Below are 54710 nucleotides of genomic sequence, written 5' to 3' on the forward strand. Positions count from 1 at the left end.
CGTGGTTGCCGGGTCAGACGACGGCTGCGCGGTGCTCGGTCGACGCGTCGGCGTCGGCGTGGTCGGTGACGGGGACGTCCTGCGGGCCGGTCCGGAGCACGACGAGCGCGACGTCGTCCTCGCCCGGCCCCGGCAGCATCCGCGTGAGCGCCGCCTCGACGACCTCCTCGAGGGGCCCGCGGTGCGTGCCCTCCAGCGCGCGGGCGAGGTCGGCCAGGTCGTCGCGCAGGTTGTGGCCGCGACGCTCCACCAGCCCGTCGGTGTACAGCACGAGCGTGTCGTCCGGGTAGAGCTCGACCGTGTGCTCGGTCCGCACGGTGCCCGACGAGAGGCCGAGCGGCAGGTCGTTGCGCCGCGTGAGCGTGTCGACGCGGCCGTCCGCGCGCACGAGCATCGGCGGCAGGTGCCCCGCGCTCGACCACCGCACCGTCCGCGCCTCACGGCGACGCTGCTCGGGGCTCTGCTCGATGCGCGCGAGGATCACCGTCGCGATCGCGCCGCTCCCGAGCGCGAGCCCCTGCACGGCCGCGTCGACGCGCTCGAGGACGCGTGCGGGCGACGCGCCGCTGTCGTAGCCGATCGCCCGCACCAGCCCGCGCAGCTGCCCCATCATCACCGCCGCCGCGAGGTCGTGGCCGACGACGTCGCCCACCACGAGGGTCGTCGCGCCGTCGGGCGTCACGAACCCGTCGTACCAGTCGCCGCCGATGTCGCGGTCGAGCGCGGCGGGCTGGTAGTGCACCGCGACCTGGAGGTGGTCGGGGTCGGGCGGCTCGGTGAGCACCGCCTGCTGGAGCGCGAGCGCGACCTCGCGCATCTGCGCCGTCTGCTCCTCCGAGCGCTCGACCCGCAGCCGCAGCGCGTCCATCGTGGTGCGCAGGCGGACGGCGTCGCGCAGCGCGGCCCCGACCGTCGCGGCCAGGCCGGCGAGGTACCGCGCGTAGTCGCGGTCCCAGGGGCGCAGGGGGCTCGCCCGGAGCACGAGGATCCCGGCCACGCCGCCGCGCACCGCGTCGCGCAGCGGCTTGACGACGAGACCCTGCGAGACGATGCGCTGGCGGGTCCGGAACACGCGCTCGACGAGGCGGGTCTCCGCCGGCTCCGCCTCCGGGCCGACCGACCCGACCACGCGGGGGCGCGCGCCGCGCACGTCGTAGAACGCGGCGCGCGCGACGTCGGGGCTCCCGGCGAGGACGTCGAGCACGGGGCGGCCGAACGTCGCCAGGTCGGTGAACGTCGTCGGGAGCGCGCCCTGGAGCTCCCCGAGCATCGCGAGGCGGCGTTGGTTGACGACCGCCAGGGTCGTCTCCGTCGAGATGTCGAGCACGCCCGCGATACGGCCGTCGTCGTCCCGCAGCGGGCTGTAGGAGAAGGTGAAGAACGTCTCCTCGTCGTAGCCGGAGCGGTTCATCACGAGGTGCAGGTCCCGGTCCGACGACGCACGCCCGGTGCGCAGGACCTCGTCGAACAGCGGCCCGACCTCGTCCCAGATCTCCGCCCACACCTCCGCCGCCGGGGCGCCGAGCGCGCCGGCGTGCTTGGCCGTGCCGAGCATCTCCTCGTAGCCGTCGTTGTAGATCAGCGTGAGGTCCGGCCCCCAGACGAGCATGACGGGGAAGCGCGTCGAGAAGCACAGGCGGACGGCGTGGCGCAGCGCCTCGGGCCACTCGTCGGGCGGGCCCAGCGGTGTCCGCTCCCACGCGACCTCGCGCGCCTGCCGACCCACGGCGCACTGCGCCGTGGCGTCGACGAACCACTCGGCATCCATCCGCGCATCGTAGGCGAACGGCCGTCGCCCGCTCCCTGGACGGCGTCCGCCCGTGCGGGCGGGCGGCCGGTCTCGCGCGGCGGGTCCGCCCGTCGGCCGACGCCGCAGGTCGGCTAGGGTGTGCGCGGCCCGACGGCGGCCACCGGACCGCGGGCGCTCGCCCGCGCCGGCCGACAGGACCGACATCGACAGGGGTGTGGACGTGCAGCGCAACCTCGTCCACGTGTTCGACGTGACGGGCGCGGACCCGGCGCTGCTCGACGACGAGCCGACCGTCCGCCGCTGCCTCGACGCGATCGTCCGCGAGGCCGGGATGACGCCGCTCGGCGAGGTGTCCCACCGCTTCGAGCCGCAGGGCACGAGCGTCGTGCTGCTGCTCGCGGAGTCGCACCTCGCCGTGCACACCTGGCCTGAGGACGGCACCGCCTACGTGACCCTCACGACGTGCCGCGCCCCGGCGTCGGCCGCGTTCACGGACGACGTGCGCGCGCTCCTCGCCGAGGAGCTCGGCGCCACCGAGGTCGCCGTGCGGAGCCTCGCGTGAGCCGGACGCCCCGCCCGCGGCTCGCGATGCGCGTCGGCGAGGACCTCGTGGGCGCCCCGCCGCAGCGCGCGACGCCGCGCGCCGTCGCCGTGCTCTCGACCGTGCACGGCGGCTCCACGTTCACGTGGGAGGAGTGGCAGCTCCTCGCCCACGACGGCTCCGACGTCTGGGTCGAGTACGACCACGACACGCGCGACGTGACGCTCCTGCGACCGACGGAGCCGTGGCCGCCCGTCGTCGACCTCTCGGGCCTGCGGACCGGCCGGACCCTCGGGCTGACTCTCGAGGGGCGGCAGCACACGCTCACGGTGCGCGAGCACGGGACGGGGCGCGTCGAGCACGTCGAGGGGCAGTTCGCCGAGCCGTTCGCCGTCGGGCAGGAGGTCGAGTACGTCGACCTCTCGGCCCACGGGGCGATCGTGTCGATCGAGCGCACGACCGGACCGCTCGGCCCCGTCACGTCCGTCTACCACGGGCGCCGTCTCGACAGCGCCGAGCAGCAGCTCCTGTTCGGCCGCCGCGTCGCGCCGCGCACGGTCCCCGGCGGGCGGTTCGTCGCCTTCGCGGTCGCGGCGGTCGTGCTGCTCGGTCTCGGGTCGTGCGCGGCTCGCGCCGCCTCGGGCAGCGCGTCGTGCACGCCCCGCTCCGTCGTCACGACGTCGCCCACCACCGGCCAGGTCGGCACGACCGACGACGGCACGTGCGTGCGGCGCACCGTCTACGGCGGGGGCGGCGGAGGGCTCGGCAAGTGACCCGCCCCGCGCCCGGTCGTCCCGCCCCCGAACCCCTGCACCCGTCCGCCCGTCCCACGACCCGAACCCGGGAGACCCCGTGATCTCTGCCGCCGCCCCGCTGGCGTTCCTCTGGTCCTTCTTCTCGACCGTCCTCTACTCGGTGCTCGGCATCGTCCTGCTGCTCGTCACGCTCGTGGTCGCGAACAAGGTGTTCCGGCTCAACCTGCACCGCGAGCTCGTCGACGAGCACAACGTCGCGTTCGGCGTGATGATCGCGGGCCTCGCGGTGGCGATCGGCCTCATCATCGCGGGGACGATCAGCTCCTGACCGTGCTCGACCAGCAGGAGGTCCCGCCCGGAGGCCCGCCCGGGGGCGACGTGGCGGCGGACCCCGGCCCGTCCGCCGGGCGGTCGGGAGCGCGCCACCTCGACCGGCCGACGGTGTTCGCCGCCGCGCTCCTCGTGGCCGTGGGCGGGCTCGTCTACGAGCTCATCCTCGGGACCGCGGCGTCGTACCTGTTCGGCGACTCGGTCGTCGCGTTCTCCGTCGCGACCGGGCTGACGCTGTTCGGCATGGGCCTCGGCTCGCTCCTCGCGCCGCGCCTGCAGCGCACCGCGGGGCTGAGCTTCGTGCGCAACGAGCTCGTGCTCTCGCTCCTCGGCGGGACGTCGGTGCTCGCGCTGTTCTGGGCGTACGCCGCCACCGAGCTCGCGTGGGTCGTGTTCGTCGTGCTGTCGCTCGCGATCGGGACGGCGATCGGCGTCGAGATCCCGCTCCTCGTCGCGGTGCTCAAGGAACGGGGGAGCGAGGGATCCGTCTCCCTGCTGTCGAAGGTGCTCGCGCTCGACTACTTCGGGGCGCTCGCCGCCTCCCTGCTGTTCCCGTTCCTGCTGCTCCCGTACCTCGGCCTCGTGCGCACGGCGTTCGCGGTCGCGGTGCTCAACGTCGCCGTCGCGGGGTTCATGCTCGCGCGCATGGGCCACCCGCCGCGGTGGTCGGTGCTCGCGGGCGTCACGCTCGTCGTGCTCCTCGCCGGGTTCGCGGCGTCGTCGTGGCTCGAGGCGCGCATCAGCGCGGGGATGTACCAGGACCCGGTCGTCGCGCAGGAGCGCAGCGCCTACCAGCAGGTCGTCGTCACGGAGTACCGGGGCGACACGCGCCTCTACCTCGACAACCAGCTGCAGTTCTCCTCCGTCGACGAGGCGCGGTACCACGAGACGCTCGCGCACGCGGCGATGACGTCCGTCGCGGCGCCCGCGTCCGTCGCGATCCTCGGCGGGGGCGACGGTCTCCTCGCGCGCGAGGTCCTGCGCTACGGCTCGGTCCAGGAGGTCACGCTCGTCGACCTCGACCCCGCCGTCACGGATCTCGCCCGCGAGAACCGGCTCCTCACCGCCGTGAACGACCACGCGCTCGACGACCCGCGTGTCACGGTCGTCAACGCCGACGCGTTCCGCTGGGTCGAGGACACGGCGCAGACGTTCGACGTCGTGCTCGTCGACCTCGTCGACCCCTCCTCCGAGCGCGTCGCCAAGCTCTACTCGCAGGAGTTCTACGGCATGGTCGCCGCGCACCTGCGGCCCGGCGGCGCGTTCGCGACGCAGGCGACGTCGTCGTACTTCACGCCCGACGCGTTCTGGCAGGTGGTCTCGACGGTCCGCGCCGCGGCGCCCGGGCGCACCGTCGTGCCGCTGACCGTCAACGTCCCCTCCTTCGGGGAGTGGGGCTTCGCGCTCTCGCTCCCGGGCGGACCGGCCGACGTCGTGCCCGGCCCCTTCGCGCGCACGCCCCTCCCGGACGGGCTGCGCTTCCACGACGCCGCGTCCCTCGCGGCGACCACGCGCCTCCCGGCCGACAACCCGCCGCGGGACCTGCCGCCGTCGACCCTGCTGTCCCCGACGGTCCAGCGCACGTACCAGGAGGACATGCGCGCCTGGCGCTACTGATGCGGCGGCGCCGGCGGGACGACGTCGGTCGTCAGAGCACGGAGGGGAGCTGGTCGCGCGACGTGATGCCCAGCCTCCGGAAGTTCCGGTCGACGTGGTTGTCGACGGTGCGCCTCGCCGGCGGCGAGGGCCGTGCGACCGTGGCCGCGCAGCAGGCGGACGGCGGTCGCGTGGGCCTGGACGCCGTGCAGGACGAGGCCGCGGGCGCGCGCGGCCCCGGGGCGCTCACGGGGCGGTCAGGCGCGTGTCCGCTGCCGCTGCGCGCGGGCCTGCGCGTCGCGGTAGACCCGCAGCCGCTCGACCTGGAGCTCGCCGAGCGTGGGGGCGTCCACCTCGTCGGCGAACGCCTCGGAGAGCTGGCGGAGGATGTCGGTCTCGAGGTCGTCGAGCTCCTCGAGCCGACGGCGGTCTCCCGGGCTCAGCAGGGGCCACGTCTCGGTGTAGGTGGGTGCGTGCTCGCTCACCTGCCCATGGTCGGCTCTCCGGCGCGGTCTCGCAGGTCGACGGTTCCCGTCAGGCGGCGGGGCGGGTCACCGCCGCGAGCGCGTCGAGCGCGCTGAACGGGTCGTCCGGCCGGGCGGGGTCGGCCGTCGTGGCGACGAGGACGACGCTCGACACCCCGCCCGCGCCGAGCTCGGCGAGCCGCGCGCGGAAGGTCTCGGGCGCCCCGACGACGGCGAGCGCGTCGACCCACGCGTCGGGCATCGCGGCGGCGAAGTCGTCGGGGGTGGCGCTCGCGTCGCGCAGGGCGCGGAAGTCGTCGGCGAAGGGCAGCGGGTCGATCTGGGCGGACCAGTCGGCCTCGCCGAGCACCGCGAGGTAGGGCCGGACGATCGCGCGGGCGGTCGCGACGTCGTCGTGCACGGCGCCGACGGAGAAGGCGACGACCCGGTGCGCGGGCGGGGCCGCGTCGCCGGCGCTCGCGCGCCCGGCGTCGATCGCGGCGCGCGCGACGGCGAGGTACTCGGTGGTCACGGGCATGTCGAGGATGGTCCCGTCCGCGACGCGGCCGGAGACCTCGAGCGACCGCGGGCCGCGCACGCCCGCGAGCACGGGCGGCGGCGAGGCGGGCGGGGCGTGGAGGGCGACGTCGTCGACGGACACGTAGCGGCCCGCGACGCTGACGCGCTCGCCGTGCAGCAGCGCGCGCACGGTCGCGGTGGTCTCCTCGAGCATCGCGAGCGGGCTCGCGGGCCACACGCCGATCTGCCGCATCCACCCCGGCATGCCGTGCCCGAGCCCGAGGTGCAGGCGGCCGGGGTGCAGGGCGGCCAGCGTGCCGGCCTCCATCGCGGTGGTCGACGGCGCACGCGTGGCGGCGGGCAGGATCCCGATGCCGACGGTGAGGCGCTGGGTCGCGGCGAGGACCGTCGCGGCCTGCGCGATCCCGCCGTGGAAGGTGAGGTCCTCGACGACCCACAGCTCGTCGAGGCCGACCTCCTCCGCGCGGCGCGCGAACGGCACGATGAGGTCGGCGGGGAGCTCGCGCGGGAGGATCACGCCGAGCGCTGGGGTCGTCGTCGAGGTCGCCATGCGGCGACCGTACCGTGATAGCGCTCCCACCCGTGACGACGTGCGGCTCTCCGGGACAAAAGTCCTGGCCGGGAGCGCCCCGGCCCGCCTACGGTCGGGCCATGACCGCGCTCGACGACGCCGCTCTCGCCGCCCTCGACACGCACCTGCGCTCCGCCGCGGACGCCGACGACTTCTCCGGCGTCGTGCGGGTCGAACGCCACGGCGAGGTGCTCCTCGAGCGCGCCTACGGCGTCGCGTCGCGCCGCTGGGGCGTCCCGGTCCGCGCGAGCACGCGGTTCGACGTCGCGTCCGTCACCAAGCTGTTCACCGCCGTCGCGGTGCTCCAGCTCGTGGGCGACGGCCGTCTCGGGCTCGACGACCGCGTCCACGACCACGTTGACCTCGCGGGCACGACGATCCCGCGCGAGGTGACGATCCGGCACCTGCTGACTCACACGTCGGGCATCGCGGACGACGCCGACGAGGAGGCGGGGGAGTCGTACGAGGAGCTGTGGGCGGACCGTCCCAGCTACTCCGTGACGCGGACGGCGGACTTCCTGCCCGGGTTCGTCCACAAGGAGCCGAACTTCGCGCCCGGCGAGGGGTGCCGGTACTGCAACGTCGGCTACGTCCTCGCGGGCCTCGCGCTGGAGGCGGTCACCGGGAGCACCTACCGGGAGTACGTCCGCGAGCACGTGCTCGCGCGCGCGGGCATGGACCGCTCCGGGTTCTTCCGCATGGACGAGGCCGAGCCCGACGTCGCGGAGGGCTGGGAGCCCGTGCACGAGGGCCCGGACGACGACGGCCCCGTCACCGGATGGCGGCAGAACGTCTACTCCTACCCGCCCGTCGGCTCGCCCGACGGCGGCGCGCACGTCACGGCGCGCGACCTCGCCCGGTTCTGGGCGGCGGTGCGCGACGGCGAGCTCCTGCCGCCCGACCTCACGCGCGCGTTCCTCACCCCGCAGGTGCTGCACCACGAGGGCGGGACGGGGACGACGGACGGAGCCGAGCCCGCACCGAGCGTGCACTACGGCTTCGGGCTCGAGCTCGAGCTGCTCGCGGACGGGTCGGTGCGCTCGGCGTACAAGGACGGCATCAACACGGGCGCGAGCGCGATCCTGCGCCACTACCCGGACCCGGTGGGCCCTGCGGACGACCCGGACGCGCTCCCGCCGGCCGGGGCGCCGGGCGTGACGGTCGTCGTGCTGTCGAACAGCGAGGCGGGCGCCTGGGACCCGATCCGCCGCCTCGACGAGCTCGTCCGCGGCTGAGCGGGCCGGTCCCCTGCACGTCCCGCGCCTCCGCACGAGACCTCCACACCCTTCCGGCCGCATCGGCGTTCGCGCCACCGACCGCTCGCCTAGGCTCGTGTCCCATGCCCTCCGGACTCTCCGCCGCCCTGACGGCCGCCGTGCCCGCCGCCACGACGGCGGAGCCCGCTCTCGACGGCGTCGCCGGCTGGGCGGTCAACCTCATGGAGACGCTGGGCCCGGTCGGGGCCGCGATCGCCATCGCGCTCGAGAACCTGTTCCCGCCGCTGCCGAGCGAGATCATCCTGCCGCTCGCGGGCTTCACGGCGAGCCAGGGGGGCTTCGGTCTCGTCGAGGCGATCCTGTGGACGACGGCGGGGTCCGTCGTCGGCGCCCTCGCGCTCTACGCGGTCGGGGCGATCGTCGGGCGCGAGCGCACGCGGTGGATCGCGGAGCGCCTCCCGCTCGTCAAGGTCGAGGACGTCGACCGCACCGAGCAGTTCTTCCTCCGGCACGGCAGCGCGACGGTCTTCTTCGGCCGCTTCATCCCCATCTTCCGCAGCCTCATCTCGATCCCCGCCGGGGTCGAGCGCATGCCCCTGTGGAAGTTCACCGCGCTCACCACCGCCGGCAGCGCCGTGTGGAACACGATCTTCGTCTACGCCGGGTACGCGCTCGGCGAGCAGTGGCACGTCGTCGAGGAGTACGCGGGCGTCCTGCAGAAGGTCGTCATCGCGGTCGTCGCGGCGGCGGTCGTGTGGTTCGTCGTGACGCGCGTCTGGCGCTGGGTGCACGACGACGAGCGCCCCGCCCACGCGCGCGGCCGTCGGGACGCGGCGCCCGCGCGCGACGAGGCCTGACCACCGCGACCACGCGCGACGGCGCCTGACCGCCTCGCCCGGACGTCCGGAGCCGTAGGCCCGCCCGCGCGGTGCGCGCCGCGGTGGCGGATGATCGGAACGTGCCCGCCCCGACCGAACGGCCCAGCGTGCTCGTGCGCGCGGCCCGCGTCGCGCCCGCCGCGGGCGACGGCCTCGGGGTCGCGTCGTGATCCTCTCGCTGCTCGCCGCCGTGGCCGCGAGCCTCCTGTACGCGGTGAGCACGATCATGCAGGCCGTCGCGACCCGCCGGGCCCACGGCCTCGCGGCGGTGGCCCAGCCGCTCGTCGTCGGCGGGCTCGTGGTCGACGGCGTCGGCTGGCTCCTCTCCCTCCTCGCCCTGGACCACCTGCCGCTGTTCGTGGTGCAGGCCGTCGTCGCGGCGTCGCTCGTCGCCGTCGTGCTGCTCGCCCGCCTCGTGCTCGGCGCGACGCTGCGCCGCACGGACGTCGTGTCGATCGGCGTCGTCGTCGCGGGCCTCGTGGTGCTGGCGCTCGCGGCGGGGGAGCAGCCCGCGACGCACCCGCCGGCCGGGTTCACGACCTGGGTCAACGTCGCCGGGGTGGTCGTGGCGGTCGGCACCGCCGCCGCGTACCGGCGCGGGCACCCCGTGCTGCTCGCCGTCCTGGGCGGCCTCGGCTACTCGGTCGCCGCCGTGGCGGCGCGCGGCGCGCACGCGTCCGGCGACCTGCTCGACACCGTGCTCCAGCCGCTCGCCCTCGCGATCGTGCTCGGCGGCGTCGCGGGCGCGCTCGCCTACCTGCGCGCCCTGGAGCGGGGTGCCGTGGGGACGGTCGCCGCGACGGTCTCCGTGATCGAGGTGCTCGCCCCGGGGATCGTCGGCCTCGCCGTGCTCGGCGACGTCGTGCGGTCGGGCTGGGCGGCGCCCGCCGTCGTGGCGACGCTGGCCGCCGTCGGGGGGTGCGTCGTGCTCGCGACGAGCCCGGCGAACGCCGCGGCCGAGGAGGGCGCGCCCGCGGCGACGGAGCCCGAGCCCGCCTAGGGTGGGCCGGTCGGCCGACCGGGGCAGGCCCGCCGACCGGTGCCGGGCAGACGCTCGGCCCGCACCGAGGAGGGGCACGATGCGCACACCGTTGGACGTCCTCACGCTCGACGAGCTGCGCCGTCGGACGTCGGTCAAGTGGCGCACCTTCGCGCCCGACGTGCTGCCGCTGTTCGTCGCCGAGATGGACGTCGCGCCGTGCGACGCCGTCGTCGACGCCGTGACGGCCGCCCTGCGCTCGGGCGACACCGGGTACGACGTCGGCACCGCGTACGGCGAGGCGTACGCGCGCTTCGCCCGGCGCCGCTGGGGCTGGACGCTCGACGCGGCGACGTCGCGCACGCTGCCCGACGTCATGGTCGCGATCGTCGAGGTGCTGCGCGTCCTCACGTCCCCGGGCGACGCGGTCGTCGTCAACCCGCCCGTGTACCCGCCGTTCTACGGCTTCACCGCGAACGAGGGGCGCCGCGTCGTCGACGCGCCGCTGGGCACCGACGGGCGACTCGACATCGACAGCCTGGAGCGGGCGTTCGCCGACGCGACCGGTGCCGCCGCGAACGGTGACGGCCCGGGGAGCGGGCGCCGCGCCGTCTGGCTCGTGTGCAACCCGCACAACCCGACGGGGACCGCGCACACGCGCGCGGAGCTGGCGGCCGGCCTGGCGCTCGCCGCGCGGTACGGGGTGCGCGTCGTGGCGGACGAGATCCACGCGCCCCTCACGCGGCCCGGGCTCGACGGGCGCCCCGCGACGACCCACACGCCGCTCCTCACCGTGCCCGGGGCGGGCTCCGCCGTCGCGATCGTCTCCGCGTCGAAGGCGTGGAACCTGCCGGGCCTCAAGGCGGCGGCGGCCGTCGCCGGCCCGGACGCCGCCGACGACCTGCGGCGCATCCCCGAGGAGGCGAGCCACGGCGTCCAGCACGTGTCCGTGCTCGCGCACGTCGCGGCGCTCGACCACGGCGAGGCGTGGCTCGACGACGTCCTCGCGGGCGTCGAGCGCAACGCGTGGCTCCTCGCCGACCTGCTCGCGGAGCACCTGCCCGCGGTGCGCTACCGGCCCGGCGAGGCGACGTACCTCGCGTGGCTCGACGCGCGCGGGCTGCCCGGCCCGGCGGGTGCGGACCCCCGGTCGTGGTTCCTCGACCGCGCGCGCGTCGCGCTGGAGGACGGGCGCCGGTTCGGCCCCGGCGGGCAGGGGCACGTGCGCCTCAACCTCGCGACGGGCGTCGACGTGCTCACCGAGGCGGTCGAGCGCATGGGCGCGTCGGTGCGGGGCGTCTGAACGTCGCTCGACCACGACCGACGAGTTCTCGGCCCTCGGCCGGTCAGACCCCCCGACCACGACCGCACGACCCACCGGAGCACCCGATGCCGTTCGAGCCCGTCCTCCTCGACCACACGTTCACCGCGCCCGTCGGCGTCGACGTCAAGGGCGACACGTGGCCCTGCGTGGAGGTGCCCGGGGCGCGCGAGCTCTTCGGGTCGCTGCGCGCGGTCCGCGTGGACGCGACCGTCGACGACGTCGCGCTGCGCAACGTGGGGCTCATGCCGACCGGGTCGGGCGGGCTGATGCTGTCGCTCAACGCGGGCGTGCGCAAGCGCCTCGGCAAGGACGTCGGTGACTCGGTGGTGGTACGGCTGGAGCGCCGCCTGAGCTGAGGCGCGCCGGCGCGCCCGCCGTGTCCGGGCATGGGCAGTTGTCCCCATCGCGGCCGCCGACCCGGCCGCGTACCGTCGGCGTGCGACCGTCGAGGACGAAGGCGTCGACGCGTGCGCGTGAGGGGACGCGCAGGGGCGGGAGGGGACGGCATGAGCGGGATGTGGGGCGCCGACGTCCGTGCGCTGCGCGCGCTCGCGTCCGGCCTGCGCTCCGGCGCCGACGCGCTGCGGACCCACCGCGCGCAGGTGGCGGCCGTCGTCGAGGCCGCGACCCGGTGGGACGGGCCCGACGCCGCGCAGTTCCGCAGCGAGTGGGCCAGCACGCTCGGGCCCTCGCTCACCGGCACCGCGAACCTCCTCGACGCCGCCGCCGACCGCCTCGCCACGGACGCCGACCAGCAGGAGTCCGCGAGCGCCGACGGCGGCGCCCTCGCGGGCCCGGGCGGCGCACCCACGTCCGGCCCGGGCGGGCCGCAGCAGACCGTCCCCACGCCGACGCCGGGCGAGTACGCCGCGATGGACGCGGGCGAGCGCGCCGCGTGGCTCGAGAACGCGTCGGACGCGCAGGTCGCGGCGCTCTACGACCAGATGGTGCGCCTCGGCGTCGACCCCGACTCCCCGGGGTTCGCGGAGCTCGCCGTCACGCACTGGACGCGCGTCGCCGCGGGCGAGGCGGGGTTCGACTTCGCCGACTGGGACCCGTCCGCGGGGGCGTCGGCCAACCGCGAGATCATCGAGAGCGTCTACACGTACTACGGCGAGCTCTACCTGGACAACCCGTGGATGCAGTGGGCCGGCATGGCCGCGATGATCGGGCCGTCGTTCGCCGCCGGGTTCTTCGACCTCGACATGATGCGGCAGCTCGCGCAGGGCGTCGCGAGCGGCGCCCGGGCGCTGCCGCCCGGCGTCGACCGGGCGGCGCTCGAGGCCATCGCGACGATGTCGGACGCCGAGCTCGGCTTCTACGAGAACCAGTTCCTGTCGATGCAGCGCGAGATCTTCGTGGACCAGGCCGTCATGCACGAGGCGTACCTGAACGGTGGTCTGGAGGAGATGGAGCGGCTGCTCGAGGCCGGCGTCATCGACGGCGCCGCGTACCAGGCGTGGGCGGACGTCGACGCAGGGCGGGCGGGCGACGCGCAGGCGCTCGCGGACGGCAACACCGCGCTGCTGTGGCGCGAGCAGAACCAGATCATCGCCGACGACTGGCAGACCATGCGCGACCACCCGGTCACGGGCGAGGCGTTCACGTACCTCATGACGCTCGTCGGCGAGCCGTCGATCCCCGACGCGGGCACGTACGCGCAGCACGACCCCTTCACGGTGAGCGTCGAGACGCCCGGCCCCGAGAACATCGGCATCCCGTTCACGGGCATCTCCTTCGACAACCCCGTGCAGGGGACCGTGACGGTCGAGACCCCGCTCCCGGGCGGCAACATCGCCGACCAGGCGACGCGCTGGGAGTACATCGCGAACGACACGCTGCCCGCCTACCAGCAGCTCGTCACGCAGCACCCGGACCAGGCGGCGCAGATCATCGGCACCGACGTGTCCGACCGGATCGCCGACTACCGGCTCACGAACCCCGCCCGCATCGGGCGCATCCTTGACAGACTGACCGAGTGGGACGTGGACGTGGACCAGTGAGCCGGGGGTTCCGTCGCGCGCACGGGACGGCGCCGAGGGCCGGCGTCGCCGCGGTCCTGCTCGCGGGCGCGCTCGCCGGGTCTCTCGTGCTGGCGGGGTGCACCGTGACGTTCGGCGACCCGGACGACGCGGCCACCGGACCGGGCGGGACGACCGCCCCGGGCGGCCCGACGGCGTCGGGCGGCGGGGGCGAGGCTGGCACGACGACGATCGACGACATCGAGAGGGGCGAGACCGTGCGCTGGGACGTGAGCAGGCCGATCACCGCGGAGTCCGTCGGGCTGGGCGAGTCGATGGCCGTCGTGCAGGTGCCGGACGGCGCGGCCGAGGTCGAGCTGACGCTCCCCGACGGCACCTGGACCACGACGGCCGAGGAGCTGACGATCCAGCCCCGGCGCGGGTACGTGAGCGCGATCAACGTGTTCCGCACGCTCTCCGGCGGCCAGGCCGTGCACGACCAGCTCGTGGCCGACGCGCAGGTGCTGGGCTTCCCGCGGTCGCAGGTCGACCGGTGGCTCGACGAGCTGCCCGCGTCGCTCGACGCGTCGCGCTCGGGCGGGACGCGGGCCCGCACGGGCATCAACGGGTCGAACGGCGACGTCGAGACGTCCGTGCAGATCAGCCACGAGCCCGGGCCGGGGGGCGACGCGTCGGTGCGGCTCTGGTACGTGATCAGCCCGGTCACGCCGGACTGACGCGCGCCACGACGGCGCCCGTCACGGGCAGGCCGACGCGCCCCCGCCGCCCTGCTCGGCGACCTGGAAGTAGATCGGGTTCTGCCAGTCGGCGCCCTCCCCGCGCACGCGCGGCAGGTCCGCGCAGGTCCAGCCCTGCTGCGGGGTGAACTGGCCCCCGGCGACGACGTGTGCGCCGCTCCACCGCCACGAGGTCTCCTGGCCGGTCGCGGCCCGGAGGTCGACGTCGAAGGACACCGACAGCGTGCCCGCGGGCACGGTGAAGGCCACGTAGTAGTTGCGGACCTGGCTCCCCGGCTCGCCCCAGGTCTCGAACGAGATCGAACGGACCGTGCAGCCGGAGAGGACGGTGCGTCCCTCGCCGCGCGCGACGCACGTGCCGGCCGTCGTCGTCTGCCACCGGCCGGCGGAGACGGGCGCGGCGGCCCGGGCCTGGTCCGTCCACGCGGCCGTCGTGGGCTCGACGGCCGCGTGCGCGACGCCCCACCACGACGCCGTCACGAGCGTCAGGACCGCCAGGAGCAGGCTCAGCGTGCGGCGCCCGGCCTTCTGACCGGCCGGCTGACCGGCCGTCGCGCCGGCCCGCCGGCCGGTCCGGGCGCCGGTCACCGGCGGACCGGCACGCGGCGCGGTGCGGGCGGGACGAGCAGGGTGAGGCCGAGCAGGCCGAGCAGGCCGACGAGGAGGGGGACCGCCACGGCGGGGGTCGTCAGGCGCACGATCGCGGTGCCCCAGCCGGCGAGCTGGACCGCGGGCTTCCACACGTCGCCCGAGGCGGTGTAGTCCAGGGCGTCCGCGTAGGCGTTGTTGTCGCCCTTCATGCTGACCGTGTAGCGGTCGTCGCCCGTCTGCTCGACGGCCTCGACGCGATGGGTCACCAGGTCGCCGGTCAGCTCGCTGGGCAGGCTCACCACGTCGCCGACGGCCAGGTCGGCCGCCGGGACGGGCCGGGCGACCAGGAGGTCGCCCGTCATGATCCCCGGCTCCATCGAGCCGGAGATCACGACGAGGGGCTTGATGAGACCGGCCGCGGTCGCGCCCCACACCGCCCCGCACAGCAGCCCGAAGGCGGCGAGGACCCACAGGACGAGGACGGCCCCGCGCCGCAGTACCTGCATCGGTGGTTCTCCTCCTCCTGCGTGCGGCGTCGGGTCAGGCCGTCGCGGTGGCGGAGACCGTGACGACGAGCGTCCCGGTGGCGCCCTGGTTCGTCGGCGCCCAGTCGCTCGGTGCCGTGACGGTGAGCCGGAACTGGTCGCTGGACGTGCCGCCGGCGGCGTCGAGCGTCGTGGCGAGGCCGGAGACGGAGGCGGAGGGGTTCGTCGTGAAGGTCGAGCCCGAGGCGAAGCGGACGCTGGACGTGAGCGCGGCCTTCACCGAGCTCTCGTTGCGCACCCACAGGTCGATCGTGCGCGTCTGGCCGGGCAGGAGGTTCGCGAGCGCGTCCGACGGCACGACGAGCTCGATCGCCTCGGGGTCGGACGAGTCCTTCCAGGTGGTCCCGTCCAGCGACCCCTGGAGGTCGAAGGTCGCGGCCGTCGCGGGCGCCGTGAAGAACGCGTTGTCGGTCCAGGCGGCGCTGGTGAGCGCCGCCCCGATGCCGCCGACGGCGAGTGCCGCCAGCCCGAAGGCGGCGAAGGCGCGGCGCTTGTCGCGGCGCGGGGCGGGGGTCGTCTCGGGGGTGTGGAGAGTCATGACTCGAAAAGTACGGAGTCCTCCTCAACGCTGGCGCACCGGTTCCTCAGGAAAAGCGCAGGATCGGCCAGGGATCGCGGCGCGCACCCGCGCGCACCCCCGCCCACCTGCGCGGACACCGGGCGGCCGTGCGGGGAAAGGGGAGCGCGTCACGGCTCCGCTGGACGAGGGAGGAGGAGCGGGAGGTGAAGAAGCGGCGGACGAACCGGTCCGGTCCGGCCGTCGGTGCCGGGGCGTCGGTGCCGTCGGGTAGCGTCCGTCTCGTCCCGAACGGTACGGAGCAGGGGAGCACGAGTGAGCAGCGTCGCGCACGGCCACGGTCGATCCGGCACGCACGGCCGGTGGCGCGGGAGGACCGCCCGCTGGACGACGGCCGCGGCGCTCGTCCCCGTCCTCGCCCTGCCCCTCGCGGCGTGCACGCCCGACCGCCCGGAGGCGTCCGACGCCGCGAACGCGCTCGCCGACGCCCTCCAGGCCGGCGACGTGAGCGGGCTGGAGTTCCGCAACGGCGCCGCGAAGGACGTCCAGGGCCACCTGGAGGCGGTGCTCGAGCCGCTCGCGCCCTACGAGCGCACGGTCGAGGTGGAGTCGGTGGACGTCGACGAGGAGGGCGACGACGCGGGCGACCGCGCGACGGCGACCCTCGCCTACCGCTGGGAGGTCGCGGGCGACCAGGCCTGGGAGTACACCACCACGGCGGAGCTCACGTTCGCGGAGCCGGGCGAGGGCGAGGACGGCCCGGGCGCCTGGGACGTCGTGTGGGAGCCCGACGTGCTCGTCCCCGAGCTCGGCCAGGGCGGCCGGCTCGCGGTGAGCCGCGTGCCGGCGGTCCGTGCGGGCATCCTCGGCGCCGACGGCGTCCCCATCGTCGAGGACCGTCCCGTCTACCGGATCGGCGTCGACAAGACGCGCGTGGGCTCCGCCCAGTGGGACGGCGCGGCGCGGGCGCTCGCGGGCGTCGTCGGGCTGGACCCGGAGGAGTACGCGCAGCGCGTCGCGGGCGCCGGGGAGAAGGCGTTCGTCGAGGCCATCACCGTCCGCGCGGAGGACACCGCGGGCGTCGACGTCGACGCTGCGCGCGGCATCGAGGGCGTCGCGGTCATCGACGACGCGATCCCCCTCGCCCCGACGCGCGAGTTCGCGCGTCCCCTGCTCGGGCGCGTGGGCGAGGCGACGGCGGAGATCGTCGAGGAGTCGGAGGGCGCGGTCGCCGCGGGCGACCAGGTCGGCATCTCCGGTCTCCAGCGGCAGTACGACGAGCAGCTCCGCGGCGTGCCGGGCCTGTCGATCGAGGTCGTGCCGGGCGAGGCGGACGCGGACGCGGAGCCGACGGAGGTGTTCTCGGTCGAGCCGGTGGACGGCGTGCCGCTGAGCACGACGCTGCGCCCGGACATGCAGGTCGCCGCCGAGGCGCTGCTCGCCGGGCAGGGGCCGAGCGCGATCGTCGCGATCCAGCCCTCGACGGGCTCCGTCCTCGCGGCGGCGAGCTCGACCGCGGGCGAGGGTCTCTCGACCGCCACGACGGGCCAGTACGCGCCGGGCTCGACGTTCAAGGTCGCGACGACGCTCGCGATGCTGCGCGCGGGCCTCACCCCGGACACGACCGTCTCGTGCCCGCCCACGCTGACCGTCGAGGGCCGCGAGTTCCAGAACGTGCCCGGCTACCCGACGGCGGCGCTCGGCGACGTGCCGCTGCGCACGGCGTTCGCGAACTCGTGCAACACGGCGATGATCGGGCAGCGGGAGGCCGTGTCGCAGCAGGCGCTGCACGACGCCGCCGCCTCGCTCGGGCTGGGCGTCGAGTCCGAGCTCGGCGCGCCCGCGTTCTTCGGCGACGTCCCGACGGACTCGCAGGGCACCGAGCACGCCGCGTCGATGATCGGGCAGGGCAAGGTCCAGGCGTCGCCCCTCGCGATGGCGACGGTCGCCGCGAGCGTCGCCGCCGGGCGCACGGTGGCGCCGGTCCTCGTCCACCCGGACGTGCAGACCGTCGCCGAGGAGCAGCCCGCCTCGACCCTCACCGAGCAGGAGGCGGCGACGCTGCGCGAGCTGATGCGCGGCGTCGTCACGGACGGCTCGGCGTCGATCCTCCAGGACCTCCCGGGCGAGCCCGGGGCGAAGACGGGCACGGCGCAGTACGGCGACGGCAGCCAGTCCCACGCGTGGATGATCGCGACGCAGGGCGACCTCGCGGTCGCCGTGTTCGTCGAGACGGGCGAGGGCGGCGCCGTCACGGCGGGGCCGCTCATGCACGCGTTCCTCGACGCGCCGAACGCCTGACGCCCGGCCGCTCCCCGGCGGCCGGAATAGTTCCGGCCGCCGGACGGTTGTCCACGAGCGGGTATGATCGGTTGCCGCGGGCGTCCGTATGCCCGCGTCCAGCGAGAACCCACCGTTCCGGGAGAACCTCCGTGTTCGTCAGCGTGCCTGCCTGGCAGCTCACCCAGCGCCGCGACGTCGACCTCCGTCGAGTCGCCAGCGCGCTGTGTCGCTGACCCCCCGTCGCCGCTGACGCCTCCCCGCCTCCGCACACCCGTCAGGACCCCGGGTCGCCTCGCGACCTGAGCCGCTGACGCGCGTGGCGCGCCCCCCGTCAGGCCGCAGGCCACCTCCGTGCCTGCGTCCCTGCCCGGGCCGCGCTGCTGCCGGCGCCCCGCGACGACGTCCCGAGCCCCTCTCCCGAGAGCGGGCGCTCGTGCGCCCGCGTCACCCCGAAAGGTCCTCCGTGTCCTCGACCCCCTCGACGGCCTCCCCGCAGGCCGACCCGCAGGCGAAGCAGGCTCCGGCCTCCGCGCCCGCGAAGAAGAAGCGCCGGTTCCCCTCGTTCAGCGTGCAGATCCTGCTCGGCCTCGCGGTCGGCGTCGGGCTCGGTGCCCTCGCCCTCGCCATGGGCCCGCAGGACGCCGCCGGCGAGGTCCCCAACGGCCTCACCACGACGCTCGACACGATCGGCTCGTCGTTCGTCACGCTGCTCAAGGCGGTCGTGCCGCCGCTGATCTTCACCGCGATCGTCGCGTCGATCGCGAACCTGCGGACCGTCACCAACGCCGCGCGCCTCGCCGGTCAGACGCTGCTGTGGTTCGCCATCACCGCCGCGATCTCCGTGGCCGTGGGCATCGGCCTGGGCCTGCTGTTCAACCCCGGCCAGAACGCCTCGGTGTCCGTCGACGACGCCTACGAGGCCGGCCGCACCGGCACGTGGCTCGACTTCCTCACCGGCCTCATCCCGGGCAACGTGCTGGGCCTCGGGGCGTCGACCCGCCTGACGACCGGTGACGACGGTGCGCTCACGGGTGCCGCCGAGACGTCGGTGAACTTCAACGTCCTGCAGATCCTCGTCGTCGCGCTCGTCATCGGCATCGCGGCGCTCAAGTCGGGCAAGAAGGCGGACCCGTTCCTCGCGTTCAACCGCTCCGCGCTCGCGATCGTGCAGAAGGTGCTGTGGTGGATCATCCGCCTCGCGCCGATCGGCACCGCCGGCCTCATCGGCTACGCCATCGCGGCGTACGGCTGGACGTCGCTCGCGTCGCTCGCGTGGTTCGCCGTCGCGATCTACGTCGGCCTCGCGGTCGTGCTGTTCGTCGTCTACCCGATCCTGCTGCGCACCAACGGCCTGAAGATCTCGAGCTACTTCCGCGGCGCGTGGCCCGCGATCCAGCTCGCGTTCGTCTCGCGCTCCTCGATCGGCACGCTGCCCGTGACGCAGCGCGTCACCGAGCGCAACCTCGGCGTGCCGAGCGAGTACGCGTCGTTCGCCGTGCCGCTGGCCGCCACCACGAAGATGGATGGTTGCGCCTCGATCTACCCGGCCATCTCGGCGATCTTCGTCGCGCAGATCTTCGGCATCGACCTGTCGATCACCGACTACCTGCTCATCGCGTTCGTGTCCGTCGTCGGCTCCGCCGCGACCGCGGGCCTCACCGGCGCGATCGTCATGCTGACCCTCACGCTCTCGACCGTGGGCCTGCCGCTCGCGGGCGTGGGCCTGCTGCTCGCGATCGACCCGATCCTCGACATGGGCCGCACCGCGGTGAACGTCGCGGGCCAGGCGCTCGTGCCCACGATCGTGGCGAAGCGCGAGGGCATCCTCGACCTCGAGCAGTACGAGGCCGCCACGGCCGAGGACCTCTTCGTGGACGAGGACGACGACGCGTCGTCCGAGGCGACCACGGAGTCCCCGGCGCCGGCCGAGACCGGGGAGGGTGCGCCGTCGGGCACCAAGGAGCGCGTGGGCGCCTCCGCCTGACGCCGAACAGGCGATTCCTCGCCGTCGAGCACGACGTTGCTGCCGTTGTCCGCGGGATGACGGCAGCAACGTCGTTCTCGGCGTCAGGGGTGGGGGTGACCCTCGCGGAGGACGGCGAGGCGCGAGCGGTACTCCTGCTCGTCGATCTCGCCGCGCGCGTAGCGCTCGCCGAGGATCGCGACCGGGTCAGGGCCGGACGTGCGCCACCCGCCCGGGCCCCCGCCGCGCCGGGCGCGGCGGGCGACGAGGAAGACCACGGACGCGAAGAGCAGGAACCACAGCAGGGGGAACACGAACCACCACGGCCCGGGCCCCCAGCCGGCGTGCCCCCACGACGCGACGGCGTCCGTGGGGAGCGCGCCGGCCGCCCCGGTGAGTGCGGTGAGCATGACGACCTCCGGTGTCGGTGCGCCTCGCCGGTCACGGCGAGGGCGGCCGTCCGCCGGCCGCACCCCCAGGCTCGCGCCCGCCCGACGCCGCGTCGTCACCCGGGCGTGCCGACCTCGCTCGTCCCCGGGTACCGCCGCGGCGGTCGGAGGCTCAGCCCGCCCAGCCCGGACGGACGACGCCCGACTCGTACGCCGCGACGACGAGCTGCGCCCGGTCCCGCGCACCCAGCTTCGCCATGACCCGCGAGACGTGGGTCTTCACGGTCGACTCCGACAGGAAGAGCGACCCGGCGATCTCGTCGTTCGACAGCCCGCCCGCGACCTCGACGAGCACCTCGTGCTCGCGCGGCGTGAGCTCCTCGACACCACGCACCGGCCTGACGGCGCGCGTCGCGTCCGCGACCCGCGACAGCAGCCGCCGGGTGACGGTGGGCGAGAGCAGCGCGTCGCCGCGCGCGGCGACGCGCACAGCCCGGACGAGGTCGACGGGCTCGGTGTCCTTGACGAGGAAGCCGCTCGCGCCGCCGCGGATCGCGTCGGTCACGTACTCGTCGAGCTCGAACGTCGTGACGACCACGACGTGCACGTGCGACGCCGCGCGGTCCGCGACGATCCGGCGCGTCGCCTCCAGGCCGTCGAGACCGGGCATGCGGATGTCCATGAGCACGACGTCGGGCAGGTGCTCGAGCGCGAGGCGGACGGCGTCGTCGCCGGTCGCGGCCTCGGCGACGACGCGCATGTCGTCCTCGGAGTCGATGAGCGCGCGGAAGCCACCGCGCACGAGCGCCTGGTCGTCGGCCAGCACGACGTCGATCACGGTGCCTCCTCGCGCTGCGGCGGTGCGTCGTCGGCCGCGTCGGACCGTCCGGCGGTGCCCGGTCCGGGCGGGGAGCCCGGCCAGGGAAAGACTGCCCGCACGCGGAAGCCACGTCCAGAGGGGGACGGCGCCGGGCCGGCGGAGAGCGAGCCGCCGACGCTCTCGACGCGCTCGCGCATGCCCCGCAGGCCGTAGCCCGGCTCCGGCTCCGCGCCCGGGGCCGCGCCGTCGTCGGTCACGGTCACGGTCACCGTGCCGTGCGGCGCGGGACGCACCGCGACCCGCACGTCCGCCCGCGTGGCACCGTGCGCGTGCCGGCGCACGTTGGTCAGCGACTCCTGCACCACGCGGTAGACGACGCCCGCGAGCCGGTCGGGCAGTCCCGCGGCGGCCGGGTCGACGTCGAGCGCGACCGCGAGGCCGCCGCCCTCCGCCTGCCGCACGAGCCGGGGGAGCGCCGCGAGGTCCCACGTCGGGGCGAGAGGCGCGCCGTCGTCGCCCGCGTCGCCGCGCACGACGCCCAGCACCGCGCGCACCTCGTCGAGCGCCTCGGTGCTCGCGGCGCGGATCGCGGTGAGCGCACCGCGGGCCTGCTCGGGGTCGCGGTCGAGCAGGTGCAGCCCGACGCCTGCCTGGACGGTGATCGCGGACAGCGAGTGCGCGAGCACGTCGTGGACCTCGCGCGCGATCCGCAGGCGCTCGTCGGCGACGGCGGTCCGTTCCCGCTCGGCGCGCGCGGCGCGCTCCGCCTCGCGGGCCGCGGCGAGGCGCGCGGACCGGTCGCGGACCGTCCCGGCGACGAGCAGCACGACGACGGTCCACGCGGTCCCGCCGAGCAGCGTCGCCGGGGGCGGCGCGTCCGGGCGCAGCGCCGCCGCCGCGACCACCGCGCCCGCCAGCAGCACCGCCCCGCCCCACGCGACCCGGCGCGCGCGCACCGCGGGTCCGCTGAGCAGCACCCCCACGAGCACGCCCACGGGACCGGCGAGCACCGGGCCCCACGCGTACCCGGCGACGAGGAACGTGGCCGCGGCACCCACGGACACGACGACGGCGACGACCGGCCACCGCACGAGGAGCACGAGGGCGAGCGGGGGCACGAGGAGGAGCGCGAGCGCCGCCGCGTCGAGCGGCCGGGCACCGGGCTGGCCGTGCGTCGCGCCCACCGAACCGGCGACCGTGACCACCGCGAGCACCACGGCGAGGAACGCCCGGGGGCGGCGGCGGTCGAGCGGGCCCATGCGTCGCACGCTACGCCGCGCGCGGCCGGGCCGCGTCCGACCGGGGTGCCGGGCGACGTCGTCCCGGGGTGCCGGGCCGCATGGCCCGGGGTGCCGCGCGGCGGCGGACGGGGGCGCGGGCGTCAGGCGCCGTCGTGCACCACGTCGAGCACGACCGGGTCGGCGCACCCGCGCGCGAAGCCGGCGATGCGCCGGTCGACGTCGCGCTGGAGCACCCACGACCCGACGCGCTCGGCGACCGGGGCGAGCCAGCGCGGCCGGCACCGGAAGCTGTACCGCCACGTCGCGCGCGTGCCGCCGGCCGGGTCGGGCGCGAAGCGCCAGCCGCCCGCGAGGTTCTCGAAGAACCACGACCCGCGGACCATGCGCATGCCGACGTTGGTCGGCGGGTTGTACGAGACGTACTCGCTCACCATGGACAGCCCGCTGCGGTGCCGGGTGAAGGTCCGCACGCCCTTCGCGGGCGCGGTCGCGCCGTCGAGGAAGTGCTGGTGGCGGATGAAGGGGTCCCAGCGCAGGCGGACGGCGCCCGTCGTCTGCGAGACGGCGAACGCCGTCGCGGGGTCGACGGGGACCACGAGCGAGGACTCGACGACGGGCATGGTCGGATGCTCCCACGCCGGGCTGCGCCTCGCCGCCCGCCTCAGGTCGCGGCGAGCCGCGGCACGGGCGAGCCCCCGGGCGCGAGCGGGGCCCCGGACGCGAGGACGGCCCGCCCCTCGACGAGGGACGGGCCGTCCGGACCGCGGCGCGTGGCGTCAGGACGCGAACGCGTACCCGGCCTCGACGCACTGGGCGCGGAACGCGTCGAGCGACTCCTGGAGCTTCGACGTGCTGACCGTCTCGCCCTGGACGGCCGCCTCGAAGGGCGCCTTGATCCCGTTGAGGTTCTCCTGGAGCTCCGGGTCGGCGAAGTTCTGCACCGCGGCGATGCGCTCGCGCGTCGTGTAGATCGCGGCGGCGGCGTCCTCGTCGTCCGGCGTGGCGAGCAGCGGCGTCGTCTCGGTGACGAGGCGCTCGGCGGAGTACTCGCCTCCGTAGAAGGTGCTGCACGTCGTGGTGACGGCGACGACGGTCGGCGTGACCTCGGGGGCTGCCTCGGTCGTGGTCTCGGTCGCGGGGGTGGTCGCCGCGTCGTCGCTCGCCGGGTCGGTCGGCGAGGCGCAGGACGCCAGCAGGAGGGCACAGGAGAGCGCCGCGGTGGCGGCAAGAAGCTTACGCATGCTAACGATTCCACACTCTGGCGCACGCGGGGCGCAAGAAGATTCGCGGGGAGCCGGGGCGGGAGCCGCGGAATCCTGCGGCTCGTGCGGCGAGCTTGTGCGCAGCGTCACAAAGGAGAGCGGCCGCGCGTCACACGATGTCGAGGACGACCTTCCCGCGCACGTGCCCCTCGGCGACGAGGCGGAGGGCCTCCGCGGCCTCGGCGAGCGGGAACCGGGCCGAGATCTCCGCCCGGAGCCGTCCGTCCTCGGCGAGCGCGAGCACCTCGTCGAGGGCGCCCTTCGCGTCGACCTTGTCGGCGATCCCGGCGGCGCGCGAGGTGTCCGTCCCGACGACGGTCACGGCGCTCGGCGGGTCGTCGGCGTCGGCGGGGGAGAGGTGCTCGCCCAGCAGCGCGACGGTCGCGGCCACGGTCTCCTCCGTGCCGACGAGGTCGACGACGACGCTCACCTCGTCGAGCCCGTCGGGCAGCGCGCGGACCGCGTCGACGAGCCCCGGGCCGTACGCGACGGGCGTCGCGCCGAGGTCGCGCACGTAGTCGTGGTTCGCGGGCGAGGCCGTCCCGACGACGCGGGCACCGAGCGCGGTCGCGATCTGCACCGCCGCGGACCCGACGCCCCCGCTCGCGCCGTGCACGAGCACGACGTCGCCCTCGCCCGTGTCGGCCTGTACGAGCGCGGAGAACGCGGTCGCGGCCGCGACGGGCAGGACCGCGGCCTGGTCGAAGGGGACGGACGACGGCTTGCGCCGCACGTGGTCGGCGCGGACGAGCGAGAGCTCGCGCTGCGCCCCCGTGCCGTGCCACACGACCTCGTCGCCGGGGGCGAGGTCCGGGACGTCGGGCCCGACGGCGTCGACCACCCCGGCCGCCTCGAACCCCAGCACGCCGGGGACGCGGCCACCGAACGCGCCGGCGAGCCGCTTGAGGTCCGCGGGGTTGACGCCGACGACGCGGTTCGCGACGCGCACCTGGCCGGGGCCGGGAGCGCCGACCTCCTCGTCGTCGACCCGCAGGCCCTCGGGCCCGCCGAACTCCTCGAAGACGACGACCGTGCTCATGCCGACCCCCGTGGTCTCGCCGTCGGTCGCCCACCGCGAGGGCGAGTCCGCGCGGTGGCCCCGGGGTGGCCGGGCGGTTCCACTCTTCCATCGCGGACCGCCGCTGTCATGCGGCGGACGTGGGCAGGAGTCCCCGTCCGGGACGGTTTCACCCCGTCCCGAGCGTTGGGGAGGGTGATGACGACACCGTTCGAGAGCTCCGACCACCCGCTCGCCCCGCGGCCCGCGCGCGAGCGGCTGCTCGCCGTGCGCGCGGAGGCGTCGGAGCGCCTGCGGGCGCTGCGCGCCGACGTCGCGGGCATCGTCGAGGCGTCGCGCGACTCCAACGCGGACGACGAGCACGACCCCGACGGCGCGACGATCGCGTTCGAGCGCGCCCAGGTGGACGCGCTCGCGCGGGACGCGGCCGCGCGGGTCGAGGAGGTCGACGCCGCCCTCGCGCGCCTGGACGCGGGGACCTACGGCGTCTGCGCGGGGTGCGGGCAGCAGATCGCCGCCGGGCGCCTGGAGGCGCGCCCGACGGCGCGGACCTGCGTCGCGTGCGCGGCCGCGGTGCACTGAGCGACCGGGCCCGCCGCGACCGGGGCCGCCGTGACCGGGCCTGCTGCGACCGGGCCCGCCGCGGCCGGGCCCGCCGCGGCCGGGTCAGAGCTGGCCGTGGCCCTTCTTCGACGGGACGCCGGCGATGAGGCCGCCGTCCACGACGAACTCCGAGCCCGTCGAGTACGACGCCTCGTCGCTCGCGAGGAAGACGATCATGCGCGAGACCTCCTCGGGCGCCGCGGGGCGGCCGAGCGGGATAAGGAGGTCGTCCGGGTTGAGCGACGCGGTCATGGGCGTCGAGATGAACCCCGGGTGCACCGAGTTGACGCGCACGCCGTACGGGCCGAGGTCCAGCGCGACGGACTTCGTCAGCCCGCGGACGCCGAACTTCGACGCGACGTAGCCGTGCAGGCCCGCGCTCCCGCGCATGCCCTCGACCGACGAGATGTTGATGATCGACCCCGCGCCGGCCTTCGCCATGATCGGCGACACCGCGCGGATCCCGAGGAACGTGCCGGTGAGGTTGATGTCGATGATCCGGCGCCAGGCGGCGACGTCGAACTCCGTGATGGGACCGCCGTTGGCGATGCCCGCGTTGTTGACGAGCACGTCGACGCGCCCGAACGCGTCGAGCGTGGCCGCGACGGCGGCCGCCCACTCGTCCTCGCTCGTCACGTCGAGGTGCACGTAGCGGGCGTCGGGGCCGAGCTCGCGCGCGAGCGCCTCGCCCTTCGCGTCGTCGAGGTCCGCGACCACGACCTTCGCGCCCTCGGCGACGAGCGCGCGCGCGTTCGTGACGCCCATGCCGCCGGTGCCGCCGGTGACGATCGCGACCTTGTTCTGCACCCTTCCGGGAGTGCTGCCCATGGTGGGGCTCCTTTCCTTGCGGGGGCACGGCGGCGTCGGCCCGCCTCGTGAGCGGGGGCGTCGTCGCGCGGGTGGTGCGCACCTGCCCGCCGGGGACCGCGGTCGACCGGCGGAGGGGACGGCTCGTCAGGGCGACGGCGTGGTCCACCAGGCGGGCAGGGCGTCTCGGGCGACCCGCGGGAACAGCCCGGGGTCACGGGGAGGGGGCGTGGCGAGCCACACCTCGAGCGCGCCGACCGTGCCGAAGCCGACGTACGTCGCGAAGGCGCGCGCCGCGACGTCGGCCGTCGCGGTGGTCGCGGCTCCGGCCGGCGGGTCGGCCGGGACTCCCGCCGGGGCCGACGGGAGGAGGCCCGGGTGGGCGTGCAGGTGCTCGACGAGCGTGCCGGTGACGTGGCTGGCGAGCAGCCGGAACAGCGGCGCGCTGAGCCCGCCCTCGAGCGCGCGCTCGTAGACGGGGAGGTGGGCCTCGACGTGCACGACGAGCGCGCGGCTCCAGTGGTCGACGACCTCGCGGGAGCGGGCGGCGACGTCGTCGGCCGTCTCGGCGGCCCGGACGTCGGCGAAGAACCGGTCGCGGATCGCGTCGAGCTCGGCGCCGAGCACGCGCGCGAGGAGCTCGGACGGGCTCGACGCGTGGTCGTAGAACGTCACGCGGTTGATCCCCGCGCGGGCCGCGACGGCGGACACCGTGAGCCGGGTGACGTCCTGCTCCGCGGCGAGCGCGAGGATCGCGGTCCGCAGGGCCGCGGCGGTGCGGGCGGTGCGCTTGTCCACGGCCACCTCCTCCGCGTCGTGCCGTGCGCTGCCTCGTCCTCGACGTTACGCCGAGGCAATCACTTAAGCAACAGGTGTTGCCTATCTCACCCGCCCAGAGGCGGTCCCGGGATCACGGTCGTACCGTCGAGAGAGCGGCCGCAGGTCCGCGGCCACACCAACCCGAGGGGGCGGACATGGTCACGAACACGCGCCGGGCCGAGAGGCACACCGGAGAACCCGACGTCGTCGAGCTCAACCCGATCTTCGCCAGACCGGGGGAGGCGACGGCCCTGCCCAAGTTCCGGTTCCCGGAGGACGAGTCCCTCCAGGAGACGGCGTACCAGATCGTCCACGACGAGGCGATGCTCGACGGGAACGCGCGGCTCAACCTCGCGACGTTCGTCGGCACGTGGATGGACGAGCACGCTGCGCGGCTGTACCTCGAGGCCGCCGACAAGAACATGATCGACAAGGACGAGTACCCGCAGACGGCGGCCGTCGAGACGCGGTGCTGGACGATGCTCGCCGACCTGTGGCACGCGCCCGACCCGGAGCACACCATCGGGACGTCGACCATCGGCTCGTCCGAGGCGTGCATGCTCGGCGGTCTCGCCCTCAAGCGGCGCTGGCAGCACGCGCGCCGCGCCGCCGGCAAGCCGACCGACCGCCCGAACCTCGTGCTCTCGAGCGCGGTCCAGGTGTGCTGGGAGAAGTTCTGCAACTACTTCGAGGTCGAGGCGCGCTACGTCCCGATCTCCGAGGACCACAAGGTCCTCGACGGCCACGACCTCGAGACGTACGTGGACGAGAACACGATCGGCGTCGTCGCCATCATGGGCGTGACCTACACCGGCATGTACGAGCCGGTCACGGAGATCGCCGCGGCCCTCGACCGGATCCAGGAGTCCACCGGCCTCGACGTGCCCATCCACGTCGACGGTGCGTCGGGCGCGATGGTCGCCCCGTTCCTCCAGCCCGACCTCGAGTGGGACTTCCGCGTCCCCCGCGTCGCGTCGATCAACACCTCCGGCCACAAGTACGGCCTCGTCTACCCGGGCCTCGGGTGGGTCGTCTGGCGCGACACGGAGTCGCTGCCGGAGGACCTCGTGTTCCGCGTGAGCTACCTCGGCGGGGACATGCCGACGTTCGCGCTCAACTTCTCGCGCCCCGGCGCGCAGGTGCTCCTCCAGTACTACCTCTTCCTGCGCCTCGGGCGCACCGGCTACGAGGCCGTGCAGCGCACGTCGCGCGACGTCGCCCTCTACCTGTCCGGCGAGATCGCGAAGATGCCCGCGTTCGAGCTGTGGAACGACGGCTCGGACATCCCCGTGTTCGCGTGGCGCCTGCGCGAGGGCCACACGAAGAACTGGGACCTCTACCACCTGTCGGAGCGGCTGCGCACCAAGGGCTGGCTCGTGCCCGCGTACCCCATGCCCGACGACCTCACGGACCTCACCGTCCAGCGCGTCGTCGTGCGCAACGGCTTCAGCCACGACCTGGCGTCCGCGTTCCTCGCGGACCTGCGCGACGAGGTCGAGCTCCTCGACGCTCTCACCGGCCCGATGCCGACCGAGGGCCAGCGCTCCAACTTCCACCACTGACCCGGACGACCGCGGGAAGGACGGACCATGGCACAGGGGGCAGCACAGGATCCGCCCGGAGGCTCGGGACCGCACGTCCGGGCCGACGGCACGCACGCGCCGACGGCAGCGCACGTCAAGGCGCACCCGTACGGGTCGCCCGGCTCCCGGCAGCCGCCGGGCCACGCGGGGCCCGCCATCGGGGCACCCGCCGCGGGCGCGACGACGTTCATGTCGGTCGTGCAGCTCGCGATGCTCACCGTGGTGGTGGTCGCGTCGCTGCGCTCGCTGCCGGCGATGGCGTCGTACGGGCTCGGCTCGGTGACGCTCTTCATCGTCCCGGCGATCCTCTTCCTCGTCCCGACGGCGCTCGTCGCGGCCGAGCTCGCGACCGGCTGGAAGGGCGGCGTCTTCACGTGGGTGCGCGAGGCGTTCGGCGAGCGGGCCGGGTTCGTCGCGATCTGGCTCCAGTGGATCCAGAACGTCGTCTGGTACCCCACGCAGATCGCGTTCATCGCGGCGAGCCTGTCGTTCGTCGTGGGCGACCCGGGCCTCACGCAGAACGGCCTCTACACGGCCGTCGTGATCCTCGTCCTGTACTGGGGGTCGACGCTCATCACGCTCGCCGGCGGCAACCTGTTCGCCAAGGTCGGCTCGTGGAGCGGCGTCTTCGGCACGATCCTGCCCGCCGTCCTGCTCATCGTGCTCGGCGCGGTCTGGCTCGGCACCGGCGAGCGCTCGGAGACGACGCTCGAGGCGTCCGCCGTCATCCCGCCGTGGACCGGGATCGCGTCGATCGTGCTCATCGTCTCGAACGTGCTCGCGTACGCGGGCATGGAGGTCAACGCGGTGCACGCGAACGACCTGCGCAACCCCGGTCGGGGCTTCCCGCGCTCGATCGCCATCGCGACCGTGCTCATCCTCGTGGTCTTCATCCTCCCGACGCTCGCGATCTCCGTGGCCGTCCCGAAGTCGACGCTCGGCGTGACCGACGGCATCAACCTCGCGTTCAAGGCGTTCTTCGACCACTGGGGCATGAGCTGGGGCACCCCGGTCATCTCGCTCCTCATCGCCCTCGGGGCGTTCGCGTCGGTCGTCACGTGGATCGCCGGGCCGTCGCGCGGCCTGCTCGCCGCGGCCCGGACCGGCCTGCTGCCGCCCGCGCTCCAGCGCCGCAACAAGGCCGGGGTCCAGGTCGGCATCCTCGCGGTGCAGGGCGGGATCGTCACGCTGCTCGCGCTGCTGTTCGTGCTCGTGCCGAACGGCAACACCGCGTTCATCGCGCTCGTGGACATGGCGGCGGCGCTGTACCTCGTCATGTACATGCTCATGTTCGCCGCAGCGATCCGGCTGCGGCGCACCAAGCCCGACGTGGTCCGCACCTACCGCACGCCCGCGATGCGGTTCGTCGCGGGGCTCGGGTTCGTCGCGTGCGCGGCCGCGTTCGTGCTCGCGTTCGTCCGGCCGTCCGGCTTCAGCGGCCTCTCCGAGACCGCCTACCCGATCGTGGTCGCCGGGGTCGTCGTCGTGCTCGGCGGCCCGCCGCTCCTCTTCTACGCGCTGCGGCGCCCCACGTGGGACCGTCGTACCGCGGCGGAGCGGCAGACCGCCGACGACGTCCTCGTCAACCCGCCGACGCAGCCCGCGCCGGCGCCCGCCCGCACACCGCGCGACCCGGAGGAGACCACGTGACGGGTACCAGCACCGTCGGGCGCGAGACGCCCACCCCGGACGGCGGACGGCGCGCTCCAGCGCCGCCCGCCGTCGCGTCGCCCTGGGCGGAGACGGTCGCGCGCTGGGGCGGCCGGATCCTCGAGGTCTACGCGGTGTGGCTCCTCGTCGCGCTGATCCTCCGTCCCGTCGCGCACCACGCCGAGCGCCCGGTCGCCGAGGTCCTCTCAATCACGAACGTGCCGTCGTACCCGTCGCTCTTCTCCGCGGTCGTGGTCGGGCTCGTCGCGAGCGGCTTCCTGCGCCGGCGCCGCGCCGCGCTGTGGTTCGTGGTCCTCGTCTGGCAGCTCCCGTCCGCGCTCGTCATGCTGCTCGCGATCGTGCTCGACCGGATCGACCCGGCGGCCGGCGTGCTCGACGACGTGCACTGGACGGCGTACGCGGGCGGGCTCGTCGGGCTCGTGCTCGTCGTGGTGCTCGTCGCCGCGCGCCACGCGTTCCCGGCCCGTATCGCCCGGGGTGCGTGGTGGACGGCGGCGCTCGTCCTCGTGCTCGGCCTCGCCGTCGCGACCGGCGTCGTGTGGGCGCTGCTCCAGGTCGTGCCGTCGAGCCTCGACGACCAGTCGGCGCGGCTCGGGTGGGCCCTGAGCGTCTCGGTCGGGCTGTCGCCGCACGAGGAGCCGTTCGCCATCGACGGCGGCGCGCCGGGCTGGCTCGCGCTCGTCGGCGGCCTGCTCGCGGGCGCCGCGCTCCTGCTCGCGGTGCTCGTGTTCCTGCGGACCGGCCCGCGCGACGCCGCACGCACCCCGGACGAGGAGCTCGCGGTGCGCCGTCTGCTCCTGGAGCACCCGAGCGACGACTCGCTGGAGTACTTCGCGACGCGCGACGACCGCGACGCGATCTTCTCCGGCGACGGCCGCGCCGCCGTGTCGTACCGCGTGGTGAGCGGCGTGCTGCTCGCCGCGGGCGACCCGCTCGGGGACCCGGCGTCGTGGCCCGACGCGATCGAGCGCACGCTCGCGTACGCGCGGCGCCACGGGTGGGCGCCCGGCGTGCTCTCGGCGAGCGAGAAGGGCGCGCGGGCCTACCGCGACGCCGGGCTCGCCGTCCTCACGATGGGTGACGAGGCGATCGTCGAGACGCGGTCCTTCGACCTCGCGTCGCCGTCGATGCGGCCCGTGCGGCACGCCGTCGCGCGGCCCCAGCGCGAGGGGTACACCGTGCGCCTGCGACGGCAGCGCGAGATCCCGGCGGACGAGCTCGCGGCGCTCGCGCAGGCCGCCGACGCGTGGCGGCACGGCGAGGACGAGCGCGGCTTCTCGATGGCACTGGAGCGCCTCGGCAGCCCGCGCGACCCGCGCGTGCTCGTCGTCACCGCGCACGACCGCGACGGCGCGCCGCGCGGCCTGCTCACGTTCGTCCCGTGGGGCCGCAAGGGGGTCTCGCTCGACTACATGCGCCGGTCGCCCGACGCGGTGCCGGGCGTCACGGAGCTCATGATCTCGACGCTCGCGAGCGAGGGCGCGGGCATGGCGATCGACCGGGTCTCGCTCAACTTCGCGATGTTCCGCGGCCTGATCGAGCAGGGCGAGTCGGTCGCGGCGAGCCCCTTCCAGCGCTTCCTGCGCCGCCTCGTCCTCACGGCGTCGCGCTGGTGGCAGCTCGACCAGCTCTACCGCTCGAACCAGAAGTACGAGCCGCGCTGGCGCACGCGCTACCTCTGCTACGCCGCCCCCGCGCAGCTCACGTCCGTGTCGCTCGCGGCGGGGCAGGCCGAGGGCTTCGTGCCGCAGTGGCCCGGCGCGCGCGGCGGCACCGGGAGCCAGCAGGTCGCGACGGCCGACGCCGCGCTCGGCGCCGCCGTGCGCGAGCAGGAGGACGCGCTGCTCGCGCTCGACGTGCCGACCCGGCGGCTCACCGACCAGGAGCGCGCCCGCCGCGCCAAGCTCGACGTGCTCGCGGCGGCCGGCATGCCCGCGTACCCCGTGGCCGTGCCGCGCACGCACCGGCTCGCCGACGTCGACGACCTGCTGCTCGGGCACGAGGTGTCCGTCTCGGGGCGCGTCGTGCGGCTCCGTGACCTCGGGGGCGTCGTCTTCGCCGTCCTGCGCGAGGAGAACCACGAGCGCCAGGTGATGCTCACCGCCGACGGCGCCGCCGACCTCGCGCTCTGGCGCCGCGTCGTCGACCTCGCGGACCAGGTGAGCGTCACGGGGACCGTCGCGCGCAGCCGGACGGGGGAGCTGTCCGTGCACGCGGGGTCGTGGGTCATGGCGTCGAAGTCGCTCAAGGCGCCGCCGGACAAGTTCCGCGGGCTCGCCGACCCGGAGACGCGCATGCGCCTGCGCCACGTCGACCTCGCGCTCGACACGCGGTCGTCCGTGACGCTCCGCGGCCGCTCCGCCGCCGTGCACTCGCTGCGCTCGTCGCTCGTCGAGCGCGGCTTCATCGAGGTCGAGACGCCGATCCTGCAGCGCGTGCACGGGGGCGCGAACGCGCGCCCATTCCGCACGCACATCAACGCGTACGACATGGACCTGTACCTGCGCATCGCCCCGGAGCTGTTCCTCAAGCAGCTCGCGATCGGCGGCATCGAGCGCGTCTTCGAGCTGGGCCGCAACTTCCGCAACGAGGGCGCCGACGCGACGCACAACCCCGAGTTCACGTCGCTCGAGGCGTACCAGGCGTTCGGCGACTACACGACGATGCGGCACCTCACGCGCGAGCTCGTCGTCGCGGCCGCGGTCGCGGTGCACGGCGACGCCGTGTCGCGCCGGCCCGACGGCAGCGAGGTCCGGCTCGACGGCGAGTGGCCCGTCGTCACCGTGCACGACGCCGTCTCGCGCGCCGTCGGCGCCGAGGTCACCCCGGACACCCCCGACGCGGAGCTGCACGCCCTGTGCGCCCGGCTCGGCATCGAGGTCGGCGAGGACGAGACGCACGGTGCGGTGGTCAACGAGATGTACGACCGCCTCGTCGAGGGCCAGACGGTCGAGCCGACGTTCTACACCGACTTCCCGGTCGAGACGTCGCCGCTCACCCGCGTGCACCGCCGCGACCCGCGCCTCGCGGAACGCTGGGACCTCGTCGCGTTCGGCGCCGAGCTCGGCACCGCGTACTCGGAGCTCATCGACCCGATCGACCAGCGGGAGCGGTTCACGCAGCAGTCGCTCCTCGCCGCGGCGGGCGACCCGGAGGCCATGGAGATCGACGAGGACTTCCTCTCGGCGCTCGAGTTCGCGATGCCGCCCACCGGCGGGCTCGGCCTCGGCGTCGACCGCATCTACATGACGATCATCGGCGCGTCGATCCGCGAGACGCTCGCCTTCCCGTTCGTGAAGCCGCAGCGCCGGTCCTGACCGTGGCGACCGGCCTCCCCGTCCCCGACACCGACCCGGCCCTGCCCGCGGCCGTGCTGCGCGAGCTGCAGCCTGCCGAGACGTACCTGACGAGCTACCCGGTCGCCGTCGTGCTGGCAGTGCTCGGGGCGGGAGCGGTGGTGTGGGCCGTGGTCCGCGCGCGGCGCGGCGCCCGGGCGCGGCGCGCGGGGCGGCCCCGGGGCGAGGACGCGCGCCGGCCGTGGCGCACACGCGTCGCGACGGCGTCCCTCGCGACGCTCGGTGCGCTGTCCCTCGTGCTGGGCCTGGCGGTCGGCGCCAACGCCTACTCCGGCTACGTCCCGACGTGGGGGGCCGCCCGGGTGCAGCTCGTCGCGCTGGGTCTGACGGACCTGTCGGCCGACGCGCCGGGCGGCGCGCACCGGGGCCAGGTGCGGACGCTCGCGATCCCGGGGACGGCCGTCGAGCAGATCGCGGACGAGGACGCCTGGGTGTACCTCCCGCCGGGGTTCGACCCCGAGGGCTCGACCCGCTACCCGGTCGTGTACCTGATCCACGGGTCGCCCGACGACCCGAGCAGCTGGTTCGCCGCCGGGCGGGTGCCGCGCACGATGGACGTGCTCATCCGGCGCGGGCTCGTCGACCCGATGATCGTCGTGGCGCCCACGGTGAACGGCACGGGGCCGGGCGGGCTCGACACCGAGTGCCTCGACTCGACGACGGGCGGCGAGCAGGTCGAGACGTACCTGACGACGACCGTCGTCGACACCGTCGACGCGACGTACCCGACGCTCGCGGACCGCGAGCACCGCGTCCTCGGCGGCATGTCGTCCGGCGGGTTCTGCGCGCTCAACGTGGGTCTGCGGAACCTCGACCTGTACGGGGCGATCCTCGCGATCGAGCCCTACGGGAACCCCGGCCCCGGGCCGGAACGGACGATGCTCTCGACGCAGGCGGAGATCGACGCGAACACCCCGACGACGTACCTGCCCACGATGACGTTCACGCACCCGATGCCCGTCTTCCTCGACTCCGGGCAGGACGCGCCGCGGGAGGCGCTCACGACGGTGCGGCGGATGGCGCAGGACCTCGAGGACCAGGGGCAGACCGTCGAGCTCCGCGAGGAGCCCGGTCAGGCGCACACGTGGGCCATGGCCGCGACCGCGCTCCCGTACGGGCTCGTGTTCGCGCAGCGGCAGATGGCGGGCGGCTGACGCCGCGTCACTCGTCGGTGAGGAACTGCCCGCCGATGCCCGCCTGGGTCTCGAGCAGGTCGCCGGTGTCGCCGAGCACGATCCAGTTCGGCCCGGCGAGCGCGGCCTCGCCCTCCTCGGTGGGCTGACGCGGCAGGAGCGCGAGGAACTCGTCCTCGGCGATCCCGTCGGCGAACACGGCGAGGAGCGTCGTGTCGTCGCACGCGCCCAGCTCGACGTCCTCGCTGTCCGTGCTCTCGGTCGTGAACGACAGGCACGTGAGGCCGGCGGACGTGGCGGCGTGGTGGAGCGCGTCGAGCGAGTCGTACTCGACGTCCTTGTCGCCCGGGCCGGGGCCGGAGCAGGCGGCGAGCGCCCCGACGAGGACGACGAGACCGACGACCGGGCCGGTCGCGGCGCTGCGAGGGCGGGGAGCGGGTCGGGTAGGCATGTTCCGATGGTCCGCCGCCGCGCGGGTTCGCGCCACGGGAACCTCGCCCGTCACCCCGGCGGGCCGGGACCGCCCCGGTCGGGTGCGGCGTCCGCGGACTGCCAGGTGAAGGGCGCGAACGTCGACGAGTCGTCCCGCCAGGCCGGTGTGCGGGCGCGGTACAGGAGCAGCGGGAGGGCCACGAAGACGAGGGCGAGCGCGACGAGCAGCACGACGTACGTCGTCGGGCTGCCGACCGCGACCTGGCCGGGCGGGGCGAAGCTCGTGACGAGCGCGAGCAGCGACGCGACGAACCCGAGCCCGCCGACCGCCCAGACCCCGACGCGGCCCCCCGGCACCCGGTAGGGGCGCGGCCGGTCGGGCTGCGTGCGGCGCAGCACGACGACCGCGGCGAACATCAGGAGGTAGGCGACGAGGTAGAGGATCACCGTGAGCTGGCTGAGGAGCTGGTACGCGGACTGCACGGAGGGCATGACGACGAACAGCACCGACAGCACGGTCACGACCAGCGCCTGGACGAGGAGGATGTTCGTCGCCATGCCGCGGTCGTTCGTCCGGTGGAACCACCGCGGGAGGAACCCCGCTCGCGCGACGGCGTGCAGGCCCGTGGCGGGACCGGCGACCCACGTCGTGACGCCGGCGAGGACGCCGACGGCGAGCATCGCCGCGACGACCGGCCCGGCCCAGCCGATCCCCGCCCAGGCGAGCAGGTGGTCGAACGCCTGGAGCAGGCTCGTCGTGAGGCTGATGTCCTGCTGCGGCACGACGACCGCGATCGTCAGCGTGCCGAGGGTCAGCACGACGACGGCCACGAGCGCGGCGACGAGGATCGCGAGCGGGTAGGTGCGCTCCGGCCGCCGGATCGAGCGCACGTGGACCGCGTTGACCTCGATGCCCGCGTAGAAGAGGAAGATCCCGGCGGCGAGCACGATGTTGTCGAGACGCGTGAGGTCCGGGACGAACGCGCCCCAGGAGAGCGTGGTCCGGGACGGCTCGCCGCCGAGGAGGTAGGCGGCGCCGAGCCCCACGAGCAGCGCGGCGGGGACGAGCGTCCCGACGATCCCGCCCCAGCGCGCGGTGCGGGCGAACGCGGACGCGCCGCGCAGGGCGATGAGCGTCGCGGCCCAGAACACGACGAGCACGATCGCGAGGACGAAGAGCCGGTCGTCGGCGACCCGTTCGTCGAACCGCGCCTCTGGTCCCGTGTAGGCCAGGGTGACGGCGGCGAACGTGAGGACGGTCGGGAACCAGATGCAGCCCTCGACGAACACCATCGCGATCGCGAGGAAGCCCCACCTGCTCCCGAACGCCTCGCCGACCCAGCGGAACATGCCGCCCTCCTCGGGCCACGTGGACGCGAGCTCGGCCGCGACGACGGCGACGGGTGCGAGGAAGCAGACGGCGGCGAGCAGGTAGTAGAACGCGGACGAGAGCCCGTACTCCGCCTCGGCGGGCAGACCGCGCAGGCTGACCACCGCGGCGACGTTGAGCATGACCAGCGACGTGGCCGTGATGGTCGCCGCGGCGGGCCGGGCGGGGTGCTGCGAGGTGGCGGTCCGGGCCATGGCGTCCCCCTCGGCGGGCGCGACGGCCCTCGGGGGGAACGCTAGCGACGCCGCGCGCGACCGGCGAGCGGGGCCGGTGTCAGGCCCGGAAGCGCTCGCCGCGCTCGACGACGCGGCCCGCGCCGCGCCCGTCGGCCGCCGTCGCGTCCCACGTGTAGACCTCGGTGCCGGTGATCAGCACGTGCTCCGTGCGCGACGTCACGTCGAGCGGGTCGCCCGACCACACGACGACGTCCCCGTCGAGGCCCGGCGCGAGCGCTCCGACGCGGTCGTCGAGACCGAGGAAGGCCGCGGGGTTCACCGTGAGGGCGCGCAGCGCGGTGTCCCGGTCGAGGCCCTCCTTGACCGCGAGCGACGCCTGGTGCACGAGGAAGTTGATCGGCACGACGGGGTGGTCGGTCGTGATCGCGACGCGCACGCCCGCGCGGGCGAGCGCCCCGAGGTTCGCGATGTCGCGGTTGCGCAGCTCGATCTTCGAGCGCGAGGTGAACAGCGGGCCGAAGATCACCGGCACGTCGCGCTCGGCGAGGACGTCCGCGACGGCCGCGCCGTCGGTGCCGTGGTTGACGACGAGCCGGTAGCCGAACTCGTCCGCGAGGCGCAGCGCGGTCGCGATGTCGTCGGCGCGGTGCGTGTGCTGGTCCCAGTACAGCTCGCCCGCGAGGACGCGCGCGAGGGTCTCCTTCGCGAGGTCGCGGTCGAACGGCTCGCCCTTCGCCTCGGCCGCGTCGCGCCGCGCGGCGTAGTTCTGCGCGTCGACGAACGCGGCACGGATGACCTTCGCGACGCCGAGGCGCGTCGAGGGCGTCTTCTTCTGGTCCCCGTACACGCGCTTGGGGTTCTCGCCGAGCGCCGACTTCACGGAGACCGCCTCGCGGATCACCTGCTCGTCGACGGTGCGACCGCCCCACGTCTTGATCGCGACGGTCTGCCCGCCGATGGGGTTGCCCGAGCCCGGCTTCACGACGGCGCTCGTCACGCCGCCGACCAACGCGTCGCGGAAGCCCTCGTCCTCGACGTTGATCGCGTCGATCGCGCGCAGCGCCGCGCCGTTCGGGTCGGTCATCTCGTTCGTGTCGTTGCCGGCCCAGCCCTCGGCCTCCTCCATGACGCCCATGTGGGCGTGCGCCTCGACGAAGCCGGGCAGCACCCAGCGGCCGCGCGCGTCGAGGGTCGGGACGCCGTCGGGCACGACGACGTCCGCGCCGACCGCGGTGATGACCCCGTCCTCGACGAGGACGGTCCCGTTCTCGATCGGGTCGGACGCGACGGGCACGACGTAGCCGTTCACGACGGCGACGCTGCGGCGCGCGGTGCGAGGGGCGGTGCGGGCGGGGGTGGAGGAGGTCGTCATGCCCCCATCATCGCCCGGGGCGACCCCTCGTCTCACGCCGTCGTGTAGCGTGGAGGCTGCGCCCAGGTCGCGAGCAGGGTCTCGCGACGATCTTCGGTCCTCGGCATCGAAGCACGACCGTGGCGCCGGGCAGCAGACGCTGCCGACGACGATCTCCGCCCACGAGCGCGGAGCGAGAGCAGAGAAACACATCACTTCTTCCACCATCCTCGATCGCCCGGCGACCGCTCCTGCGGCCGCGGGCACGCCCGGACCAGACCTCGTGCTGCGCCGCGCCGACGACGACCTATGGGTCGCGACGGCCGACGGCGAGTACGCCGGGATGGTCACCCGACGCCCGGACGGCTTCCACGTCCACGACCGCTTCACGCGGCCCGTGACCGTCGTCGCCGCCCTGGAGCACGCGCGGCGCCATCTGAGCGCCCCGCCCGGTCGCCCGGCGGGCTCCCGCCGCGACCACACCCCGAACCGCCGACGCCCTGCGGGGCGCGGCACCCGGACCCGCGCACGCGGGCCGGTCGTCTCGACGAAGGAAGACACCATGGCTACAGGCACCGTGAAGTGGTTCAACGCGGAGAAGGGCTTCGGCTTCATCGCCCCCTCCGACGGCACCGCGGACGTGTTCGCCCACTACAGCGAGATCCAGTCGAGCGGCTACCGCTCGCTCGAGGAGAACCAGAGCGTCTCCTTCGACGTCACGCAGGGCCCCAAGGGCCCGCAGGCGACGAACATCCAGGCACTCTGATCCCGCTCCCGCCCGGCGCCTCGCGCCGGCGCGGGTGACGATCTCCACCGGAGGGCCGCGCCTCGTGCGCGGCCCTTCGGCGTGCCCGGACCCCGGCGCGCGCGACGGTGCCCGACGGCGGTCGTGCCCCGGCCGCGGGGACTAGGCTCTCGACCGGAGCCACACCGCGCGCGAAGGAGCCCGCATGCACGTCGTCGTCGGACTGTTCCGGCTGTTCCTCGTCGTCCTCGCCCTCGTCGGGACGCGCGCGATCTGGCGCGACGGGGACATCGAGGGCCTCGTCTACTTCACGAACCAGACGGGCTTCCTCATCGCGGTCGTCTTCGCCTGGGCGGGCGTCGCGTCCCTCCTGCGCCGCCGGCAGCCGCCGGGATGGCTGAAGGGCGGCGTGACGCTGTTCGCCGCGATCACGGGCCTCGTGTCGTTGCTCGTGCTCGCGCCCGAGGACCCGGGCGCGCCCGCCGTCTTCCTCGGGCTCACCGACGGCCAGATCGAGCACGAGGTGCTCCCGCTCGCCGTGGTCGCCGACTTCCTCCTGCTCGACGCGCACCGGCGCCTGCGCGGCCTCGACGCCGCGCGCTGGCTCCTGTACCCGCTCGCGTACTTCGCGTTCACGACGATCCGCGGGTTCGTCAGCCCGGGCAGCGAGTACCCGTACGGGTTCGTCGACCTCGACGCGCTCGGCTGGACCGGGCTGCTCGTCAACGTCGTGCTCTACGGGGCGGGCTTCCTCGTGCTCGGGCTCGTGATCGTCGGCCTCGACCGGCTCCTGCCCACCGGCCCCGCGATCGGCCGGTACCCGGAGCGCGCCGGGCGCAGCATGCACGTCGTCGCGTCGGGCGAGCGCCCGTGACCGCGCCGCGCGCCGCACGGGCCGGCGGGTGAGGCGTCGTCCGTCCGACCGGTGGGGTGGTGGTCGTCGCCGCGCACGGTGGGGCTGGAGCCGTGGTGCGTTCGTCGTCGGGCTGGTCATGACGGGTGTGCTCGCCGGGATCGTCATCGCGGACCGCGGCGACCAGCGGGTCGCCGAGAGGCTCGCCGAGGCCGGCGTCCTCACGACGGCGAGCGGGGCGGAGGTGCACGTGATCGCCGTCGGTCGCGGCAGCACCCTGGACGTGGACGCGGTGCGCGCCCTCGTCGAGCTGCCGCACGGGCCCGCCGAGGTGTACCTCGTCGGGGCGTGGGCCGACGGCGAGGAGATCGGCGAGACGGGGTGGCACCCGGCACCGGCTCCGTACGCGGGGACGTTCGACGTCCTGCGGGACCCGCAGGACGCGGGCACGGTCATGGCGGTCCCGGACGTCGAGCACGCCGCGACCGGTGACGACGTCGAGACGGGGGCGGTCCTCCTCGGCGGTGCGGGAGCGTGGACCGTGGCGTTCGCGTGGCCCGTGTGGCGGTCGTTCCCGGAGTCCACCCGCGCGGCGGTCCGCCGTCGGCTCGGGCGCCCGTGGCGACGGCCCCGCTAGGGTGTCCTCGTGCCCTCCCCGGTCGTCGGTCCGCTGCGCGTCGCCCGCGCCGCGCTCGTGGCGACCCTCGTGCTCGCGCTGACGGCGCTCGCGCACCGCGTCGCCGGGGGCGCTCTCCCGGACCCGCTGGTCCTCGCGGCGCTCGCCGCGTTCACCCTCGCCGGCACGACGGCGGCCGCCCGCCTGCGCTTCACGCCCGCCCGGCTCGTCGTGCTCCTCGGGGGCGCGCAGCTCGCGCTCCACCAGGCGCTCACCGTCCTGACCCCGGGGTCGTGCCACGCCGTCGGCGGGGGAGCCGGGCACGCTGCGCACCTCGCGGCGTCGTCGGGCGCGGTCGTGTGCGCGGTGCCGTCGGCCGACGGCGCGGCGTCCCCGCTGCACCCGGAGCACCTCGCGGCGTCGGGCGCGTGGATGGTCGCCGCCCACGCCGCCGCGACGGTCGTGCTCGCCCTCGTGCTGGCGCACGGCGAGCGCGCGCTCGAGCGGTTCCTCACCTGGGTGACCCCGCGCGCCGCGCTCCCGCTCCCGGCCCGTGCGGCGGTCCTCGGCCGCCGCGGCGTCGTCCCCGCGCGCCTGGTGCGCGTCGTCGGCGTGTGGCGGTCGCTCCGGGCGCCGACGCGCGGACCGCCGCGGGCGCACGGTCCGTCGGGAGCACTGCTGCGCCCCCTCGCCGCGTCCTGACGCGGCCCCCGACGAGGCCGACCCGGCGACGGCCGGGCCCCGGGGCACCACCGTGCGGCCACCGGCCGCGCCTCGGACGGAAGAACCTCATGACCCTCTCCCTGCGCCGACCGCTGTCGGCCCTGCCCACCCTGCTCGCCCTCCTCGCCGCCGCGGCCCTGACGCTCGGCCTCACCGCGACCGTCACGACGCTCACGGCCGGCCCGGCGTCCGCGCACGACCGGCTCCTCACCTCCGACCCGGCCGACGGCGCGCAGCTCGAGGCCCCGCCCGCGGCGATCACGCTGACGTTCAACACCGAGCCGCTCCCCGTCGAGCCGCAGGTCGTCGTCTCCGACTCGGCCGGCACGGTCGTCACGCAGGGTGCGCCGACGATCGACGGCAGCACCGCGACCTTCGCGCTCGACCCGGCCGTCGCGCTCGGCGGCGACACGTACACCGTCGCGTGGCGCGTCGTCTCGTCCGACGGGCACCCGATCGAGGGCACGTTCGCGTTCGCCGTCGCGGCCCAGCCGGAGGCGCCCGCGACGGACGACCCCGCGACGGGCACGGCGACACCGGAGGAGACCGCGACCGAGGAGCCGACGACCGGCACCACGACCGAGCCTTCCGCGACCACGACGACCGACGCCGCCGAGACCGCGGACGACGGCACCTCGTCGCTGCTGCCGGTGCTCGTGGGGCTCGGCGCGCTCGTCGTCGCCGCGGCGGTCGTCGTCGTGGTCGTGCTGCGCCGTCGGGGCCCCGGCCCGGACGCCGGCACCGACGACGGCGCCCCGCACGACCCGCAGGGCTGACCGTGCCGGCGCACGCCGCCCTCTCCCGCGCGGAGAGGGCGGCGCCGGCCCCTGCCGCCGGAGCCCCTTCTCCCGCTAGGGTGCGTCCGTGACGTCGCCCGGAGCAGGGGTGCTCCGCGGCGTGCGGGTGCTGCTGCTCGCCGCCGCGGTCGTCGGGCTGTCCGTCGTCGCGCACGGCCTCGCCGGGGGCACCGACCCCGGGGCGGTCCCGCTCGGGGTCCTCGCGGTCCTCACCGCCGTGGCCGTGCGACCCCTCACCCGGCGCGAGGTCGGGCTGCCGCGGCTGCTCGGCCTGCTCGGCGCGGGCCAGCTCGTGCTGCACGTCGTCTTCGACCGCTGCGCCGCGCTGTCCCCGGCCGACGCCGCCGCGCACGCGCACTCCTCCTCGCCGCTCGCGATGCTCGGAGCGCACGCCGTCGCGACGCTCGCCGTCGCGCTCGTGCTGCGGTACGGCGACGCCGTGCTGTGGCGCCTCTGGACGTGGCTCGCAGGACGCCGGGTGCCCGGCCGCCCGCGGCCCGTCGTCGTCCTCGCGGCCCCTCCCGCCGTCGGCGCGCTGCCGACGGTGCGCGACCTGCTCGTGCGCGGCGCCGCGCCCGGGCGCGGGCCGCCCCTTCCCGCCTGACCTCTCCCGGACGCCTCCGCGGACGCCGTCGCCCGACGACGTCCGCGGCGTCCCGCTCCCGCGCGCCCGCGCGACCGCTCACCCGCCGCCGGCCGGCTCCGCCGACCCGTGGCGCGGCGCGCCGTCGTGCCCGCCGGAGCAGCGTCCCCTCTCCCCGCACCTCTCCCCGAAAGGCACTACCATGCGAAAGACCCTGCGCGCCGTCGGCGCCGCCGCACTGACCACCGGGCTCGTCGTGACCGGCGCGGCCGCCGCGTCCGCCCACGTCACCGTCACGCCCGACACGACCGAGGCGGGCTCCTACGCCCTCCTGACGTTCGGCGTCCCGCACGGCTGCGGCGACTCTCCGACGACGAAGGTCTCCGTCCAGGTCCCTGAGCAGGTCGTCACCGTGACCCCCACGGTCAACCCCGGCTGGGACGTCGAGAAGGTCATGGAGGACCTCGCCGAGCCCGTCGACGACGGGCACGGCGGCCAGTACACCGAGCGCGTCGCGGAGGTCGTGTACACCGCGAAGGCGCCGCTGCCCGACGGCTACCGCGACGCGTTCGTGCTGTCGCTCAAGCTGCCCGACGCGGCGGGCGAGACGCTCGTCTTCCCGACCGTCCAGGAGTGCGCCGAGGGCGAGAGCGCCTGGGTGCAGGTCCCGGCCGACGGCGAGGACGGCGAGGAGCTCGACCTGCCCGCCCCGCTGTTCGAGCTGACGGCCGCGTCCGGCGGCGACGCGCACGGCACCCAGGACGCCGCGGCGGACGCGACCGCCGAGCCGGCCGCCGCGGACGGCGAGACGACGGAGGCCGCCGCGAGCACGTCGAGCGGACCGGCCCCCGCGGTCACGTGGACGGCGCTCGTCCTCGCGGCGGCGGGCCTCGTGCTCGGGCTGCTCGGGTTCGTGCGCTCGCGCCCGCGGGCCTGACCCGTGGGCCGCCCCCTGGCGCCGCGCCGGGCGGTGGCCGTCGTCGTCGGTGCCGCGGCCGCGGTCCTGCTCGCGATCCTCGCGAGCGGCCCGGCCGCGGCCCACGCCGTCCTCGTGGGCACCGACCCGCAGGACGGCACCGTCCTCGACGCGCCGCCCGACGCGCTGACCCTCACCTTCAACGAGCCCGTCCAGGTCGTCCCCGGCGGCACGACGGTCCTCGCGGCCGACGGCACCCCCGTCGACGTGGACGTCGCCGCGGTCGACGACGCGCTCGTCGTCACGCCCGGCACGGCCCTCGGCGACGGCACCTACGTCGTCAGCTGGCGCGTCGTGTCGCTCGACACGCACCCCGTGGCGGGGGCGTTCACGTTCTCCGTCGGCGCGCCGAGCACGACCGCGGTCGAGGCGCGTGTGGCCGAGCCGACGGCGGCGCTCGTCGCCGTCCGGGCGCTCGACCAGGCCGCCGTCTACGCCGGGACGTTCCTCGTCGCGGGGCTCGTCGTGTTCGAGCTCCTCGTGCTGCACGTCTCGCCCGGCGCGGCCCCCGTGCTGCGGCGGCGGCTCCAGCGCGTCCGGCGCGGGGCGCTCGGCGTCGCGGTCCTCGGGACCGTGCTCGCGGTCCCGCTCACGCCCGCCTGGCAGGCGGGCGGCGGGCTGGGCGCGCTCGCGGACCCGGCGACGTGGGCTGCGGGCCTCGCCTCCGACACCACCGTGGCGGGCGGGCTCGGGCTCGCGGGGCTCGTCGTCGCGACGCTGCTCGCGCCCCGGGCCGCGCGCGAGACCCGGGCCGCGTGGCCCGCAGGCACGGTGCTCGGCGCCGCCGCGCTCGCGCTGGGATCGCTGGTGCTCGTGGGCCACACGCGGACCTTCGGGCCGCCGTGGCTCGTCGTCACGGCGGACGCGCTGCACGTCGCGGCCGGGGCGGTGTGGCTCGGCGGCGTCGTCGGGCTCGGGCTCGTGCTCGCGCCGTCCGCCCACGTGGACGCCCGCCGCGCGGGCGTGACCGTGGCGCGGTTCTCCGCGCTCGGCGCGTGGGTCGTCCTCGCGCTCGCGGTCACCGGGACCGTCCTCGGGTGGCGCATCCTCGGGACTCTCGACGCGCTCGTCTCGACGACGTACGGCCGGACGCTGCTCGTCAAGGTCGGCGTCGCGCTGGTGCTCGTCGGCATCGCGGCGTGGAACCGGTACCGGCTCGTCCCCGAGGTCGCCGGGCCGGGAGGTGCCGCTGCGGCGGGCGGCACGACCGCGACGACGGCGCGCCGTCGGCTCGGCCGGACCGTCGCGGTCGAGGCCGCGCTGCTCGTGCTCGTGCTCGCCGCGACGGGCGTGCTCGTCTCGCGCAGCCCGGTCGTCCCGCCGACACCGTCCGCGCAGGACGCCGCGACCTCCGGCGTCGAGGTGGTCGAGGAGCTCGGGGACGGCACGCTCCGCGCGCGCGTCACGCCGGGGCGCGTGGGCGTCAACGCGCTCGAGATCGAGCTGCTCGACGCCGACGGAGCGCCGTTCGAGCCCGTCGCGGTGCCCGAGCTGGCGACGACGCTCGCCGACCCGGCGCTCGGCCCGTTCTCGCGCCCGCTCACGCGCACCGGGCCAGGCGCGTACGAGGCGACGCTCGACCTGCCGATGCCCGGCTCCTGGACGCTCGAGGTGAGCGTGCGGACGTCCAAGTACGAGAACCCGATCGTCCGCATCCCCGTGGAGGTGACCTCATGACCCCCGACCGACGGCCGCCCGGGCCGCACCGCGGTGCGCGCGCCCTCGTCGCCCTGGCCGCCGCCGGGGCGTTCGCCCTGCTCACGGTCGCACCCGCGGCCGCGCACGTGCTCATCGAGACGGTCGAGCCGCGCGGCGACGGCACGTCGCGGCTCACGTTCACGTTCGACCACGGGTGCGACGGCGAGCCCACCGACGCCCTGCGCGTCACCCTGCCCGCGGGCGTCGAGGCGCTGGACGCGGGCCAGCCGGCCGGCTGGACCGCCGAGGTGACGGACGACGCCGTCGCGTGGGCCGGCGAGCCCGTGCCCGACGGCGAGCGCGCGGCCTTCACGCTCGACGTCCGCGTGACGGGCGAGCCTGGGCAGGCGTTCGTCTTCCCGGCGGTGCAGGAGTGTCCGTCCGGGGCGTCGTACGCGTGGACGGACACCGACCCGGCGGGCGCCCGCCCGGCACCCACGTTCGTCGCGACGGCGGCGTCGCTCGCCCCCGCGCCCGTCGCGGCGGGCGCTGCCCCGACGCCGACCGGCCCGCTCGTCGGGGCGGTCGTGCTCGGGGCGGGCGTCGTCGGCGTCGCGGGCGGGGCGTGGTCCCGCCGGCGCGTGCGGGGGTGACGCCCGCAGCCGTCGCGGGTCCCGCGCTCAGGGGCTCGCGACGGTGAAGCCGACACTCACGGTCGGCCCGAACCCGGCGGCGTCCGACGCGGGCTCGACGAACCGGATCCCGAACGTGTGCGGTCCGGGGGCGAGGCTGCGCACCTGGCGCACCGCGGGCTCGTCGTCGAGCTCGTGGAGGTTGCCGGTCGAGCGTCCGTCGACGAACGCCTCGACGACCAAGCCCGCGGTACCCGCGAAGGTCACGAGGACGGAGAAGCGCGGGTCCTCCCACGGCGCGGTCTCGCGCGCGCCGAGGACCGTCTCGCCGGGGCCCGGCGACAGCACGCGCGGGAGGTCGAACACGTAGGGGCCGAGCGGCGCGGCGGCCGCGGAGACGACGCCGTCGACCTCCTGGACGACGTCGAGCACGTGCTCCCCGGTGGCACCGAGCCCGGTCGGGACGAGCGCCCAGCGGCCGTCGTCGGCGGCGGTCGTCGTGCCGACGACCGTTCCCGTCGCGTCGAGCGCCCGCACGCGCGCCCCGGGCTCCCCGGTGCCGCGCAGGGCGGGGTAGACGGTGAGCGTCCCGGCCGGGGGCGCCTCGTCGACGACGGGTGCCGGAGGCGCCGGTTCCTCGGGCCCGGGCTCTTCGGGCGCGGGTTGCTCCGGACCGGGCTGCTCGGGCTCCGGCGGGGCCGGCGCGGCCGGCTCGACCGACGGCGGGGCCGGCTCGGGCGCGGTCTCGCCGGCTCCGGGCGCGTCCTGCCCGTCCGGACGGGAGGCGGGCGGGGCGTCGAGGCCCGCGGCGGGCGGCTCGGGGCGGTCGCCCGCCCCGGCGGGGGCGTCCGGCTCGGTCGCGACCGGCACGTCGTCCGCGCCGTTCTCCGCGGGGTCGCCGTCCGGAAGGACGGGGAGCGGCGCGGCGAGACCGGGAGCGGACGACTGCTGCCCGGCCGCGGCGGCGGGCGGGTCGGCAGCGGACCACGGCCGCGCCACGGCCAGCACGCCGACGACGGCCGCCACGACCACCGCCGCGAGCGCGCCGACCAGGACGCCGGGGACCGCGGCCCCCGCGGCGGCTCCGGCCCCGGTGCCGGACGCCGTCCCGGCAGCCCCGCTCGCGGTCGTGCCGGTCGCCGGGCCCGTCGTCGCGCCGGGAGCCGGGCTCGTCGTCGTGGCCGGCACGGCGGTCGTCGCCGCGAGCGCGCCCGTCGCGGCGTCGACCGCGGCCGGGACGCCGAGGACGAGCGGCAGGAGGACGATGCGCAGGCGCGAGGCGACGTCGTCGACCTCCTCCGCGAGGATCGAGCACGACAGGCACCCGGTGAGGTGCTCCTCGACGCGGTCCTGCGCGGCGCGCGACAGCGACCCGCGCGCGCGGTCGCCCAGGCGCTCGACCGTCCAGCGGCACTCGGGGGCCACCGCGTCGCTGCTCACGTGGGCCTGGAGCCACTCGCGGCGCAGGCCCTCGCGGGCGCGGTAGGAGAGCGCGGCGGTCGCGCCCGCCGAGAGCCCGAGCAGCGGCGCCGCCTCGCGCGGCTCCATCCCCTCGACCTCGGTGTACCAGAGCACGGCCTGCCACCGCTCCGGCAGGCGGCGGAACGCGCGGACCGTCACCGAGCGCTCGAGGACCTCGGTCGACAGGTCGCGCGGGTCGACGACCTCGGGCACGTCCTCGACAGGCGTCGGGTCCGGCGTGCGGGCCCAGCTCGCCGCGACGCTGCGCAGCGTCGTGTAGAGGTAGGGCCGGAACGGGCCGGTCGGCCCGTGGCCGGACTGCAGCGCGCCGAGCACGCGCAGGTACGCCTCCTGGACGAGGTCGTCCGGGTCGTACGTCGCCGTGAGGCGGCGGGCCGCCGCGCGTCCGGCGTCCGCGTGCCGCTCCCAGAGCACGGCGAACGCCTCCGCGCGGCCCGCGCGCACCGCGTCGGCGAGCTGCTCGTCGCCGAGCTCCGTCAGGTCCTGCGTGTGCACGCCGCTCCCGTCCCGGCCGCCTCCGTCCTGCGGCCCTCAGGGAGGAAGACGCTCTCGGGCCGCGATCATGACGCGGGTCGGGGTGTGACGTGCGCGCGCGGTCGAGCAGCCCGCGTCGTACTGTGATCCACATCACTGGCAACGCGCGTCACGAACGGGCGCCCCGGTGCTCTTGCACTGGTGGGGGACGTCGCCACGACGGGTCACGTGGCGACACACCTGGACCGGTGGCGGTCCGCGACGAGAGCTTCGCTGGGGGGAGCTCTCGCGGCGGATCGCCACCGGTTCTCCCGTCTCCGGGAGGTTCCGTCCTGCCGGCACGTGCCCTCGCGTCCCGGTGGCAGCGCCCCCGATCTCAGACGGCGTCCGTGCGCGCGCCGAGCCAGGGCGCGAGGACGTCGGTGCGCCCCAGCCAGCGCAGCCCGCCGTCGGCCAGCTCGTCCGGCGTCGCGAGCACGTCGCGGAACGCGTCGAGGACCCGCTCGCGCACGTCGTCGCCCGGCTCGCCGTCCGGCGGCGTCGCGCCGACGACCACCACGCGCGTGTGCGGCTCGACGGGCCGCCCCTCGGCGGTGGTCGCGTCGTCCCACGTGCCGAGCGTGCCGATGCACAGCTGGCCGCCCGCGCCGTCCCACGCGCACAGCGAGTCCGGGCGGTTCGCGACGTGGAACACCCCGCGCGACCGGACCCGCCCGGTGCCCAGGTCCTCGATGCGACGCAGCAGCCGCTCGGGGTCGAAGGGGCGGGCCGAGCGCAGCTCGACCGTCCAGCTCCGGTCGCCCGCGCGGCGCGCGTGCCGGGGGAGCGGACCCCGCACGCCGAGCGGGTGCGCCCGGCGCTCGCCGGCCACCGGGTCGTGCGTGCGTCCTGCGAGGTCGGCGGCGGCGAGCGCGTGGAGCCCGTCGACCCGGTGCGTCCCGACGCCGCGCAGCCGGTCGACGAGCCCCGCCCCGGTCACGGCGGCGACGGGGTCCCCGGTCGTCACGACGAGGTCGGCGTGCTCGAGCTGCGCGGCGAGCACCTCCCCGACGGCCCGCTGGTCGTCCTCCGTGAGCCCGACGCCGCGCTCGGCGACGAGGTCGTCGTCGAGCAGGTCGTGCTCGAGCGTGTCGACGTCGGCGACGGCGAGCACGGTCGCGAGGCGCAGCCGCTCGAGCTCGCCGCCGGGGGTGGTCTGCGCGGCGAGCGCGCGCACGACGGGCAGCGACTCGGCCGCCACGGGGAGCGCGAGCACGACGTGGTCCCAGCGCCCGTCGTCCGCGAGCCGCCGCAGCGTCGGGACGGCGTCCTCCCGGACCGCGCACGACAGGCACGCGTGCTCGAGCGGCACGACCTCGTCCTCGACGACGCCGCTCGCGTCGACGACGACCCGGCGCAGCGCGCCCTCGGCGGCGCGGATGTCGTGGCGGAGCGCGACGACGCGCGGAGCCCCGACGACGAGCCCGAATACCGCGCTGTCGCGCAGCACGGGATCGATGGTCGCGAGGACGCTGAGGGCGACGCGGGTGTCGTCGGGCGAGGGGTCCGGCGAGGGGTCCGGCGAGGGGTGCGACGAGAAGGGCATGAAGCGCTCCGATCCGTGGTCTGGGGCGTCCCGGGAGGCTCGGCGGCCGGCTCGGGAACAACCTGCTCCTGAGAACTGTTCTCGACAGCGGGTCAGCATAGCGTCTTGACGGGAATGATTCTCACTATCTAGTGTCGTCCCCGTCGCCCCGACCGACCCCGAGAGGAACCGCCATGTCCGCCGTCTGCCAGGTGCTCGGCACCGCTCCCGGGTTCGGCCACGCGATCTCGCACTCCCACGTGCGGACCAAGCGTCGCTTCGACCCGAACATCCAGAAGAAGCGCTACTGGGTGCCGTCGCTGGGTCGCCACGTGACCCTGCGCGTCAGCGCCCGGGGCATCAAGACCATCGACCGCCAGGGGATCGACGCCGTCGTGGCGCGGATCCTCGCCCGAGGGGAGAAGCTCTGATGGCTACCCGCACCGACCTCCGTCCCGTGATCAAGCTCCGGTCCACCGCGGGCACCGGGTTCACCTACGTGACCCGCAAGAACCGCCGCAACGACCCCGACCGGATGGTCCTGCGCAAGTTCGACCCCGTCGTCCGCCGCCACGTCGACTTCCGCGAGGAGCGCTGATGGCGAAGCGGTCGAAGATCGCGCGCAACGAGCAGCGGGCGGCCGTCGTCGCCCGCTACGCCGAGCGTCGCGCCGAGCTGAAGCGCGTCGTCGCGTCGCCGTCGTCCTCGCCCGAGGAGAAGGCGGACGCGGTGCGCGAGCTCCAGCGCCAGCCCCGCGACGCGAGCGCCACGCGCACGCGGAACCGCGACGTCGTCGACGGCCGCCCGCGCGGCTACCTGAGGAAGTTCGGACTCTCGCGCGTCCGCCTGCGCCAGCAGGCGCACCGCGGCGAGCTGCCCGGAGTCACGAAGTCGAGCTGGTGACCGCCGCCCCGAGCGGCGGCCGGCCCCGGCTCAGCAAGGAGACCACCATGAAGAAGGACATCCACCCCGTCTACGGGCCCGTCGTCTACCGCGACAAGTCCGCCGACTTCTCGTTCCTGACCCGCTCGACCCTCGCGGGCGACCACCCGCAGGGCCCGGGCGTCCCGCGCGAGACCGTGACCTGGACGGACGGGAACACCTACCCCGTCGTCGACGTCGAGATCTCGAGCGCGAGCCACCCGTTCTACACGGGCACGCAGCGCGTCGTGGACACGGCCGGGCGCGTCGAGAAGTTCCGCCAGCGCTACGGCGCCCGCGGCGGCGCGCAGGGCGGGAGCGCCCGATGAAGGTCCGCGCCTCGCTCCGCTCGCTCAAGGACAAGCCCGGGGCGAAGGTCGTGCGCCGGCACGGCAAGACCTTCGTCCTCAACAAGGCCAACCCGCGCTGGAAGGCCCGTCAGGGCTGACCCGCGCACCACCACCACCGGAGAGGAGCGGCCGCCCGGGTGTCCGGGCGGCCGACCACGCATGCACCACACCGCACCCGACCCGACCGACGCCGCTGCCGATCCCGCCCGGGTGACGGCCCCTCCCGGCGCCCGTGCCCGACGCCGCCCGCTCGCCCTCGCGCTCGGCCTCGCCCTCCCGCTCACGCTCGTCGCGGCGTGCGCGCAGGGCGCGGGCGCCGAGGGCGAGCAGGGCGACGCGGCCGAGCCCGCGCCGTCGGCCACGTCCGACGTGAGCGAGGCCGCGGCGCTCACCCCCCGCCTCGCGATCACCTACGACGGCGGCGTCCAGGTCCTCGACGCGACGACGCTCGAGGTCGTCGACGACCTCGAGCTCGACGGCTTCAACCGCCTCAACCCCGCGGGCGACGGGCGGCACCTGCTCGTCTCGACGTCCGGCGGGTTCCAGGTGCTCGACGCCGGCACCTGGGCCGAGCCGCACGGCGACCACGCCCACTACTACACGGCCGACCCGGTCCTCACGGACGTGACGTACGCGGCCGAGAAGCCGGGCCACGTCGTCGTGCACGACGGCCGCACCGCGCTGTTCGACGACGGCACGGGCGACATCACCGTGCTCGACTCGGCCACGGTGGCCGACCCGCACGGCATCGACGACGCGCGCACCCTGACCACCCCCGCGGCGCACCACGGCGTCGCGGTCGAGCTGTCCGACGGCTCGCTCGTCGTCTCCGAGGGCACCGAGGACGCGCGCACCGGCGTCCGGATCCTCGACGCCGCGGGCGACGAGGTCGCGGCGAACGACCAGTGCCCCGGCGTCCACGGGGAGGCCGTCGCCGCGGGCGAGGCCGTCGTCATCGGCTGCGAGGACGGCGTGCTCGTCGTCGCGGGCGGCGCGATCACCAAGGTCGCCGCCCCGGACGCCTACGGGCGCATCGGCAACCAGGCGGGCAGCGAGGTGTCGCCCGTCGTGCTCGGCGACTACAAGTCCGACCCCGACGCGGACCTCGAGCGGCCCACGCGCGTCTCCCTCGTGGACACGCGCGACGCGAGCCTGCGCCTCGTCGACCTCCCCGCGAGCTACACGTTCCGCTCGCTCGGGCGGGGCGACGCGGGCGAGGCGCTCGTGCTCGGCACCGACGGGTCGCTGCACGTCATCGACCCGGAGTCGGGCACGGTCGTCCGGTCCGTCCCCGTCGTCGACGCGTGGGAGGAGCCCGAGGAGTGGCAGGAGCCGCGGCCGGCGCTGTTCGTCCAGGACGGCATCGCCTACGTCACGGACCCGGCCGGTCGCGCGATCCACGCGGTCGACTACGTGGGCGGCGAGGTGTGGAAGAGCGCGGAGCTCGACGTCGTCCCGAACGAGCTCAACGGGGTCACCGGCAAGCCGGCCACCACGGGGGGCCACGAGGCCGACGAGCACGCCCACGAGGACGGCGAGCACGGTCACGACGAGCCCGCGCACGACGAGCACGAGGGCCACGACCACGAGCACGAGGACGGCTGAGCGAGGACACGCGACGACGAGAGCCGCGAGAAGTCGCGCGAAACTCCGCGTGTTCCCTAGTGTTGTCCCCGGTGCACGGCCCCGCGGCTGGCACACTGAGACCGTGACGACGGGTGGTGACCACCGCGCGTCGTGAACCGAAGAAGGGATTCGCATGTCGCTCAACAAGTCCGAGCTCGTCTCGGCCATCGCCAGCAAGGCCGACCTGTCGAAGGCGGACGCCGAGAAGGCTCTCAACGCCTTCCAGGAGGTGCTCATCGAGTCGCTGGGCAAGGGCGAGGCCGTCAAGGTCACGGGCCTCCTGTCCGTCGAGCGCGTCGAGCGTGCCGCCCGCACGGGCCGCAACCCCCGTACGGGCGAGGAGATCTCGATCCCGGCCGGTTACGGCGTGAAGATCAGCGCCGGCAGCCTGCTCAAGAAGGCCGTCGCCAAGTGACGTCCCGCTGACCGGCCGTCGCCGGCCCGGTCAGCAGCACGAAGGCCCGGACCCCCGTGAGGGGATCCGGGCCTTCGTGCGTCGCACCCCCTGTGCCGAGCACGGGGTTGACGTCGTCATCGGCGTGATGGCGCCACCGACGACGTGCTCGACCGCGAGGAGGCTCGTGATCGGCGACCTGCGTGTTTTCAGGCGTGCACGACGTTCGCGAGGATGCCGTGCTGCGTGAGGCGCGTGCCGATCGCCTGGTCGACCTCGCCGAACGCCTTGTTCGAGCGCGCGACGCCGACGGCGCCGGCCATCGCGCCGTGCCCGGTCGGGCGGTCGATGCGCGCGACGAGCTGGTCGCCGTGGACCATGAAGTCGACCGTGAAGACGAGGTGCTGGGCCTTGCCGGCGAACGCGCCGAGCCAGAACGTCTTCTGCTTGCTGCCGCGCTCGGCGGCCCACTGGCCCGTGGGGCGCGTGGTCACCGTGAAGCCCTGCTCCTGGAGCGCGGCGTGCAGGTGCTGCTTGGCGACCTCCGGGTCACCGGAGAGGAAGTAGTCGACCGTGGCCATAAGGGCTCCTCGTGCGTCGTGGTGGCGGGTGCGGCGGTCGCGCCGGGTCGTGGCAGGGCGCGCGGCCCCGGGGATGCTACCGCCGGGCCGGACCGACGGCCCGACCTGTCTTGAGAATCGTTCTCACGTACCGGTAGGCTGGGCGCTCGCCCACCGGAAGGACCCCTCATGGCCGTGCCCAAGCGCAAGCTCTCCCGCTCGAACACCCGCGCCCGTCGCTCGCAGTGGAAGGCGCAGGTGCCCGAGCTCGTGACCGTCGTCGTCGACGGCCGCGAGGTCACCCTCCCGCGCCGCCTCGTCGCGGGCGTGCGCCGCGGCCACGTGACGCTCCCCGAGTGAGCCGGAGGGGGCCCCGGACGGCCCGGCCTGCGCGATCGGTGCCCGACGGCGCGTGCCGCCGGGCGTCGTCGGGCCGCCGTGGCAGCATCCTCGCGTGAGCGCACCGACCCCTCCCGAGACGCCCGGGCGCGGCGAGCGCCGCACGCGGTCCCGGCGGGTGCCCGACGTCCTGGCGCGCGGCACCGCACGCACCCCGGCGCACGCCCACGCCCACGCGCACGGCCCGGCGGCGCCCGCGACCCGGCGCGTGCGGGTCACGCTCGCCGCGCTCCTGGTGCCCGCGCTGCTCGTCACGCTCGCCGGGCTCGTCGCGCTGTGGCCCGCCGCGGCGGACGTGCCCGCACGCATCCCCGTCGCCGCGGAGGGCAGCACGGTCCTGCGCGCGACCGTCACCGGGCCGGTCGACGAGGCGACGAGCGAGGTGCCCGCCCGGCTCGACGCGGGCTCCCGCGCGGGCGGCGAGGACGTGGGCGGCGACGCGATCACCGTCAACGCGCCGCCCGAGTACCTCGCCTACGGGTTCGAGGAGGGCGACCGCCTGCGCGTCCTGTACATCGCCGAGGCCGCGGGTGCGGGCGGCACGCCCTACGTCTTCATGGACTTCGAGCGTGGGCTGCCCATCGGCGTCCTCGCGGTCGCGTACGCCGTCGTGGTGCTCGCCGTCGCGCGGTGGCGCGGCCTCGCGGCGCTCGCGGGGCTCGCGGGGGCGTTCGTCGTCATCACGTCGTTCACGCTGCCCGCGCTCCTCACCGGGCAGAACGCGCTGGGCGTCGCGCTCGTGACGTCGTCGCTCGTCATGTTCGTCGTGCTGTACGTCGCGCACGGGTTCACCGCGCGGACGTCGACGGCGCTGCTCGGCACCCTCGTCGGCCTGGTGCTCACGGCCGTGCTGGGCTGGTGGGGATCCGGGGCGGCCAACATCACGGGCCTCACGTCGGAGGAGTCCCTGTGGATCCCGCAGTACGCGCCCGAGCTCTCGATCCGCGGGGTCGTGCTGTGCGGGATCGTGCTCGCCGGCATGGGCGTGCTCAACGACGTGACGATCACGCAGGCGTCCGCGGTGTGGGAGCTGCGCGCCGTCGCGCCGCTCGCGACCCGGCGCGAGCTGTACGCGCGCGCGATGCGCATCGGGCGCGACCACATCGCCTCGACCGTCTACACGATCGCGTTCGCGTACGTCGGCGCCGCGCTGCCGCTCCTCATGGCGGTCTACCTCTCCGACCAGAACCTCGCGACCAGCCTCACCTCGGGCGAGATCGCGGAGGAGGTCGTGCGCACCCTCGTCGGCTCGATCGGGCTCGTCCTCGCGATCCCCATCACCACGGGCATCGCGGCGCTCACCGTGCCCGGCGCCGGCTCGGCGCGGTCGGTCCCCGTGGGTAGGGTCGAGGTCCCCGCGACCTGACGGCGGGGCGCCCGCCCGCGCGGGCACGACGACCGGGCGACCCGGCGGCACGACGAGAGGACGACGGTGACGGAGACGACGGACGGCCTGAGCGGCCGGGACGGCCGGGACGTGGCGGTGCTCGGGCCGGGCGGGGTCGGCGGGCTGGTCGGCGCGCTGCTCGTCCGGTCGGGCGCCCGGGTGACGTTCCTCGCGGGCGAGGCCACGGCGGCCACCCTCACGGAGCGCGGCCTGCACGTGCGCAGCCGCCAGGTGGGCGACCTCCACGTCCCGGCGCACGCGGCCACGCGCCTCGACGCCCCGGTCGACGTCGTCGTGGTGGCGGTCAAGCAGACCGCGCTCGACGACGCGCTCGACCGCGTGCCGCCGGAGGTGCTCGGCGACGGGGTGGTCGTCC

57 protein-coding genes (1 of these 57 running past the window's edge) are annotated in these 54710 nt (G+C 75.6%); 37 read left to right on the plus strand and 20 right to left on the minus strand.

The genetic code is table 11. The features are described 5' to 3' along the window. Positions 1–13: 13 nt before the first annotated feature. Positions 14–1768, minus strand: coding sequence for a SpoIIE family protein phosphatase (locus tag ACPCUX_RS11960; RefSeq protein WP_423388824.1), 1755 nt, complete (start codon positions 1766–1768; stop codon positions 14–16). 202 nt (positions 1769–1970) lie between these two features. Here ACPCUX_RS11960 and speD point away from each other — a divergent pair, with 202 nt between their 5' ends. The 4 genes from speD (at position 1971) to ACPCUX_RS11980 (ending at position 4993) form a co-directional block, all read left to right on the plus strand. Continuing rightward, positions 1971–2312 carry an adenosylmethionine decarboxylase gene (gene speD, locus ACPCUX_RS11965; RefSeq protein WP_423388825.1) on the plus strand — a complete coding sequence of 114 codons (342 nt, stop codon included), beginning with the start codon at positions 1971–1973 and terminating at the stop codon, positions 2310–2312. Continuing rightward, positions 2309–3064: a DUF4178 domain-containing protein gene (locus tag ACPCUX_RS11970; RefSeq protein ID WP_423388826.1), complete on the plus strand. Its 756-nt coding sequence runs from the start codon at positions 2309–2311 to the stop codon at positions 3062–3064. Before speD ends, ACPCUX_RS11970 begins: the two co-directional genes overlap by 4 nt. 79 nt (positions 3065–3143) lie before the next feature. Continuing rightward, positions 3144–3374 (plus strand): DUF350 domain-containing protein, encoded by a 231-nt coding sequence (locus ACPCUX_RS11975; RefSeq protein ID WP_034656213.1) that lies wholly within the window; start codon positions 3144–3146, stop codon positions 3372–3374. A gap of 2 nt (positions 3375–3376) precedes the next feature. Next, positions 3377–4993: a polyamine aminopropyltransferase gene (locus ACPCUX_RS11980; protein WP_423388827.1), complete on the plus strand. Its 1617-nt coding sequence runs from the start codon at positions 3377–3379 to the stop codon at positions 4991–4993. Positions 4994–5229: 236 nt separating this feature from the next. Here ACPCUX_RS11980 and ACPCUX_RS11985 read toward each other — a convergent pair whose 3' ends face one another. Together ACPCUX_RS11985 and ACPCUX_RS11990 are read right to left on the minus strand one after the other, a co-directional pair. Further along, positions 5230–5457, minus strand: a complete 228-nt coding sequence (locus ACPCUX_RS11985; RefSeq protein WP_175008826.1) for a hypothetical protein — start codon at positions 5455–5457, stop codon at positions 5230–5232. A gap of 49 nt (positions 5458–5506) precedes the next feature. Further along, positions 5507–6526 carry an LLM class flavin-dependent oxidoreductase gene (locus tag ACPCUX_RS11990; RefSeq protein ID WP_415297659.1) on the minus strand — a complete coding sequence of 340 codons (1020 nt, stop codon included), beginning with the start codon at positions 6524–6526 and terminating at the stop codon, positions 5507–5509. 101 nt (positions 6527–6627) lie between these two features. Here ACPCUX_RS11990 and ACPCUX_RS11995 point away from each other — a divergent pair, with 101 nt between their 5' ends. The 7 genes from ACPCUX_RS11995 (at position 6628) to ACPCUX_RS12025 (ending at position 13643) form a co-directional block, all read left to right on the plus strand. Next, positions 6628–7782 carry a serine hydrolase domain-containing protein gene (locus ACPCUX_RS11995; RefSeq protein WP_423388828.1) on the plus strand — a complete coding sequence of 385 codons (1155 nt, stop codon included), beginning with the start codon at positions 6628–6630 and terminating at the stop codon, positions 7780–7782. 104 nt (positions 7783–7886) lie between these two features. Beyond that, entirely contained in the window at positions 7887–8621 is a 735-nt protein-coding gene (locus ACPCUX_RS12000; RefSeq protein WP_423388829.1) for a DedA family protein, read from the plus strand. 187 nt (positions 8622–8808) lie between these two features. Then, on the plus strand, positions 8809–9642 hold the full coding sequence (locus ACPCUX_RS12005; RefSeq protein ID WP_194521700.1) for a hypothetical protein: 834 nt from the start codon (positions 8809–8811) through the stop codon (positions 9640–9642). 79 nt (positions 9643–9721) lie between these two features. Beyond that, positions 9722–10924, plus strand: coding sequence for a MalY/PatB family protein (locus tag ACPCUX_RS12010; RefSeq protein ID WP_423388830.1), 1203 nt, complete (start codon positions 9722–9724; stop codon positions 10922–10924). A gap of 86 nt (positions 10925–11010) precedes the next feature. Continuing rightward, on the plus strand, positions 11011–11301 hold the full coding sequence (locus ACPCUX_RS12015; RefSeq protein WP_211932379.1) for a DUF1905 domain-containing protein: 291 nt from the start codon (positions 11011–11013) through the stop codon (positions 11299–11301). Between the two features lie 150 nt (positions 11302–11451). Next, on the plus strand, positions 11452–12948 hold the full coding sequence (locus ACPCUX_RS12020; RefSeq protein WP_423388831.1) for a WXG100 family type VII secretion target: 1497 nt from the start codon (positions 11452–11454) through the stop codon (positions 12946–12948). Continuing rightward, positions 12945–13643 carry a hypothetical protein gene (locus ACPCUX_RS12025; protein WP_423388832.1) on the plus strand — a complete coding sequence of 233 codons (699 nt, stop codon included), beginning with the start codon at positions 12945–12947 and terminating at the stop codon, positions 13641–13643. Before ACPCUX_RS12020 ends, ACPCUX_RS12025 begins: the two co-directional genes overlap by 4 nt. Positions 13644–13664: 21 nt before the next feature. Here ACPCUX_RS12025 and ACPCUX_RS12030 read toward each other — a convergent pair whose 3' ends face one another. Genes ACPCUX_RS12030 through ACPCUX_RS12040 form a run of 3 tightly spaced genes read right to left on the minus strand, consistent with a single transcriptional unit; the run spans position 13665 to position 15338 of the window. After that, positions 13665–14252, minus strand: a complete 588-nt coding sequence (locus tag ACPCUX_RS12030) for a hypothetical protein (protein ID WP_423388833.1) — start codon at positions 14250–14252, stop codon at positions 13665–13667. Further along, positions 14249–14761 carry a signal peptidase I gene (locus tag ACPCUX_RS12035; RefSeq protein WP_423388834.1) on the minus strand — a complete coding sequence of 171 codons (513 nt, stop codon included), beginning with the start codon at positions 14759–14761 and terminating at the stop codon, positions 14249–14251. Before ACPCUX_RS12035 ends, ACPCUX_RS12030 begins: the two co-directional genes overlap by 4 nt. A 34-nt stretch (positions 14762–14795) precedes the next feature. After that, on the minus strand, positions 14796–15338 hold the full coding sequence (locus tag ACPCUX_RS12040) for a hypothetical protein (protein ID WP_423388835.1): 543 nt from the start codon (positions 15336–15338) through the stop codon (positions 14796–14798). A gap of 294 nt (positions 15339–15632) precedes the next feature. Between ACPCUX_RS12040 and ACPCUX_RS12045 the strand changes: the two genes are divergently transcribed. Next, a complete protein-coding gene (locus ACPCUX_RS12045; protein ID WP_423388836.1) occupies positions 15633–17618 on the plus strand; it encodes a penicillin-binding transpeptidase domain-containing protein in 1986 nt (661 codons plus the stop codon). A gap of 445 nt (positions 17619–18063) precedes the next feature. After that, positions 18064–19584 carry a dicarboxylate/amino acid:cation symporter gene (locus ACPCUX_RS12050; protein ID WP_085386824.1) on the plus strand — a complete coding sequence of 507 codons (1521 nt, stop codon included), beginning with the start codon at positions 18064–18066 and terminating at the stop codon, positions 19582–19584. An 83-nt stretch (positions 19585–19667) separates the two neighbouring features. Here ACPCUX_RS12050 and ACPCUX_RS12055 read toward each other — a convergent pair whose 3' ends face one another. From ACPCUX_RS12055 to ACPCUX_RS12080, 6 genes are all read right to left on the minus strand, one after another. Further along, a complete protein-coding gene (locus ACPCUX_RS12055; RefSeq protein WP_081599813.1) occupies positions 19668–19973 on the minus strand; it encodes an SHOCT domain-containing protein in 306 nt (101 codons plus the stop codon). Between the two features lie 151 nt (positions 19974–20124). Then, positions 20125–20790: a response regulator gene (locus tag ACPCUX_RS12060; RefSeq protein ID WP_423388837.1), complete on the minus strand. Its 666-nt coding sequence runs from the start codon at positions 20788–20790 to the stop codon at positions 20125–20127. Further along, positions 20787–22031 carry a sensor histidine kinase gene (locus ACPCUX_RS12065; protein WP_423388838.1) on the minus strand — a complete coding sequence of 415 codons (1245 nt, stop codon included), beginning with the start codon at positions 22029–22031 and terminating at the stop codon, positions 20787–20789. The genes ACPCUX_RS12060 and ACPCUX_RS12065 overlap by 4 nt, the downstream gene beginning before the upstream one ends. A gap of 122 nt (positions 22032–22153) precedes the next feature. Beyond that, a complete protein-coding gene (locus ACPCUX_RS12070) occupies positions 22154–22633 on the minus strand; it encodes an SRPBCC family protein (RefSeq protein WP_423388839.1) in 480 nt (159 codons plus the stop codon). 156 nt (positions 22634–22789) lie between these two features. Then, a complete protein-coding gene (locus ACPCUX_RS12075) occupies positions 22790–23254 on the minus strand; it encodes a hypothetical protein (RefSeq protein ID WP_034655328.1) in 465 nt (154 codons plus the stop codon). 130 nt (positions 23255–23384) lie between these two features. After that, positions 23385–24314, minus strand: a complete 930-nt coding sequence (locus ACPCUX_RS12080; RefSeq protein ID WP_423388840.1) for a quinone oxidoreductase family protein — start codon at positions 24312–24314, stop codon at positions 23385–23387. Positions 24315–24491: 177 nt separating this feature from the next. On the opposite strand from ACPCUX_RS12080, the gene ACPCUX_RS12085 reads away from it, so the two are divergent. After that, on the plus strand, positions 24492–24875 hold the full coding sequence (locus ACPCUX_RS12085) for a TraR/DksA family transcriptional regulator (RefSeq protein ID WP_168945518.1): 384 nt from the start codon (positions 24492–24494) through the stop codon (positions 24873–24875). Between the two features lie 84 nt (positions 24876–24959). Here the strand turns inward: ACPCUX_RS12085 and ACPCUX_RS12090 are convergent, their stop codons facing one another. Then, positions 24960–25724, minus strand: coding sequence for a glucose 1-dehydrogenase (locus ACPCUX_RS12090; RefSeq protein WP_061269402.1), 765 nt, complete (start codon positions 25722–25724; stop codon positions 24960–24962). Positions 25725–25850: 126 nt separating this feature from the next. After that, positions 25851–26501 carry a TetR/AcrR family transcriptional regulator gene (locus tag ACPCUX_RS12095; protein ID WP_198163126.1) on the minus strand — a complete coding sequence of 217 codons (651 nt, stop codon included), beginning with the start codon at positions 26499–26501 and terminating at the stop codon, positions 25851–25853. A gap of 176 nt (positions 26502–26677) precedes the next feature. Here ACPCUX_RS12095 and ACPCUX_RS12100 point away from each other — a divergent pair, with 176 nt between their 5' ends. The 4 genes from ACPCUX_RS12100 to ACPCUX_RS12115 are packed head-to-tail and all read left to right on the plus strand — an operon-like array spanning position 26678 to position 34286. Continuing rightward, complete coding sequence (locus ACPCUX_RS12100; protein WP_194521711.1) at positions 26678–28084, plus strand: glutamate decarboxylase; 1407 nt, start codon at positions 26678–26680, stop codon at positions 28082–28084. A 27-nt stretch (positions 28085–28111) separates the two neighbouring features. Further along, complete coding sequence (locus ACPCUX_RS12105) at positions 28112–29755, plus strand: APC family permease (protein WP_085386817.1); 1644 nt, start codon at positions 28112–28114, stop codon at positions 29753–29755. Continuing rightward, a complete protein-coding gene (gene lysX, locus ACPCUX_RS12110; RefSeq protein WP_395410954.1) occupies positions 29752–33093 on the plus strand; it encodes a bifunctional lysylphosphatidylglycerol synthetase/lysine--tRNA ligase LysX in 3342 nt (1113 codons plus the stop codon). Before ACPCUX_RS12105 ends, lysX begins: the two co-directional genes overlap by 4 nt. A gap of 2 nt (positions 33094–33095) precedes the next feature. Further along, entirely contained in the window at positions 33096–34286 is a 1191-nt protein-coding gene (locus tag ACPCUX_RS12115; protein ID WP_409141205.1) for an alpha/beta hydrolase, read from the plus strand. Positions 34287–34293: 7 nt separating this feature from the next. On the opposite strand, the gene ACPCUX_RS12120 is transcribed toward ACPCUX_RS12115, so the two are convergent. The 3 genes from ACPCUX_RS12120 to ACPCUX_RS12130 form a co-directional block, all read right to left on the minus strand. Beyond that, on the minus strand, positions 34294–34716 hold the full coding sequence (locus ACPCUX_RS12120) for a hypothetical protein (protein ID WP_423388841.1): 423 nt from the start codon (positions 34714–34716) through the stop codon (positions 34294–34296). 50 nt (positions 34717–34766) lie between these two features. Then, positions 34767–36281 carry a putative glutamine/gamma-aminobutyrate antiporter GadC gene (gene gadC / locus ACPCUX_RS12125; RefSeq protein WP_423388842.1) on the minus strand — a complete coding sequence of 505 codons (1515 nt, stop codon included), beginning with the start codon at positions 36279–36281 and terminating at the stop codon, positions 34767–34769. 79 nt (positions 36282–36360) lie between these two features. Beyond that, positions 36361–37635 carry an amidohydrolase gene (locus tag ACPCUX_RS12130; RefSeq protein ID WP_423388843.1) on the minus strand — a complete coding sequence of 425 codons (1275 nt, stop codon included), beginning with the start codon at positions 37633–37635 and terminating at the stop codon, positions 36361–36363. Between the two features lie 541 nt (positions 37636–38176). Between ACPCUX_RS12130 and ACPCUX_RS12135 the strand changes: the two genes are divergently transcribed. The 9 genes from ACPCUX_RS12135 (at position 38177) to ACPCUX_RS12175 (ending at position 45198) form a co-directional block, all read left to right on the plus strand. Next, entirely contained in the window at positions 38177–38380 is a 204-nt protein-coding gene (locus ACPCUX_RS12135) for a cold-shock protein (protein WP_034655341.1), read from the plus strand. A gap of 184 nt (positions 38381–38564) precedes the next feature. Next, positions 38565–39233, plus strand: coding sequence for a Pr6Pr family membrane protein (locus tag ACPCUX_RS12140; protein ID WP_423388844.1), 669 nt, complete (start codon positions 38565–38567; stop codon positions 39231–39233). 118 nt (positions 39234–39351) lie between these two features. Continuing rightward, a complete protein-coding gene (locus ACPCUX_RS12145) occupies positions 39352–39849 on the plus strand; it encodes a hypothetical protein (protein ID WP_423388845.1) in 498 nt (165 codons plus the stop codon). Between the two features lie 9 nt (positions 39850–39858). Beyond that, complete coding sequence (locus tag ACPCUX_RS12150) at positions 39859–40530, plus strand: hypothetical protein (RefSeq protein ID WP_076404112.1); 672 nt, start codon at positions 39859–39861, stop codon at positions 40528–40530. A gap of 89 nt (positions 40531–40619) precedes the next feature. Beyond that, positions 40620–41327 (plus strand): copper resistance CopC family protein, encoded by a 708-nt coding sequence (locus ACPCUX_RS12155; RefSeq protein ID WP_423388846.1) that lies wholly within the window; start codon positions 40620–40622, stop codon positions 41325–41327. Between the two features lie 88 nt (positions 41328–41415). Then, on the plus strand, positions 41416–41952 hold the full coding sequence (locus tag ACPCUX_RS12160) for a hypothetical protein (RefSeq protein ID WP_137279932.1): 537 nt from the start codon (positions 41416–41418) through the stop codon (positions 41950–41952). 181 nt (positions 41953–42133) lie between these two features. After that, positions 42134–42868 (plus strand): YcnI family protein, encoded by a 735-nt coding sequence (locus ACPCUX_RS12165; RefSeq protein WP_423388847.1) that lies wholly within the window; start codon positions 42134–42136, stop codon positions 42866–42868. A gap of 3 nt (positions 42869–42871) precedes the next feature. Continuing rightward, positions 42872–44584 carry a copper resistance protein CopC gene (locus ACPCUX_RS12170; RefSeq protein ID WP_423388848.1) on the plus strand — a complete coding sequence of 571 codons (1713 nt, stop codon included), beginning with the start codon at positions 42872–42874 and terminating at the stop codon, positions 44582–44584. Further along, positions 44581–45198, plus strand: a complete 618-nt coding sequence (locus ACPCUX_RS12175; protein ID WP_423388849.1) for a YcnI family protein — start codon at positions 44581–44583, stop codon at positions 45196–45198. Before ACPCUX_RS12170 ends, ACPCUX_RS12175 begins: the two co-directional genes overlap by 4 nt. A gap of 27 nt (positions 45199–45225) precedes the next feature. On the opposite strand, the gene ACPCUX_RS12180 is transcribed toward ACPCUX_RS12175, so the two are convergent. Together ACPCUX_RS12180 and ACPCUX_RS12185 are read right to left on the minus strand one after the other, a co-directional pair. After that, the gene (locus tag ACPCUX_RS12180) at positions 45226–47154 is read right to left on the minus strand and encodes a sigma-70 family RNA polymerase sigma factor (RefSeq protein WP_423388850.1); all 1929 of its coding nucleotides are present in this window, start codon (positions 47152–47154) and stop codon (positions 45226–45228) included. Positions 47155–47509: 355 nt separating this feature from the next. Further along, positions 47510–48718: a CobW family GTP-binding protein gene (locus tag ACPCUX_RS12185; RefSeq protein ID WP_423388851.1), complete on the minus strand. Its 1209-nt coding sequence runs from the start codon at positions 48716–48718 to the stop codon at positions 47510–47512. Positions 48719–48891: 173 nt separating this feature from the next. Between ACPCUX_RS12185 and rpmB the strand changes: the two genes are divergently transcribed. The 7 genes from rpmB to ACPCUX_RS12220 all read left to right on the plus strand — a co-directional run bounded on the left by rpmB (position 48892) and on the right by ACPCUX_RS12220 (position 52009). Further along, positions 48892–49128 (plus strand): 50S ribosomal protein L28, encoded by a 237-nt coding sequence (gene rpmB / locus ACPCUX_RS12190; RefSeq protein WP_021483267.1) that lies wholly within the window; start codon positions 48892–48894, stop codon positions 49126–49128. Then, positions 49128–49295, plus strand: a complete 168-nt coding sequence (gene rpmG / locus ACPCUX_RS12195) for a 50S ribosomal protein L33 (RefSeq protein WP_021483268.1) — start codon at positions 49128–49130, stop codon at positions 49293–49295. The genes rpmB and rpmG overlap by 1 nt, the downstream gene beginning before the upstream one ends. After that, positions 49295–49600 carry a 30S ribosomal protein S14 gene (rpsN, locus tag ACPCUX_RS12200; RefSeq protein ID WP_171467255.1) on the plus strand — a complete coding sequence of 102 codons (306 nt, stop codon included), beginning with the start codon at positions 49295–49297 and terminating at the stop codon, positions 49598–49600. Before rpmG ends, rpsN begins: the two co-directional genes overlap by 1 nt. A 47-nt stretch (positions 49601–49647) precedes the next feature. Beyond that, positions 49648–49947, plus strand: a complete 300-nt coding sequence (locus ACPCUX_RS12205; protein ID WP_194217122.1) for a type B 50S ribosomal protein L31 — start codon at positions 49648–49650, stop codon at positions 49945–49947. Then, a complete protein-coding gene (gene ykgO, locus ACPCUX_RS12210) occupies positions 49944–50066 on the plus strand; it encodes a type B 50S ribosomal protein L36 (protein ID WP_021483271.1) in 123 nt (40 codons plus the stop codon). Before ACPCUX_RS12205 ends, ykgO begins: the two co-directional genes overlap by 4 nt. 61 nt (positions 50067–50127) lie before the next feature. After that, positions 50128–51573 (plus strand): zinc metallochaperone AztD, encoded by a 1446-nt coding sequence (aztD, locus tag ACPCUX_RS12215; protein WP_423388852.1) that lies wholly within the window; start codon positions 50128–50130, stop codon positions 51571–51573. Positions 51574–51727: 154 nt separating this feature from the next. After that, positions 51728–52009: an HU family DNA-binding protein gene (locus ACPCUX_RS12220; protein WP_021482680.1), complete on the plus strand. Its 282-nt coding sequence runs from the start codon at positions 51728–51730 to the stop codon at positions 52007–52009. A gap of 188 nt (positions 52010–52197) precedes the next feature. Here ACPCUX_RS12220 and ACPCUX_RS12225 read toward each other — a convergent pair whose 3' ends face one another. Further along, complete coding sequence (locus ACPCUX_RS12225; RefSeq protein ID WP_021482679.1) at positions 52198–52569, minus strand: hypothetical protein; 372 nt, start codon at positions 52567–52569, stop codon at positions 52198–52200. A 168-nt stretch (positions 52570–52737) separates the two neighbouring features. Between ACPCUX_RS12225 and rpmF the strand changes: the two genes are divergently transcribed. The 3 genes from rpmF to ACPCUX_RS12240 all read left to right on the plus strand — a co-directional run. After that, positions 52738–52908, plus strand: coding sequence for a 50S ribosomal protein L32 (rpmF, locus tag ACPCUX_RS12230; RefSeq protein ID WP_009864893.1), 171 nt, complete (start codon positions 52738–52740; stop codon positions 52906–52908). Positions 52909–53002: 94 nt separating this feature from the next. After that, positions 53003–54313: a YibE/F family protein gene (locus ACPCUX_RS12235; RefSeq protein WP_423388853.1), complete on the plus strand. Its 1311-nt coding sequence runs from the start codon at positions 53003–53005 to the stop codon at positions 54311–54313. A 66-nt stretch (positions 54314–54379) separates the two neighbouring features. Further along, positions 54380–54710 carry the start of a ketopantoate reductase family protein gene (locus ACPCUX_RS12240; protein ID WP_415297680.1) on the plus strand. Its footprint extends 602 nt past the window's final position, so the window shows 331 of its 933 coding nt (coding positions 1–331); the start codon lies at positions 54380–54382; the stop codon falls past the right edge of the window.

It is taken from the genome of Cellulosimicrobium sp. AB352 (genome assembly GCF_049538415.1).
GTDB lineage: Bacteria > Actinomycetota > Actinomycetes > Actinomycetales > Cellulomonadaceae > Cellulosimicrobium > Cellulosimicrobium funkei.

Coding starts and splice junctions, on each gene's coding strand:
- rpmG (WP_021483268.1), top strand. CDS start 49,128: ATGGCTACCCGCACCGACCTCCGTCCCGTGATCAAGCTCCGGTCCACC.
- ACPCUX_RS12015 (WP_211932379.1), top strand. CDS start 11,011: ATGCCGTTCGAGCCCGTCCTCCTCGACCACACGTTCACCGCGCCCGTC.
- ACPCUX_RS12130 (WP_423388843.1), bottom strand. CDS start 37,635: ATGACGACCTCCTCCACCCCCGCCCGCACCGCCCCTCGCACCGCGCGC.
- ACPCUX_RS12065 (WP_423388838.1), bottom strand. CDS start 22,031: ATGGGCCCGCTCGACCGCCGCCGCCCCCGGGCGTTCCTCGCCGTGGTG.
- ACPCUX_RS12040 (WP_423388835.1), bottom strand. CDS start 15,338: ATGACTCTCCACACCCCCGAGACGACCCCCGCCCCGCGCCGCGACAAG.
- ACPCUX_RS11995 (WP_423388828.1), top strand. CDS start 6,628: ATGACCGCGCTCGACGACGCCGCTCTCGCCGCCCTCGACACGCACCTG.
- ACPCUX_RS12010 (WP_423388830.1), top strand. CDS start 9,722: ATGCGCACACCGTTGGACGTCCTCACGCTCGACGAGCTGCGCCGTCGG.
- ACPCUX_RS12105 (WP_085386817.1), top strand. CDS start 28,112: ATGGCACAGGGGGCAGCACAGGATCCGCCCGGAGGCTCGGGACCGCAC.
- ykgO (WP_021483271.1), top strand. CDS start 49,944: ATGAAGGTCCGCGCCTCGCTCCGCTCGCTCAAGGACAAGCCCGGGGCG.
- ACPCUX_RS12165 (WP_423388847.1), top strand. CDS start 42,134: ATGCGAAAGACCCTGCGCGCCGTCGGCGCCGCCGCACTGACCACCGGG.
- rpsN (WP_171467255.1), top strand. CDS start 49,295: ATGGCGAAGCGGTCGAAGATCGCGCGCAACGAGCAGCGGGCGGCCGTC.
- ACPCUX_RS12225 (WP_021482679.1), bottom strand. CDS start 52,569: ATGGCCACGGTCGACTACTTCCTCTCCGGTGACCCGGAGGTCGCCAAG.
- ACPCUX_RS12135 (WP_034655341.1), top strand. CDS start 38,177: ATGGCTACAGGCACCGTGAAGTGGTTCAACGCGGAGAAGGGCTTCGGC.
- ACPCUX_RS11990 (WP_415297659.1), bottom strand. CDS start 6,526: ATGGCGACCTCGACGACGACCCCAGCGCTCGGCGTGATCCTCCCGCGC.
- ACPCUX_RS12035 (WP_423388834.1), bottom strand. CDS start 14,761: ATGCAGGTACTGCGGCGCGGGGCCGTCCTCGTCCTGTGGGTCCTCGCC.
- ACPCUX_RS12205 (WP_194217122.1), top strand. CDS start 49,648: ATGAAGAAGGACATCCACCCCGTCTACGGGCCCGTCGTCTACCGCGAC.
- ACPCUX_RS12070 (WP_423388839.1), bottom strand. CDS start 22,633: ATGCCCGTCGTCGAGTCCTCGCTCGTGGTCCCCGTCGACCCCGCGACG.
- ACPCUX_RS12085 (WP_168945518.1), top strand. CDS start 24,492: ATGACGACACCGTTCGAGAGCTCCGACCACCCGCTCGCCCCGCGGCCC.
- ACPCUX_RS12185 (WP_423388851.1), bottom strand. CDS start 48,718: ATGCCCTTCTCGTCGCACCCCTCGCCGGACCCCTCGCCGGACCCCTCG.
- aztD (WP_423388852.1), top strand. CDS start 50,128: ATGCACCACACCGCACCCGACCCGACCGACGCCGCTGCCGATCCCGCC.
- ACPCUX_RS12080 (WP_423388840.1), bottom strand. CDS start 24,314: ATGAGCACGGTCGTCGTCTTCGAGGAGTTCGGCGGGCCCGAGGGCCTG.
- ACPCUX_RS12000 (WP_423388829.1), top strand. CDS start 7,887: ATGCCCTCCGGACTCTCCGCCGCCCTGACGGCCGCCGTGCCCGCCGCC.
- ACPCUX_RS12075 (WP_034655328.1), bottom strand. CDS start 23,254: ATGCGTAAGCTTCTTGCCGCCACCGCGGCGCTCTCCTGTGCCCTCCTG.
- ACPCUX_RS12120 (WP_423388841.1), bottom strand. CDS start 34,716: ATGCCTACCCGACCCGCTCCCCGCCCTCGCAGCGCCGCGACCGGCCCG.
- gadC (WP_423388842.1), bottom strand. CDS start 36,281: ATGGCCCGGACCGCCACCTCGCAGCACCCCGCCCGGCCCGCCGCGGCG.
- rpmB (WP_021483267.1), top strand. CDS start 48,892: ATGTCCGCCGTCTGCCAGGTGCTCGGCACCGCTCCCGGGTTCGGCCAC.
- ACPCUX_RS12100 (WP_194521711.1), top strand. CDS start 26,678: ATGGTCACGAACACGCGCCGGGCCGAGAGGCACACCGGAGAACCCGAC.
- ACPCUX_RS12145 (WP_423388845.1), top strand. CDS start 39,352: ATGACGGGTGTGCTCGCCGGGATCGTCATCGCGGACCGCGGCGACCAG.
- ACPCUX_RS12155 (WP_423388846.1), top strand. CDS start 40,620: ATGACCCTCTCCCTGCGCCGACCGCTGTCGGCCCTGCCCACCCTGCTC.
- ACPCUX_RS11960 (WP_423388824.1), bottom strand. CDS start 1,768: ATGGATGCCGAGTGGTTCGTCGACGCCACGGCGCAGTGCGCCGTGGGT.
- ACPCUX_RS12055 (WP_081599813.1), bottom strand. CDS start 19,973: ATGCTCACCGCACTCACCGGGGCGGCCGGCGCGCTCCCCACGGACGCC.
- rpmF (WP_009864893.1), top strand. CDS start 52,738: ATGGCCGTGCCCAAGCGCAAGCTCTCCCGCTCGAACACCCGCGCCCGT.
- ACPCUX_RS12140 (WP_423388844.1), top strand. CDS start 38,565: ATGCACGTCGTCGTCGGACTGTTCCGGCTGTTCCTCGTCGTCCTCGCC.
- ACPCUX_RS12175 (WP_423388849.1), top strand. CDS start 44,581: ATGACCCCCGACCGACGGCCGCCCGGGCCGCACCGCGGTGCGCGCGCC.
- ACPCUX_RS12090 (WP_061269402.1), bottom strand. CDS start 25,724: ATGGGCAGCACTCCCGGAAGGGTGCAGAACAAGGTCGCGATCGTCACC.
- ACPCUX_RS12020 (WP_423388831.1), top strand. CDS start 11,452: ATGAGCGGGATGTGGGGCGCCGACGTCCGTGCGCTGCGCGCGCTCGCG.
- ACPCUX_RS12220 (WP_021482680.1), top strand. CDS start 51,728: ATGTCGCTCAACAAGTCCGAGCTCGTCTCGGCCATCGCCAGCAAGGCC.